The sequence below is a fragment of the Protofrankia sp. BMG5.30 genome, from assembly GCF_001983005.1.
In the GTDB taxonomy this organism is placed as follows: Bacteria; Actinomycetota; Actinomycetes; order Frankiales; family Frankiaceae; genus Protofrankia; species Protofrankia coriariae.
The window spans coordinates 115,343-173,013 of record NZ_MOME01000010.1 but is presented as its reverse complement, the minus strand read 5'-3'; the positions used below and the strand labels follow the sequence as shown (position 1 = coordinate 173,013).

Here is a 57,671-nt window from a genome sequence, read left to right as displayed (position 1 = left end):
CGGCGACGAGTAGTTCACCATCAGGGGTGAAGCGTGTGCCGCGGCCGTCCGGGGCGACCAGCGGCCGGCCGACCGCTTTCTCCAGGCGGCGCACATGCTGGCTCACCGCCGACTGCGAGATGCACAACGCCTCCGCGGCGCGGCGGAAGCCGCCGTAGTCGGCGATCGCCGTGAGGCTGCGCAGGGCCGTGAGGTCCAGTACGGGGGGCACAGTGCACGATAGCGCGACTGATTTCATTTCGTAATAGGTCTGATCGTGGATCCGCGTTGGACATCCACGGGAAATGGCACCATTCTGATGGCCATGGTCAGGAAACGGGGTGTGCGGCAGCACGGACCGCTTACATTCCGTGTTGTTTTCTATAGTCCACCGCGACGCCGGATCGCGCAGCACGTCCTGACCCGCAGGCGCGTCATCGACTTCGGGACCATCACCTCCGCCTGTTGTCCCGTGCCTTGTTCCGTCCGTTGACACCGGCGCGTCACCGCCCGGCCTGATCCGGCGACCGGCGGCCGAGCCATAACGGATCATCCAGGTCATCCAGGTCATCCAGGTCATCCAGGTCATCGGGGTCATCGGGGTCATCGGGGTCATCGGGTCGTTCGGATCGCTTCGATCGTCCGGTTCATCCGGTTCGTCCGGGTGGCACGTCAGCGCCGGCTCCTGGCGGTTCCCGGCCCGGTGCCGGCGCCCGCTGCCGGTCGCGCCGTCGGCTCGCGTCGGTCGGCACGGCATGCGCCCGTCATCCCGAGAGGCTCCCGGCCACCGGCCGAGGCGCTGTCACGGGCCGGCTCGGCTCCGGGGCCGCGGGGCCCGGCGTGGGCCACACCGTCACGCCCGCCACACCGTCACGCCCGCCACCTCGCCTATTCACCCATCTATCTCCACCTGTCGGGCATAGCAGATATCAGCTCCCAACCGGACATAAGGACGTAGGTCGATGACGTCAGCTCAGCTCGCCGCCGCCGCAGTCGCGCCCACGGTGGCGGCGTGGGACAACCCGCCCGCGGTCGCGCCGCGGGGAACGGTGATCCTGATCGCCGGCCGGGGCGAGCATCCGGGGCTCTACGAGCGGTTCGGCAACCGGATCGCCTTCGACGGCTACCGGGTCCGGGTGGTCGGCGACCCGACCGCGCACGAGCGGACGGTGACGTCCCAGATCAACCGTCTGCTGGCCGACCCGGACCTGCCCGCGCCGCGCGTGCTGGCGGGCTCCGACGCGGGCGCGGCATTCGCCGCGGCGCTGGTCGCCGCCGGGAAGGTGCGGGTCGACGGCCTCATCCTCGTCGGTCTTCCCGGCGGGGAGACGACCGTCACGGACATCGGGGAATGGGAGTGGGAGACCGAGCTGGGTGAGCGCACCGCCTGCCCCACCCACCAGGCGCGGCTGGACGCCGACGTGTCGGTGCGCCGTGGCGCGCTGACCGTCCCGATACCCCGGTCCTGGATCGCCGACGGTGATCTTCGTCGGGTCGCCGTACCGGTGCTCGGCCTGCACGGGACGGCCGACCTRCTCAGCCCGCTGCCGGCCGCGCGAGAGCGTTACGCGGGCGCGCCCGTCGCCGAGTTCGTCACCATCGACGGCGGCAAGCACGACGCCCTCAACGACGCCACCCACCGGACAGCCGCGGCCGTGGTCGTGCTGTTCCTCGAACGGTTGCGGGCCGGCGCCGACCTGCCCGAAATCGCGCGCTGGACCCCCTGGTCGTAGCCGCGTCAACGGCGCCGATCAGCCACCCGTCCGGCGCATCCGGAGGACCGTCATGACCGTCGAATTCATCAGCGGCATAAACATCAATCCGTCCAACGAGCTCAACCGGCTCCGTCTCCCGGCCATTGACGTGCCCTTCCTCAGGCGTTACGCGCGGGCCCTGGAGGACGGCGGCTTCGACTACACACTGGTGCCCTACCACTCCTCCTTCCAGGACCCGTTCACCCTCGCCACGGCCATCACACAGTTCACCGAGCGGCTCCGGCCGATCGTCGCGCTGCGGCCCAACACCATCTACCCGACGGTCGCGGCCAAACAGCTGGCCACCCTCGACCAGCTCAGCGGTGGACGCGCGGTGGTGCACTTCATCGCGGGCGGGGACGACCACGAGCAGGCCCGCGAGGGCGACCGGCTGGGCAAGACCGAACGCTACGCGCGACAGGCCGAGTACATCGACATCCTCCGCCGGGCGTGGGCCTCGACGACGCCGTTCGACCATGCCGGGACCTACTACTCCTTCGAGGACTTCGTCTCGGTCGTACGGCCGGTCAACGGCGGCATCCCGGTGTCGGTCGGCGGGTCGTCGCCGGAGGCCTACCAGGTGGGCGGCGCGCAGGCCGACATCTTTGGCCTGTGGGGCGAACCGCTCAGGGAGACCAGGGAACAGATCGACGCGGTGGCCGAGCAGGCCCGCCTCGCCGGTCGCGAGGACACCCCCCGCATCTGGGTCACCTTCCGTCCGATCATCGCCCCCACCGAGGAGCTGGCCTGGGAGAAGGCCCATCGGATCCTCGACGTCCTGCGGGGCAACAACGGGCTCGCGCACGCGGCGTTCCGCGCCACCGGCGCGAAGGAACCGCCCAACGTCGGCTCCCAGCGGCTGCTGCGGGTGGCCCGCGACGGTGACCTGCACGATCGTGCGCTGTGGACGCCCACGGCCTCCGCGACCAACGCCGCCGGCGCCTCCACCGCCCTGGTGGGGACGCCCGAGACCGTCGCCGCCGCCATCCTCGACTATGTCGACCTCGGTGCCGAGCTCATCTCGATCCGCGGGTACGACAATCTCGACGACGTCATCGACTACGGCCGTTACATCCTCCCACTGGTGCGCGAGGAACTGGCCCACCGCGCGGCGACGGGCCGTCGCGGCGAGATCGTGCGGGAGGACGCCGGGCGCGGCCGCCCGGCCGTGCCGGCGGCCGCCTCCGACGGTGGCCCGCACGGCGATCGGGGAGCACAGGTGCGGGAAGCGTCGGCCGCGCGGGCCGGCCGGCTGGGGCAGCAGGTGGCGTCGTGAGCGTGTCATCGCGGTCCCAGACCGGCCCGGCCGACCGTCCCGACCTTTCCGCTGCCGGTTCTGCCGCCGCCGATCGTCCCGATATCGATCCTGCCGCCGCCGGCCGTCCGGTGGCCGCGCTGCCGGTCGTGGACGTCTCCGACGACGCGCTCGCCCAAACGAGCGCGCGACTCGCGCTCACCGCCGAGGAGTACGACCGTTCCGCGGAGTTCCCCTGGAAAGGCGTCCAGGCCGTGCACGACGCGGGCCTGCTGCGGCTGGGGATCGCACCCCGCTACGGCGGCCAGGGCCTCAGCGCCACCGACAGCGTCCGGGTCCTGCAGTGGCTGGGCCGGGGCGACCCGTCGGTCGCCCTGATCACAGCKATGACGATCCTCCAGCACGTGCTGGAGGACATCGACCCGTGGTGGCCGGAGGATCTCTACCGCACCGTGGTCGACGACTCCCGCCGGCGGCCGGTGCTGCTGAACGCCATCCGCGCCGAGCCGGAGTGGGGAGCGCCCGCCCGCGGCGGGCTGCCGGCCACGAAGATCCGGCGGACCGCCGCCGGCTGGCTGCTCAACGGGCACAAGGGCTTCGCGACAAGCTCGGAAGGCCTTGCCTACCACCTGGTGTGGGCGGCCACCGAGGACCCCGACCCGCTGCTGGCGCACGCCGTCGTCCCCGCCGACACCCCCGGTATCGAGATCGTGCGCACCTGGGACCACCTCGGGCTGCGGGCGAGCAGCACGCACGACGTCATCTACACCGACGTGGAGATCCCTTTCGAGAACTTCCGCGGCGTGCCCCTCTCCGAGCAGCGCGCCGACCCGGGCCTGGGTGCTGTCGGGATCGGCGTGCCCGCGCTGTACATCGGGGTGGCCCGGGCCGCGCAGGAGTTCTTCCTGCGTTTCGCCAACGAGCGCATACCCACCTCGCTGGGACGTCCCATCGCCACGACCGAACGGATCCAGACCATCGCCGGCGAGATCGAGGYGCAGCTGGTCCAGGCCGAGGAGATCGTCTACGGGGTGGTCCGTCGTTTCGACGAGGGTGACCCCAGCGCGTCGCAGCGCTTCCTCGTCGCCAAGCCGTTGGTCGTGCGCGCCGTTGTCACAGCCGTGCAGACCGCGGTGGCGGCGATCGGCAACCCGGGCCTGACCAGGCACAACCCTCTCGAGCGGCACCTGCGCGACGTCTACTGTGCCCGCGTCCATCCGCCGCAGGAGGACTCCGCCCTGCTGCTCGCCGGGCGCCAGACGCTCACCGCCGCGCGCTGTTAGAGCCACATCCAGGGCCACGTCAGCTCGACCGAGGCCCCGTCCGCAGGTGCCCTCAGAGCACCCGGCAGCAGCCCGGACCGCACCCGGCCGCACCCACACATGCACTCACAACCCGTGGCGTGCGGCCGCCACCACGAAACCGTTCCCTGTTCGACCGGTTCCGGAATTCCGGAATCCACCTGACCTGTTCACGGAAGACAACTCTGGGAGTCATATCCTGATGGCCGTATCGTGGCGTCGCCGAAGTGGCGAGGACACCGACAGAAATATCAGCGGCAGCGCCGACGGAAACAGTGCCGACGGAAACAGCGCGGGCCGACGCCGCCCGCGCTGGCGGGCGGCGACCACCTCCCTCCTCACCGTCGCCTTCCTGGCCGCCTGCGGGGGCGGGGACGGCGGGAGCGGCACGAACGCCGACAACGCGCAGCCCGTGCCGGGCGGCCGGTTGAAGATCGCCTTCTGGGCGGACTTCCAGGGCTGCATCGACCCCAACCAGGTGTACTGGATCGAAAGCCGCAGCATCGACCGCAACTTCGCCGACTCGCTGACCGATCAGGACCCCAGGACCGGTGAGATCGTCCCGTGGCTCGCCACGAGCTGGACGGCCAGCCCCGACGCCCGCGAGTACACCTTCACCCTGCGCAAGGGCGTCACCTTCAGCGACGGCACGGCGCTCGACGCGTCCGCGGTGAAGACGGCCCTCGACGGGGTGCGCGACCTCGGCGCCAAATCGACCCTGGGCGTGACCTACCTCGCCGGCTACGAGTCGTCGACCGTCGTCGACCCGCAGACGGTGAAGGTGAACTTCAAGGTGYCCAACGCGGCGTTCCTGCAGGCGACGTCCACCACCACCCTGGCGATCCTCTCGCCGGCCACCTAAAAGGAGACCGCCGAGGCCCGCTGCGCGGGCAAGGTCATCGGCTCGGGGCAGTTCGTGCTCGACAGCTACACCGCAGCCAAGGCGGCCAGGCTCAGCCGGCGCGCGGGCTACGCGTGGCCGAGCGCGCTGGTGAAGAACAAGGGTGACGCGTACCTCGACGGCATCGACGTCAGCTACATCGCCGAGGACAGCGTCCGGGTGGGCAGCCTGACCACCGGCACCATCGACGTCGCCTGGCCGCGGCTGCCGATCACCTCCGCCGACCAGGAGGTCATCAAGGCCGCGAACGGCGTCATCGAGACACRCTCCCTGCCCGGCATCAGCGCGCAGATCGTGCCCAACGTCAACAGGGGCGGYCCGCTGGCCGACCTGAAGGTGCGCCAGGCGCTGTACAAGGCGATCGACCTGAAAAGCTACGCGTCCACCGTGTACTGGGACAGCTACCCGGTGGTGAAGGGGCCGTACGACTCGACGACGCCGTACGCGGCGGACCTGTCCGCCAAGCTCGCCCACGACCCGGCCGGGGCGGCCGCGCTGCTGGACAGCGCCGGCTGGGCCAAGGGCCCGGACGGCTACCGCTACAAGGACGGCCGGAAGCTGACGCTGACCTACCTCATCACCGCCTCGACCCCCGGCGAGCAGCTGCTCCAGGACCAGCTCAAGAAGAGCGGCATCGACCTGCAGCTCAAGGTCGTCACCAGCGCGCAGCTCACCCAGCTGACCACCGCCGGCGAGTTCGACCTCGCGGGCAGCTACCTGACCCGGGGTGACCCGAGCGTGCTCGGGTCGACCCTCGACCGGGCCGTCACGAAGAACTACGCCACCGTGTACTCCCAGGACGACGCCACAGCCGCCGAGGTCAGCAAGCTGTTCGCCCGCGGGCTGAACACGATCGACCCCGCCCAGCGGGCCGCGGCGTACAAGGATCTGCAGGACTACCTGATCGACCACGGGGTCGTCTTCCCGACCTACGACCGGGTGCAGGTGGTCGGGCTGTCGAACAAGGTCCACGGGTTCGCCTGGACCTCCGAGAGCTTCCTGCGCGCCAACGACATCTGGCTGTCGAAGTGACCTGGCGGTCATGATGCCGAGAACACCGAGAACACCGAGAACACCGAGAATGCTGAGAACGCCGAGACGGTCGTGATGCTCAGATATCTCGCCGGTAGGTTCGCCCAGGCACTGCTGGTGCTCTGGGYGGCCTACACGGTCACCTTCGTCATCCTGCACGTGCTGCCGAGCGACCCGATCACTCTGCAGCTCGCAGCCGGCGGGGTCGACGTCAGCCAGCTCACCCCGGACCAGCTGCACTCCATGGAGGCGCGGTATGGGCTCGACGAGCCCGTACTCACGCAGTACTTCGGCCGGCTGTGGGACGCCCTGCACCTCAACTTCGGCATGTCGCTCACCCAGAACGTCTCCGTCGGCAGCCTCGTCTCCGRCCGGCTGCCCTCGACCATCGTGCTGACCCTGGTCTCCGTCGGGCTCTTCCTGGTGTTCGGCGTCGGGCTGGCCTATCTGGCCTCCTACGTCCAGTGGCGGCCGGCCCGGGTGCTGCTCAGCCGGCTGCCCGCGGTGGGCATCTCACTACCGACGTTCTTCGTCGGGCTGCTGCTCATCCAGGTGTTCGCCTTCTCCCTCGGCTGGTTCCCGGCCAGGGGCACCGAGGGATGGCGCAGCGTGGTGCTGCCCGGGGTCACCCTGGCGCTTCCCGGGTCGGCGATGCTCGCCCAGGTGCTCATCCGCAGCCTCGGCGACACCTGGCAGGAGCCGTACATCGTCACCGCCAGGGCCAAGGGGCTGTCCCGCTGGGCCATTCAGTTGCGGCACGCGTTCCGCAACGCGGCCCTGCCCGCGCTCACCCTGCTGGGCGTGCTCGTCGGCTACACGGTGACCAACGCGGTCGTCGTCGAGACCGTCTTCTCCCGCAACGGGATCGGCCAACTGGCCCAGCAGGCCGTCCTCGGCCAGGACGTGCCCGTCGTCCAGGCCGTCATCGTCATCGCGGCGGCGATCTTCGTCGCTGTCAATCTGGTCGTCGACCTGCTCTATTCGTTCCTCGACCCTCGTGTCGCCCACACGGCCCGGGTCACTTAGGGTCACTGAGGCAGGAATCATGTCCGAGAACATCCTGGTCAAAGGCTCGGAGCAGGCCGCTCCGGGTGTCCCGCCGGCCCCGGTTCCGGCTCCCGCCGCGGGCCCGGCGTCGGCCGCGGGCGGTGCCGCGCCCGTCGCCGGGAGCGGGCCCATCCGAACGGATACCGGCGGCGGCCACACCGGTGAGCGACATCCGGCGGGCGGACACCTCCGGCGGTCCGCGGTGTTCGAGGTGGTGCGGCCGTTCCTGCGCCGGCCGGGGTTCGTCCTCGCCGCCGCGTTCATCGCGTTCGTCGTGGTCTCGGGCCTGTTCCCCGGGGTGTTCACCTCGTACGACCCGACAGCGACCACACCGGCGGAGAAGCTGCGCGGACCAGGCCTGGACCATCTCTTCGGCACCGACGAACTGGGCCGGGACCTGTTCTCCCGGGTCCTCCACGGCTCGACCCTCACGATCAGGACCACCGGGGGAGCCGTTCTGATCGCGATCGTGGCCGGGCTGGCGCTCGGGGTCGTCGCCGGGTTCCTGGGCGGGTGGATCGACAGCCTGCTCATGCGCACGGTCGACGTCGCGCTCGCCCTGCCGCTGCTCCTGCTGGCGCTGGCGATCGTCACCGCGCTGGGCTTCGGGATGCTGCCGATGGCGATCGCCGTCTCGGTGGGCATCATGCCGGGGTTCGCGCGGACGACCCGGGCGGAGGTGTTCCGGGTCAAGGGGCAGGCGTACGTCGAGGCCGCCCGTACCGGCGGCGCCTCATGGATCAGGGTGATGTGGCGGCACGTCCTGCCGAACTCGTGGGGCCCGGTGATGGTGCTGGCCATCCTCGACTTCGGCACCGCCGTGCTGAGCATCTCCTCGCTGAGCTTCCTGGGCTTCGGGGCCCCGCCGCCCGCCGCCGAGTGGGGGACGCTGATCTCCAGCGGCCGTAACTACCTGGTCACCAGCCCATGGCTGTCGCTGCTGCCGGGCCTGTTCGTCGGCCTGGTCGTGTTCAGCCTCAACCACGTCGCCCGAACCCTGGAGGAGGTGCGGTCGTGAACGAGGGAGCGACGCGGCGAACCGGGGACGGCGTGAGCGAAGGAGCCGAGGGAGCCGGCGCGAACATCGTGGAACTGTCCGGGCTGTCGGTCGGCTACCGCAGTCGGGGGCGGACGGCCCTCGCGGTCGACGGCCTGGACCTTACGATCGTGCCCGGCGAGACCGTGGCCGTGGTCGGCGAGTCCGGCTCGGGCAAGAGCACCACCGCCAACGCCATCCTGGGGCTGCTGCCCGCCAACGGGCAGATCGTCGCGGGTTCGATCCGGGTGGCCGGCACCGACATCACCACGGCCCGTGAACGCACCCTGCGGGCGAYCCGTGGCAACGTCGTCGGGCTCGTCCCGCAGGATCCGATGGTCGGCCTCAACCCGACGATGCGCGTCGGCGGCCAGGTGGCCGAGGCCGTCCGCCGGCGCGGTGTGGACAGGCGGCTGGTGTCCGCCGAGGTGATCGAGGCCCTGGAACGGGCCGGGCTGGACGAGCCGGTGCTGCGCGCCCGGCAGTATCCGCACGAGCTCTCCGGTGGCATGCGGCAGCGGGTGCTCATCGCCATCGCGCTGGCCGGGCATCCCCGCCTCATCGTCGCCGACGAGCCGACGAGCGCGCTGGACGTCACCGTGCAGCGCACGATCCTCGACCATCTCGGGCGTCTCGTCGCCGAGACGGGCACCTCCCTGCTGATCATCACCCACGATCTCGGGATTGCCGCCGACCGGGCCGACCGGGTGGTCGTCATGCAGCACGGGCGGGTGGTCGAGCGCGGCGACCCGGAGTCGGTCCTGCTCGCCCCCCGCGACCCGTACACCCGGCACCTCATCGAGGTGGCCCCTGCGCTGTCGCACTCCGGGCAGGTAGTCCCCCGCTTCACCGGGATCGCCCCGGCAGCGGAGATCCTGCGGCTGGAGGCCGTCACCAGAGATTTCCGCCTGCCTCGGACGTCTGGCGGCAACCGGGTCCTCCGGGCGCTGGAGGACGTCACGCTCTCGGTGCGGGCCGGGCAGACCCTGGGCCTGGTCGGCGAGTCCGGCTCGGGCAAGACCACCGCGCTGCGTATCRCCATGGGCCTGGACAAGCCCACCAGCGGACGGGTGCTGCTGGACGGGAAGGACATCACCTCCGCCGGCTGGTCGGAGCTGCGGCCGCTGCGACGGCGGTTCCAGCTCGTGCACCAGAACCCGTACTCCTCGCTGGACCCACGGTTCAGCGTCGAGGAGAGCATCGCCGAACCCCTGGTCTCCTTCCGGATCGGCGACCGGGCCAGCCGGGCCGCCCGGGTCCGTGAGCTGCTCGACCAGGTCGCTCTGCCGGCGGATTTTCGCGAGCGCAGGCCGAGGGAGCTCTCGGGCGGGCAGCGCCAGCGGGTGGCGATCGCCCGGGCGCTCGCACTCGGGCCCGAGCTGGTCTTCCTCGACGAGCCCGTCTCCGCGCTCGACGTCTCGGTGCAGGATCAGATCCTGGGGCTGCTCACCGGGCTGCAGCAGGAGCTCGGGGTCAGCTACTTCTTCATCTCCCATGATCTGGCGGTCGTCGCCCAGATCTCGCACGAGGTCGCGGTGCTGCGCCGTGGCCGGGTCGTCGAGAGCGGCTCGACCGCGGCCGTGTTCGCCGCGCCCGAGCAGGAGCACACCCGTGAGCTGCTCGGCGCCATCCCCGGGCAACGGTTCGCCGCCGCGCTGGCCGCGGCCGCCCGACCGGCCGGGACTCCGCCAGGAGAGGCCGGGACTCCGGCAGGATCGGAGTAGGCCCAGCCGGGATCAGCGAAGGCTGCGAATCAACTGTGACGGAAGGTGAAAGTCCTGTGATGGCCAACGAATCCGCTGTGACGACGAACAAGAGCTCCGGGGCGGCGGCCGGCCCGGGCCGATCCGGCCGGTCGGCGGTGCTCGTCGACGCCAAGAGGTTGCACGACGAACTGTCGTCGGTCACGCCACCGCTGCTGCTCGACGTCCGCTGGGCTCTCGGCGATCCGCATGGCCGCGAGCACTACCGGGACGGGCATCTGCCGGGCGCGGTCTACGTCGACCTCGACACCGAGCTCGCCGCCACGCCGGGCGGGACCGCCGGCCGGCACCCGCTGCCCGACATCGCCGCGCTGCAACACTCGGCCCGGGCCTGGGGGCTGACCGCCGGGCGGCCGGTGGTGGCCTACGACGACAACGGCGGGCAGTCGGCGGCTCGGGCGTGGTGGCTGCTGCGCTGGGCGGGCGTGGCCGACGTGCGCATCCTCGACGGCGCCCTGACCGCCTGGCGGGAGGCCGGCTTCCCGCTCGAGAGCGGCGAGACCGTCCCGGCGTCCGGGGATGTCGTGCTCACCGCCGGGCACCTGCCGGTGCTCGACGCCGACGGCGCCGCCCGCCTGGCCGGCACGGGTGTCCTGCTCGACGCCCGTGCGCCGGAGCGTTACCGCGGCGAGGTGGAGCCGGTCGACCCGCGCGCCGGGCACATCCCCGGCGCGGTCAGCGCGCCGACCGGGGAGAACCTGGACGGCGGCGGGCACTTCCTGTCCGGGGAGCTGCTGCGCGCCCGCTTCAGCGCACTCGGTGCCGGTGACACGCGGTCGGTTGGCGTCTACTGCGGATCCGGGGTGACGGCGGCCCACCAGATCGCCGCACTCGCCGCGGCCGGGATCGACGCCGCCCTCTTCCCCGGCTCCTGGTCAGCCTGGTCCTCCGACCCCACCCGCCCCGTCGCCACCGGCCCCGGCTGATCCCCACGCCCCTTCCCCAGAACGAGTACGCAAGTGGCTGCCGTAGCAGCCACTTGTTCCCTCGCTATCATGATCGCTTCGGTTTTGGGGGATGTCGAGGCCGGCGCAGACCCGCGTCTCTTTCCCCGCGCTTCCTTCTCCCGTTGCTCCTCGTTGTCATGATCTCTCCAGGCCCGGCGTTTGTTGTCGGGGTGTTCGTGGCGATGTGGGGGTAGTTGTTGGTGCTGGCAGCGCCTGACCGTCCCGACGCCCGGTGCTCCGCTGGTCTACTCTGAGGGCGTCTCGACCGCCCCTGTGGATGACGTTCATCCGCAGGGGCGATTTTTTCTAAAATGGAAGATTTGCGACTGGTGTCGTGCCATCTGGAACTGGTCTTGGTCGTCCAGTGTGTCCGGKTGGCTTCCGACAACGTCGCCGGAGCCGCTTGGGCGCGGCGGACGGGCGGGCGTTGGCTGACATGACACCAGTCGGTCAGTCGACCAGCCGGCTGGYGGGTTCAGGCGACCTGTGTGCTGTGGCCGGCCGGGAGAGCGGTGACGAGTCGCAGGGAGCCGTGGAACTCGGGCTGGTTGCGTAACGCGCCGTAGCGACGGTCCCAGGCGCCTGATTCGAGGTCGTGGCGCAGTCGGGCGACCGCGCGCTCGGCGATGTCGGTGTCGACGAAGCCCCACACGGACTGGGAGCGGCGCACGGCCGGGTCGAGGAACGCCTCCGGGCGGGCGTAGTACGCCTCGGTGAACCCGTCCACGCAGTCGATCGGCACCGGGACGGAGGTCACCGTACTCGTGCCGCCGAGGACGGCACGGATGCGCTCGATGGGCGGGTAGCGTGGCCGGTCGGCCACGATGAGCTGCGGAATGTAGTCGGCCAGCCAGAACTGGTCGAGGGCATCGCCGTCGAAGGTGAGTATGACGACCGGTCCGCGGCTGACCCGGCGCATTTCCCGCAGCCCGCGGTCGGGGTCGGACCACTGATGGACCGTCACGGTGGCCATGGCCGCGTCGACGCTGTCGTCGTCGAACGGCAGTTCCGCGGCGGTCGCGTCGATCGCGGGAGCAAGGTGGCGCGGCCGTTGGGAGCGCATCGTCGCGGACGGCTCGACCGCCACGACGTGGCGGTCGGCCGGTTCGTAGGAGCCTGCGCCAGCGCCCACGTTGAGCACGGTCCGGGCATCACCGAGCGCGGCGTGGATCAGGACCGCGATACGCGGATCGGTACGGCGCTGACGAACGTAACCGTCGCCGTGCGCCTCGTAGTCGAAATCCCCCACGGCCCCCGCGACGTGGACAGGCATCAGCGGGCTCTCCCGAAGCGTCGGTCAGATGGCCACACGTCCTGATTACATCAGGATATTGAGATTGAGGGATTAAATGGTCGTGATAGCAGCCGTTTTTCCCTCAGTCTCGTGGTTCGGTGATCCTAGCTCATACGGGTGACGGCGACTGTGACTCCGAGTGACGTCGATGCGCCGCCGGAGTAGACGCCGAGGAGGGGCGGGACGTCGTTGTAGTCCCGGCCGCGGGCCACGACCACGTGTTGTTGCCCGGCGGGGACACCGTTGGTCGGGTCGAAGCCCCACCAGTCGCCGAGCCAGCCCTCCACCCAGGCGTGGCTCTGGCCGACGACGGTCTCGCCGATCGTGGCGTCCGTGGACGGGTGCAGGTAGCCGGAGACGTACCGGGCCGGTAGGCCAACGGCCCGCAACAGCACCAGAGCCAGGTGGGCGAAGTCCTGGCAGACGCCTTCGCCCTGCTGCCAGGCGTCCACCGCGGACGTGTGCACGCCGGTCGTGCCGGGCCGGTAGGTCAGGCGTTGCCGAACCCATTCGCCGACGGCCGGGACGAACTCGGCCGGGGTGTGGCGCGCGGCGAGTTCACGGGCTGTCTCGGCAAGTTCCGGATGGTCCGTGGTGAAGCGRCTCGGACGGATGAACTCGACGAAGCGGTCCGTGATCGACCCGTCGGCGAGGGCCTGCCAGTTCGGTCCGTCGCTCGGTCCCGGCCGGGCGGGGGCGGTGCGCACCACCGAGCGGCCGGTGACGACGAGCTCGGTGTGCGGGGTGTGGAGGTCGAACGCGGTGACCTGCGTGCCCCAGTAGTCCCAGTAACGGTAGGTGGCCGCCGTCGGCTCGGTGCGCACGGTGGCCTCCAGGGTGAGCTGGCCGGCGGCGGTCTGCGGGATGATCCGGGTCTCGTTGTACGAGGAGATCACCGGGGCCGCGTACCGGTAGCCGGTGGAGTGCTCGATCCGGATCTGCCAGYTCACCGCCGCACCCCCGCCTGCCCGCCGGCCCCGCCCTGGCCCGCCGCCACGCCGTTGTCGCTTTCGCCCGCCGCCACGCTGGTGCGGCTTTCGCCCGCCGTCACGCCGGCACACCCGCCGTCATGTGTCGCCGCCCGCCTACCTGCCCTCGTGCCCGGCGTCATGCCGCACACCGTCGCGTCCGCCGTCATACCAGTACCTCGGTTGTCCAGGAGCGGGGGGCGTTGCGGGCGAAGTAGCGGTGCGTGACCGCCTCGCTGACCGTGGAGCAGGTGCGCTGCAGCGACACCAGCAGGTCGGGCATGTCGTCGACCAGCTCGTCCACGCTGCGGAACTCAAGTTCGGTGCGGGCCCGCCCGACGATGCGGCGGGCCATGTCGTCCACGGTGAACCGGGCCTCGCGGCGGGTGCCGTCGAGCTCGGCGAGGATCTGCTCGGCCATCGACAGCGACCAGTACACCGACCGTGGGAACAGCCTGTCCAGCAGCAGGAACTCGGCGACGCGCGCGGCGTCCACGGCCCGCCGGTAGGTCCGCAGGTACGCCTCGTGCGCCCCGCAGGAGCGCAGCAGGCTCACCCAGCTCTGGGACGCGGGATCCTCACTGATGCTCGACGACAGCAGCCGGGAGGTCATGTCGACCCGTTCCAGGCTGCGTCCCAGGACGAGGAAGCGCCARCCGTCGTCGCGGGCGAGGGTGGCGTCGACCAGGCCTGCGAGCATCGCCGTCCGTTCCCTGATGTAGCGGAAGAACACGTGCGGGCCGAGCCGGCGCGCGAGCTGTTCGGAGTGCGGCAGGTCGTTCCAGGTCGCGTTCAGGCACTCCCAGACCTCGCTGGAGATGACGTCGCGGGCGCCGCGGGCGTTCTCCCGGGCCGCGCCGACCGCGCCGGTGATGCTGGACGGGTTGCCCGGGTCGAACGCGAGCAGTTCGGTGACCTGCCGGGAGTCCGCGGCGGCGGCGTCGTCGGGCGCGGGCATGCCCATGACGGCCAGCAGTTCCCGGCCGGCCGAGGTCTCGTCCAGCCACGGGTCCTCCAGCACCCGTTGGACGTGGACGTCGAGGATGCGGGCGGTGTGCTCGGCGCGTTCGGAGTAGCGGCCGATCCAGAACAGCGACTCGGCGATGCGGCTCAGCATACGGCCGGCCCGTTCAGGCGGCGGGCCTGGTCACCGATGGTCTCCGGCCATGGCTGTCCGTGTTCCGACAGCCCTGAGCGCGGCTCTTGGCGCCGCCCCGGCACCTGCCCGGCATCCTCGGGTGGTTGCTGGTGCCGTCCCTCCCGTTGTTGTTGTTGCTGCTGTTGCTGCTGGTCGCAGGAGGGGAACGGGCCGACGTCGGGGCCGTCGGCGACCTGCGGCACGTTGCCCGGCGGCCGGCTGCGCGGCGAGATGCTCTCCCGGCTGGACTCCGGCGAGGCCAGCACCCAGGTGTCCTTGGAGCCGCCGCCCTGGCTGGAGTTGACCACGAGGCTGCCGCGCGGCAGCGCGACCCTGGTCAGCCCGCCCGGCAGCACCCACACCCGGCGGCCGTCGTTGACCGCGAACGGGCGCAGGTCCACATGCCGTGGCCCCAGCCGGTCACCGGCGAGCGTGGGCGATGTCGACAGCCGTACGACCCGCTGGGCGATCCAGCCACGCGGGTCGGCTTCGATCTTCAGCCGTAACGCGTCGAGCTCCGCCGCGGACGCCTGCTCGCCGATGACGATGCCCTTGCCGCCGGAGCCGTCCACCGGCTTGAGCACGAGCTCGCCGAGGTGGCCGAGCACGTGGTCGCGCTGGTCGGGGTCTTCCAGCCGGTAGGTGTCGACGTTGGCCAGGACCGGTTCCTCGCCGAGGTAGTACCGGATGAGGTCGGGGACGTAGGTGTACATCAGCTTGTCGTCGGCGATCCCGTTGCCGACCGCGTTGGCGATGGTGACCCGACCGGCCCGGGCGGCGTTGAGCAGCCCGGCGCAGCCGACCACCGACTCGGGGCGGAAGTGCAGCGGGTCCAGCCAGTCGTCGTCGATCCGGCGGTAGACGACGTGGACGGGCCGGTCACCCTCTGTCGTGCGCATGGTGACGTTGTTGTTGCGTACCGTCAGATCTCGTCCCTCGACGAGTTCGACGCCCATCTGCCGGGCGAGCAGGGCGTGCTCGAAGTACGCCGGGTTGTACACCCCGGGTGTCAGCACGACCACGGTCGGGTCGGCGACGTCGGGTGGGGCGGCGGCCCGCAGTGCGTGCAGCAGATGGGTGGCGTAGTCCGCGACCGGTCGCACCCGGTGGGTGGCGAACAGTTCGGGGAAGACCCGGGTCATCGCCCGCCGGTTCTCCACCACGTAGCTGACCCCCGACGGCACCCGCACGTTGTCCTCGAGGACGCGGAAGCCGCCCTGCTCGTCGCGGATCAGGTCGATGCCGCTGACGTGCGCGCGGACCCCGTTCGGYGGGTCGATGCCGTGCGCGGCGCGGTGGAAGTGCGCGCTGGAGAGCACCAGCCGGCGGGGGACRATCCCGTCGGCCAGGACCTCCGCCCGCCCGTAGATGTCGGTGAGGAATGCCTCCAGCGCCCGGACACGCTGGGTGACACCGCGTTCGATGACGTCCCATTCGGAGTTGTCCAGCAGGCGGGGGACGAGGTCCAGCGGGAAGGGCYGCTCCTCGCCGAAGAGGTTGAAGGTGATCCCGGCGTCCCGGAACGCCCGGTCGAGCGCGGCCTTGCGGGCGGCGAGGTCGCTGCTGCTCAGCGGCCGGAGAGCGTCGTAGAGCGAGGCGTACAGCGGCCGCGGGGTGTCCGGAGCCTCGAACACCTCGTCCCAGGCCTGTGTGGCCTGGGCCGCATACCCTTCGAAGAGGTCCGCCACATCCGGAGAGCCTAAGTTGCCCGTGTTACCGCCGCATGACAGCGTTCAGGCTTCGGTGGCACGATAATGATCATTGATGGTGGCTGTGGCCCTGGTTGTCGGTTGCAGGACGGATGCAGATGTGTACCAGGCGGCTAACCGTAGTCTGAGATCGGACGATCGTAGTCTGAGACGATGGGTCTGGCGGCGCAATGCCCGCCACGCTGTCACCGGCTGTCGATTATCAGTAATCGGTTGCCAGTATCGACTGCCGGTAGGCCGGTAGCCGATCGCCCCACGTTCGTCGACGTTCCCGGAAGGCTACGTACACCAATGATCACTGCGTCCGATCTCGAGCTGCGCGCGGGCGCCCGCACCCTCATCGAAGCGGTGTCGTTCCGTATCCAGCCCGGCGACCGGATCGGGCTCGTCGGACGCAACGGGGCGGGCAAGACGACGCTGTTGAAGACGCTGGCCCGCGAGACACTGCCGTTCGCCGGAAAGATCGATGTCCGCGGTGAGCTCGGCTACCTCCCGCAGGATCCCCGCAGCGGCGACCCGTCCGGTACCGTTCGTGATCGCGTCCTGTCCGCCCGCGGTCTCGACGCGCTGCTGCGCGAGATGGAGAAGCTGCACGTCGAAATGGCCGAGCTGGTCGACGAGACCGCCCGCGACACGGCCATCCGCCGCTACGGCCGGCTGGAGGAGCGCTTCGGCACCCTCGGCGGGTACGCGGCCGAGGCCGAGGCGGCCCGGATCTGCTCGGCGCTCGGGCTGCCGGACAGAGTGCTCGCCCAGCGGCTCGAGACGCTCTCCGGTGGCCAGCGCCGCCGGGTGGAGCTGGCCCGCATCCTGTTCGCCGGGGCCGGCGACAACCAGGCGACCCTGCTGCTCGACGAGCCCACCAACCACCTCGACGCCGACTCGATCGTCTGGCTGCGTGAGTTCCTGCGCTCCCACGACAGCGGGCTGGTCGTGGTCAGCCACGACGTCGACCTGCTCGACCGCTGCGTGAACAAGGTCTTCTACCTCGACGCCACCCGCGCCGCCCTGGACGTCTACAACGTCAACTGGAAGACGTACCTGTCTCAGCGGGAGCTCGACGAGCGTCGCCGCCGCCGCGAGCGGGCCAACGCCGAGAAGAAGATCGACGCCCTCAAGGCCCAGGCGGACAAGATGCGGGCCAAGGCGACCAAGGCCCGCGCGGCCCACCAGATGGACCGCCGGGCCGAGCGGCTGGCCGCCGGCCTGGCCGAGGTGCGCGTCGCCGACCGGGTCGCCAAACTGCGCTTCCCCGACCCGGCGCCGTGCGGGCGCACGCCGCTGACCGCCACCGGGCTGTCGAAGTCCTACGGGTCGCTGGAGGTCTTCGCCGGGGTCGACCTCGCCATCGACCGCGGCGCGCGCGTCGTCGTCCTCGGCCTCAACGGCGCCGGCAAGACCACGCTGCTGCGGATACTCGCCGGCACGGAGTCCCCGGACACCGGCGCGGTCCACCCCGGCCACGGGCTGCGGCTGGGCTACTACGCCCAGGAGCACGAGACCCTCGACACCGACCGCTCGGTGCTGGACAACATGCGCGCGGCCGCGCCCGGCACCTCGGACGTGGAGCTGCGCCGCATCCTCGGCGCCTTCCTGTTCAGCGGGGACAGCGTCGACCAGCCGGCCGGCACCCTCTCCGGTGGGGAGAAGACCCGGCTGGCGCTGGCCGGGCTGGTGTGCAGCGCCGCCAACGTGCTGCTGCTGGACGAGCCGACCAACAACCTCGACCCGGCGTCCCGCGACGAGGTGCTGGCGGCGCTGGCCACCTTCCGGGGCGCGGTGGTGCTGGTGACCCACGATCCCGGCGCGGTCGAGGCGCTCGCGCCCGAGAAGGTCCTGATGCTGCCGGACGGCGTCGAGGACTCCTGGTCGGCGGACCTCGCCGAGCTGATCACGCTGGCCTGAGGGCCGCTCCGGCCCGCCCGCGGACCAGGTCGGAAGCAGTGATCATCATGGTCCGCGGGCCGTGGCCACCATGGCCGGCGGGCCGATGACCGGGCCGGCTTGGCACACTGGCCGGGGACGCGTCAGACGTCGCCATCGTCCGGAAAGCGTCCAGAGCATCTTCAGGGGACGTCCGAGGGGACGTCCGAAGGGCGTCCAGGGAACGTTCAGAGATCGTCAGGGAACCGTCGGGAGTGATGGGTCAGGTGGTCGCGTGAGCGCGGAAGGTGGTACCAGGGCGGTCGTAGCCGCGCTGGCGGCCAATCTCGGGATCGCGCTGGCGAAGCTCGTCGCGTTCCTCATCACCCGGTCGTCGTCGATGCTGGCCGAGTCCATCCACTCGCTCGCGGACTCGGGCAACCAGGGCCTGCTCCTGCTCGGCCGGCGGCGCGCCACCCGGCCGGCCGACGAGGAGCACCCCTTCGGCTACGGCCGGTCCCGCTACATCGCCGGCTTCCTCGTCGGAATCGTGCTGTTCAGCGTGGGCGGGCTGTTCTCGGTCTACGAGGGCGTGGAGAAGCTGCGCCACCCGCACCATCTGGACAACGGCGTGGTGGCGGTGGTCGTCCTGCTGGTGGCGATCGGCCTGGAGGCGTTCTCCTTCCGGACCGCGATCCACGAGACCCGGCAGGTCAAGGGGGACGCGTCATGGTGGGGCTTCATCCGCACGGCCCGCGCCCCCGAGCTGCCGGTGGTGCTCCTGGAGGACCTTGYCGCGCTGCTGGGCCTCCTGCTCGCCCTGGGCGGTGTGGGCCTGACCCTGCTGACCGACGACCCGATCTGGGACGGCGCGGGCACCCTCGCCATCGGGATCCTGCTGCTTGTGGTGGCCGTCATCGTCGCGCTGGRGACCCAGGCGATGCTGGTGGGGGAGGCGGCGACCCCGGCGACGGTCGCGGTCATCCGGGACGTCCTCGGGCGCTCCCCGCACATCACCGACGTCATCCACATCCGCACCCTGCACCTGGGGCCGGACGAGCTGCTCGTCGCGGCGAAGATCGTGCTGGACGTGGAGCTGACCGTACCCGCCGTCGCGGCTGTGATCAACGACGCCGAGACCCGGCTGCGCGCCGCGGTCCCCATCGCACACCGGATCTACCTGGAACCGGACCTCCTCCACCTACCGGTGGACCCGTCCGCCGTGAACGAGTCCGCCACGGCGCGGATCAGCACCCCACCAGGCCACTGACCAGCCCCGCGCCTCCCGTCGCGATCATGAGGACGAGTACGTAGGTGGCTGCTGTGGCAACCACCTGTTCCCTCGTTCTCGTGATCTGACAGCTCATGGGAGGGGCGGGGCGGTGCTGAGGAGGGTTTGGGCGATGAGCGCGGTGAGGGCGCCGGCGATGGTCAGGGCCAGCGGGAGGGTGCCGGCACGGGCGGTGTCGCCCGGGTCGGACGGGCGTGGGTCCGGGGCCAGCGCGGGCACCACCAGCCAGCAGTAGAACGGCAGCCAGGACCACTCCAGCGCCGTGGCGGCAAGCCCCGTCAGCACGCCGAAGAGGACCGCGGGGACCGCGCCGACCAGGAACGGCCAGCCGGGCGTGAGCCGGATCCGCCGGACCGCCCGGATGATCAACGGCCCGCACGCGACCAGCACGACCGCGAGCCCCACCGGCAGCCGGGTGAGCGACTCCGGAAGCGTCGCCGCGCCGGCCAGGCCGGCCCGCGCGGCCGTGTGGGCGGCCCCCTCGCGGGCCGCGGCCAGCCCGTCCGACCAGGAGAACCCCCACAGCGACAGCAACGACAACGGCACCAGGAAACAGCCGCCGGTGATCACGTTGAGCAGCGGCCGGCGGCGGACGAAGTACGTGGCGACGACCGTCGCGCCAAGCCAGGGCATCGCGTAGTCGAACAGCGTGGCCACGCCGAAGAACAGGCCGCACGCCACCGCCCACCACAGCCGCCGTCCCGGTTCGGAGCCGACGACCCCGAGCGTGACAAACGCGGCACCGACAGCCGCGGTCACCGCGTCCACCGACGCGACCGTCCACAGCGCCCAGGGCGCCAGCACCAGGACCGGGACGAGACGGCGGGCCGCGGCCTCGTGGCACAGCGACCGGACCGCGATCGCAACCAGGGGGACCGTGACCGCGCCCAGCGCCGTCAGGACGGCACCGAGGGCGGTCGGCGCGGTGATCCCCAGTTGGGCGAGCGCCCACACCAGCAGCGTCGGCCCGGGGGGGCGGGCCCGCGCGCCGTAGCCGTCGGCGCCGGTGTGCTCGGTGAACGTCCGCAGCAGGGCCGCCAGGTCGGCGTCGGCCGCGCCCAGGTCCGGCAGGTGCCCGTCGCTGGCCGTGGACGCGCCGACCGCGAGCACGTCGGCCGGGCCCGAGCGAGCGTTGCCCGCCGTCAGCGCCCCCAGGTGGGCGTTGCCCGCCGCCAGCGCCACGGCCCAGCCCAACGCGGCCACGTAGCCGGCGACGAGAAGCGGGATCCAACGCAGCCGGGTGTGGACGCCGCGCCAGGCCGCGATGACGACCACGGCCGCCACCGCCGGGGCGAGCAGGGATGCCGGGGAGACGTCGGGGCGTCGGTCCGCGGTGAACGGCAGTCCGCCGAACGTGGCCGGCAGCGGGTCCCATCCCTGGCCGGCGGCGGCACGCGCCAGCGCGGCCAGGCCCAGACAGCCGGCGATCGCGGCGATCCACAGCGCGATTTCCGCGGGCTGGGCGGAATCGGTGCCGGGGGACGGCCGGTCCCGCATGCGTTCCCGGATACCCGGCCGTCCGCTTTCACCCGTCCCGCTGCCCGACGGCGCGGTGGTGATCGGAACGTCGGCCACCTTCAGCGTGACCCGGGGACGCGGGCCGGGTGCGGCGCGGGAAGGACATGATCATATCGTTGTCGGTTCGCCGGGCGGATCCGGATTGCCGCGGGACGGATGGGCGGCGCGGAAGCGGCGCGTCGCCTGGTGCCGGTGGCGGCCGGGCGCATTTCCGGCGACGGGCACGCCGACTGGCAGGCCCGGTCCGCCGGCGTGATGACCACGTATGCACCGTAACCAGGCTGGCGGCTTGCTGTTCGACCGGTGCGTGAGAGGCCCGTCGGCGCTCATTCGGCGGTGTCCGGTGGATGGTGTTCGCGGATGGTGTTCGGCGGGCGTCCGCCGGTGTCGGTGTCGGTTCGCCGCTGCTGCTTCGTTGCTGCTCCGCTGCTGGTTCGGTGTGCCGTTCGGCGTTACGCGCCGAAGTTCCCGTCAGGGACGGTAGTGGCCAGAGAGTGCGAACGTTGTCATGATGTTGGTATGAACACGGTTTCTCGCTGACTGGTGGGGGAAATGGGTCGGAGCCGGTGCGTGGCTGTTGTTGTTCCCGTGGTGCCTGGAAGGGAAAGTCTTGACAGATCCGCCTGGGGGCATCGAGCTTGTGAAGGAGATCGTGTGATGGATCACATGCGCTTCGAGTGGCGCGTTCACCGCAACTGAGTGAAGATCGGTTCGCAGATCATCTATCACGGAGGGGGCCACATTGGCCGAGCTTAGGAAAGGAACCCGGATCACCGGCGCGGAGCGCGACAAGCTTGCATCAGAGCTTCGGAAGAAGTACGAGGCAGGGCAGAGCATCCGTCTTCTCGCCGAGTCGTCGGGCCGTTCGTACGGGTTCGTTCACCGCATCCTCTCGGAGTCCGGCACGACCCTGCGGGGTCGCGGCGGTGCCACCCGGGGCAGCAAGAAGAAGAGCGCCTGATCATGTCGGTGCCGGCCGTCGCCGACCAGGCGGCGGTCGGTCTGGCGCTGGCGATCGACGGTCCGAGGGCGACCATCGCCGTCGATCGTCAGGATCACGCCACCGTGCATGTACCAACCGCACACATACCAGTCACGTACGCGCCAACCGTGCATGAACCAGGTGCGCATGAACCAACCGCGGATGAACCAGGTGCGCATGAACCAACCGCGGATGAACCAGGTGCGCACGAACCAGGTGCGCACGTATCCGGCCCGTCCGCCGCGCTGCCCGCTGTGCTGGCCGGTATCGGACGCTCCCTGCCCGGCAGCGTCCGACTGGTGATCCTTCGGATCACCGGTGTCTCGTCGCCGCCCACCGGTGGTCGCCGCGTAGCGGCCGGGGAGCGGTTGACGGGTGATCAACCGATTGGCGGCCGCTCGCTCGGCGGTCARCCGGCTGGCGATCAACCGGTTGGCGGCCGACCGCTCGCGGAGCGGCTGGCCGACGGCGGGCTCACGGGCCGGCAGTCCGACGGTGGGACGGCCGCGAGATGGCCGGCCGCGGGCGACGTGGCATTCCAGGCGCCCCATGAGGCGTCCCACGAGGTACTCCATGACCACGGGGCATTCCATGACATGGGGACGGCTGCTGGCTGGCAGTCCGCGCTCGGCTGGCTGTCGCGTCCCGACCTGTTCAGCGTCGCGGTCGTCAGCGGGTACGCCGTCGACGCCCTGCACCTCGCGCTCGCCTGCGACCTACGGGTTGCCCGTGACGACGCGTACCTGTCCTTCGGCGACGTCCGCCATGGCCGCATTCCGGCGCTCGGGGTTTCCCGGGTGCTGGTCGACCTGGTCGGCTACAGCCGTGCGCTGGACCTGTGTGTGACCGGGCGTGTTCTTTCCGGCGCTCAGGCCCAGGCGGTGGGGCTGGTGGACCGGCTGGCCGCCCCCGCCGAGCTCGACCGGGTGGTGGAGGAGCTGGYCGCCGCCCTGCTTGCGGCTCCTCGCGAGGCGGCCGTCGAGGTCAAGGCGTTGCTGCTGCACAGCCGCGAGCTTTCTGTAGCGGATCAGTTGCGTGCGGAGCGCGATGCTCAGGAGCGCTGCTCGTCGGCACCGGCCGGGGCAGCCGGCTGACGCGTCCGGCCGAGGTCGTGACGGGAACGATCCTCGTCTGCTTTCGCTTACAGTGTTGCAACGTAAGCATGAGCAGGATTCGGGGGTCCGCCGATGAGATTCGCCGAGGACGGGCCGCGCGTCAGCGCGCGGGCCTTCCAGCGTGACCGCTCGGTCGTCCACCAGAAACTGCGGCCGGGCACCCTGCGCCGGATCGCCGGGTTCGCGCGGCCCTACCGGAGGATGCTCGTCGGCTTCCTCGTCCTGATCGTCATCAGCGCCGCGCTCGGCGCGACGACTCCGCTGGTCTACAAGGCGATCATCGACGAGGGCATCATCCCCGGCCGGGTGGGCGTCGTGGAGGCGCTTGCCGCGCTGGTCGGGCTCATCGCCGTCGTCGACGCGCTGCTGGCCCTCGCGCAACGGTGGTTCTCCGCCCGCATCGGCGAAGGCCTGATCTTCGACATGCGGGCCGGGCTGTTCGACCACGTCCAGYGCCAGCCGCTGGCGTTCTTCACCCGGACCCAGACCGGCGCGCTGATCTCCCGGCTGAACAACGACGTCCTCGGCGCCCAGTCGGCCTTCACCGGGACGCTGTCCTCGGTCCTGTCCAACATCGTCTCCGTCGGTTTCGTCCTCGCCGCGATGATCGCGTTGTCGTGGCAGATCACGGTCGTCTCGCTGTTGCTGCTGCCGGTGTTCGTCGTCCCGGCGCGGCTGCTCGGGCCGAAGCTGGCCGCGCTCACCCGGGAGAGCTACGGGCTCAACGCCGAGATGAACACGGTGATGACCGAACGGTTCAACGTCTCCGGGGCGATGCTCGCCAAGCTCTACGGCCACCCGGCCCGGGAGAACGACGGCTTCACGGCCAAGGCCGCCCGGGTCCGCGACATCGGCGTCACCCAGGCCATGTACGGCCGGATCTTCTTCGTCTCGCTGACCCTGGTTGCATCCCTGGCGACCGCGATCGTCTACGGCGTGGGCGGGCGGTTCGCCGCCGAGGGCACGCTTCAGGTCGGCACCGTCGTCGCGCTGACCTCGTACCTGGCGCGGCTCTACGGCCCGCTGACCCAGCTGTCGAACGTCAACGTCGACGTGATGACCGCGCTGGTCTCCTTCGAGCGGGTCTTCGAGGTGCTCGACCTCACCCCGGCGATCTCCGACCGGCCGGGCGCGGTCGACCTGCCGCCCGGCGCGGCCACGATCGAGTTCGACGACGTCGGATTCCGCTACCCGGCCGCGGACGAGGTGTCGTTGGCCTCCCTGGAGTCGGTGGCGGTGCTCGACCACCGGCCGTCCGAGACCGTCCTGCACCAGGTGTCGTTCCGGGTGGCGCCCGGGGAGATGGTCGCGCTGGTCGGGCCGTCCGGAGCCGGCAAGACGACGATCAGCCAACTGGTGCCCCGCATGTACGACGCGGTCAGCGGCACCGTCCGGGTCGGCGGCCACGACGTGCGGGAGATCACCCTGCGGTCGCTGCGGGACGCCGTGGGTGTGGTCACCCAGGACGCGCACCTCTTCCACGACACCATCCGGGCGAACCTCGCCTACGCCCGGCCGGCAGCCACGCCCGAGCAGATGTGGGCGGCCATGGACGCGGCCCAGATCGGCGACGTCGTGCGGGCGCTGCCCGACGGCCTCGACACGGTCGTCGGTGACCGCGGCTACCGGCTCTCCGGCGGGGAGAAGCAGCGCCTCGCCATCGCCCGGCTGCTGCTCAAGGAGCCTTCGATCGTCGTCCTGGACGAGGCCACCGCCCATCTCGACAGCGAGTCCGAAGCCGCCGTCCAGCAGGCCCTGGCCACCGCGCTGGTCGGCCGGACGTCGCTGGTGATCGCTCACCGGCTGTCCACCGTCCGGGACGCCGACCGGATTCTCGTCGTCGAGAACGGCCGGCTGGTCGACAGCGGCCGGCACACCGAACTGCTGGCCCGCGGCGGCCTGTACGCCGAGCTGTACCGCACCCAGTTCGCAGCCCAGAACGCGGCCCACCACGGCGAGGCCGGCTCCGGGGATGCCGGCTCCGGGGAGGCCCGGGACGGGGAGGCCAGTTCTGGCGAAGCCGGCTCCGGGGAGGCCCGGGACGGGGAGGCCAGTTCTGGCGAAGCCGGCTCCGGGGAGGCCCGGGACGGGGAGGCCCGGGGCAGCGAGAGCCGGGACGGCGCGCGGCGGGAGGGCGCATCGGCCGCCACGGTCGGATGATCTCGCTGGTGGGGCGGAGCCGGCCGGTGAGCGGAGCCGGGGAACGCCGACGGTACGGGCCGGTGGGTAAAGCTGGATGGACCATCCCCACAGGTCTTCCGGCCCGCCGTCCAGGGACGCCTGGCACGCACGCCCGGGCGGCAGCCGCGTGACGGCCGCGGGGCGGTTCGTTCGGGCCGTGTTCGCCCGGCTGTGGGCCAGTACCCCTGCGACGATCTTGATGCTACTTTCCGTGCTTGTCTTGGCCGCTCCGGCCGGCGACGCGACGGCGGATGCCACCGGTGGGACGGCGGTGGGCCGCCGGGCTCCCCGCCGCCGCCCGGCCACCGTGAGCTGGGAACCCCCGGCCCGGCCCGGCTGGCCACACTGTCCGTGACGGCCGTGGGCGGGCCTGCCCGGCTGTCGTCACCCGCCTCCCCGCGGCGGCGCGGGCCGGTGTGACGGTACGCCCACCTGTACGCATGGCGCCCCAGGTAAACGGAATAGGGCCTTTTTCCCGCGGTTGGAAAACTTTCCGGGTGTCGGCCAGCGGATAGTGGGGGCGGTGTACGGACCACCGGAGTCATTTCCTAGGCTTGTCTCGTGTCTCGCCGCGCGAAAATTGTATGCACACTTGGTCCGGCCACCAGCTCGCCCGAGAGGATTCGGGAGCTGGTCGAGGCCGGTATGGACATCGCCCGTCTCAACCTCTCCCACGGCTCCCATGAACAGCATGCGCAGACCTACCAGCAGATCCGGGCCGCCTCCGACGCGGTCGGCCGTAGCGTCGGCATCCTCGTCGACCTGCAGGGGCCCAAGATCAGACTCGGGAAGTTCGGGTCCGGCCCGGTCACCCTGGCCTCCGGCGACCGGTTCACGATCACGACTGACGACGTGCTCGGTGACCAGCACCGGGTCGGGACGACCTTCTCCGGGCTGACCTCCGATGTCACCGCGGGCGACCGGATCCTCGTCGACGACGGCCGGCTGGTGCTCGAGGTCGTCGAGGTCGCGGGCTCCGACGTCCACACCACGGTCATCGTCGGTGGCCCGGTCAGCAACCACAAGGGGATGAACATCCCGGGCGCGGCCCTTGGCGTGCCCGCCCTGACCGACAAGGACGCCGAGGACCTGCGTTTCGGGCTCGGGCTGCCCGCCGACATGATCGCTCTGTCCTTCGTCCGCTCGGCCGCCGACGTCGAGAAGGTCCGGGCGGTGATGGACGAGGTCGGGGTGCGCCTGCCCGTCCTGGCCAAGATCGAAAAGCCGCAGGCCGTTGACCAGCTCGAAGAGATCGTCGAGGCGTTCGACGGTCTTATGATCGCCCGGGGTGACCTGGGGGTGGAACTGCCGTTGCAGGTGGTGCCACTGGTACAGAAGCGCGGCGTGTCCTGGGCGCGCGAGCGCGCGAAGCCGGTGATCGTGGCCACCCAGGTGCTGGAGTCGATGGTGCACGCGCCCCGGCCCACCCGGGCCGAGGCCAGCGACTGCGCCAACGCGGTTCTCGACGGCGCCGACGCGATCATGCTGTCGGCCGAGACCAGCGTCGGTGAGTACCCCGTCGAAGCCGTGGCCACGATGGCCCGGATCATCGAGACAGCCGAAACGGACCTGGGCCGGCTCCCACCGTTGCGTACCCGTCCGCGTACCGTCGGTGGCGCGCTGGCGGAGGCTGCCGCCAACGTCGGCAGCGCCATGGGCGCCCGCTACCTGGTGGCGTTCAGCCAGAGCGGGGACACCGCCCGCCGGCTCGCCCGATACCGCAGCCCCATCCCGCTGCTGGCCTTCACCCCGGTGCCCGCCGTCCGCAGCCAGCTCGCACTGCTGTGGGGCGTCGAGACCTTCCTGGTCCCGTTCGCGCACAGCACCGACGAGATGGTGCGGCAGGTCGACAGCGCGCTGCTCCAGCTGGAACGCTGTAAGCCCGGCGAACTGGTGGTCGTCGTGGCCGGTACCCCGCCCGGCGTGGCCGGGATGACCAACACCATCCGGGTACACCGTATCGGGGAAGAGGTCTGACCCCAAATTGTGACTTTGTCACAATTTGGGGGCCCCTGACGTGGTTGGTTGGCCGCCGTGGTGGGCTTACCGATCATCTGTCGATGATCGGTAAGGGGGCGGTTGGTTGGGGGCTTTGCCGCAATTTGGGGGCCTCTGGCGTGGTTGGTTGGTTGGTCGGCGTGGTGGGCTTGCCGATCATTGGGCGTGGGGAAGGATGTGGATCCGGTGCTGTTCTGGCAGCGGTGGATTCACATCCTTCGGAGCGGTCTGCCGGGCGGGCTGCCTCGCGGTGATCGGCGTTGGCGGGGCTCGGGGGTGTAGAGGGCTGCCTGCCGTGGTGGGCCTGTCGATCATCTGGTGGTGGTTGACGAGGGCGGTTGAGATCCTGTTCTGTCCGTGGCGCCCGAGCGTTGCTTCCGTGCGATGCGAGGTCCGTCGGCATGCCAAATCGGCCACCGTGGCGATGGGGGTTACGGGTGGGTGTCGAGTTCGTGAGGACCGGATGTCGGCGTGCTTTGCGGTATTTGCAGGCTGGTTTTCGTGTCGCCTGTCGTAATGGGCGCGTAGACCGGGTGCCGTGGCCGTTTTGAGATAACTGTGATCGACCGTGGCTTTCCGGATCGGTCGTGTCACGACTGTCGCGGACCGGCTGGAACGGTACGCGACGGCGGTGGGTCGTAGGGTCGTCCTCGATGAGGATTTCGGTGAAGTTGAGGGCCGGGTCCACGCACGGGTATCCGCAGGCCCCGCGTGCGTATGTGACCAGTCAGGCGAACGTACGGTAATGCCGTTTACGATACGTTGCAGAACGGCTACTGGAGCGACGCATGCTCCGGATTACGCTGGGCCTGACTCGGCCCACGTGACCCGGGAGCGTGCGCAATGACCGATCAACCGCCGCAGCGGTCTGGCCGAACCGACCAGGGCGCTGGTAGCGCCAGATCCGGTCCGGTCATGAGCCCGTCGGGCCCGTCGAGGCCGTCCAGCGGGGAGGGCGCGAACGCCGACAGCGGGAACGCCGACAGCGGGAAGAAGGACGTCGGACGTCCATCGGATCCGCCCGAGCGGCCGCAGACGTCTGCTCCTTCCGCGGCGGGTGCCGCCGCGGCCACTTCCGCCGGGAGCAGCACTTCCGCCGGGAGCAGCACAGCCGGGCCGGACGCGCGACAGGCATCCGGACATCGCCCGGCGCAACCGCCACGCTTCGCTGTCGGTGCTGCCGGTGCTGCCGGTGCTGCCGGTGCTGCCGGTGCTGCCGGTGCTGCCGGTGCTGCCGGTGGGGCTGGTGGGGCTGGTGGGGCACGACCGTCCGAGGGGCGGCCGCCGGTCGCCCGGTCGGCGGGGGATCGCGGCTCGGGCGTGGCACCGGGCGAGCGTCCAGCGGCGTCATCGTCGTCCGGGACGGCGGCCGGTCCCACAGGGACGGCAGGCCGGGGGGCTGATCCGGGCGGTCGACGTCCCGGGGCGCAGTCCTGGCAGGGGCCGGCCGCACGACCGGCCGCACGGCCCGCTGACAGCCGCGTCATCGGTGGGACCGCCGCTGGCGGGCAGCCCGTCGCCGGTCCTCGCGGAACGGACGCGCCGAAACCTCCGGTGGCGCAACCGTCACCGTCGCGTGAGTCGGAGTCGGGGCGGGCACAGCCAGCGCAGGGCGACTCTCGTCCGGTCGAGCCGCCGCGTGCCTCGCCAGCTCCAGCGGCCGGAGCGCCGTCGGGTTCTCGATCAGGTGATCCTCGTCCGGTCGAGCCGCCGCGCGTCCCGCCCTCGCGGGCCGAGCCTTCGCGGGTGGAACGCCGCCTACCACCGTCCGCGGAGCCCCGCCGGGTGGAGCTTCGCCGGGCACAGCCGAGGCCCGTCCAACCCCGGCCCACGCAGCCGCCGAGCGCTCCGCCGCCGGGCGCTCAGCCGCCGGGCGCTCAGCCGCCGGGCGCTCAGCCGCCGGGCGCTCAGCCGCCGGGCGCTCAGCCGCCGGGCGCTCAGCCGCCGAGCGCTCAGCCGCCGCGTCCCCGACCGACTGCGGCGGACCGTGCCCGGCCGGCCGGAGATCTGCCCGGCGGGAGCAGGCCGGGTGACGCTGTGCCACCCGTGACACCGCCGGTTCCCCCACCGGCCGGTTCCCCCACCGGCCGGCCCGATCAGCGGGCCGCCGGCGGCGCCCCCGATCGGGCCGTTCCCGGCCGGCCGGCTCCGCAGCGTTCGGGGTCTGAGCGGCCAGGCCCTGAGCGGCCAGGCCCTGAGCGGCCAGGCCCGCAGTCGTCGGAGAGTTCGCCCGAGGCACGGCCGGCTGCCCGCTCCACGCCCGCCCGGTCACAGCCACTGGCCGCACGGCCGCAGTCGCCAGCCGTGCCCCCGCAGTCGCCAGCCGCGTCCGCACAGCCGTCGGCCGTGTCGCCGCAGCCTTCTGGCAGGCCCTCGCAACCGCCAGTCGGGCCGGCACAGTCGTCGGCCGCTTCTGCCCCGCCGTCGGCCGGGTTGTCGCAGTCATCGGCCAGGCCCCCGCAGCCGCCGACAGCGTCGTCGCAGCCGTCTGCCGGGTCGTCGCAGCCGTTCGCCGGGTCGTCGCAACCGCCGGTTGTGGGTGCGGCGCCTCCCACCCCGGCACCGTCGCGGGCGCCGGCGGGTCCGGGGCAGGCGCAGCCACAGCCACGCGGGCCCCTGCCCGAAGACCGGGGTGCCGCCCGGCCGGCGGTGACGGATGACCGTCCGTGGCAGCCGCGGCCCGCGCAGCCGGACACGCCGGAGCAGCCACCCGGGCGTGACAACACCGACAGTCAGCGCAGCCAGCATGGAAACCACGGTGGTCTGGCTCCGGCGTCTCCCACGCCGGACGTTCCGGTGCCGTTGCCGGGGGACGACCCGGCGCCATGGGAGCAGACGTCGCGGATCCGTCGGCGGTCACTGACCGGCCAGGCGGCCGCGGCGGGGAGCGAAGCCAGCGGGTCGACCGGGACGACGGCACGGCCCGGCGACGAACCGCGGTCGAGCTACCCGACCGCCGCCACCGCGGGCACGACCGGGTATTTCAGCCGCCAGGCACCACCAGGGCGGCGCGAATCTCGGCCGGAGACCGGCGGCACCGGCTCCCGTTCCGATTCCGACTCCACGGTCGTGCTTTCCCCGCTGCGCGTCACACCGCGTGACACTTCCTCGGGGCGGCCTCCGGCGCCCGGGTCCGCCGAGCCTGCCGCCGGCCGCCCCGGCGGCGACCCGCCCGAGGAAGGGCCGCCCGCCGGCCGCCCGCCTGGCAGCGGCGTACTGCGTGGGGGCACGCTGGACGATCAGCCGTCCGAAGAGGCGCAGCCTTCCCAGCCTTCGCAGGCCGCGCGGCCCGTGAAAGCCGCGCGATCCGCGCACGGCGCGGGTCCGCGCGGCTCGCGTCCGCGTTCGCCCGTGGAGCCGGAACCCGGCATCGATGCGGAACCCGGCGTCGGTGGCCGGTTCGCCGGTGTGCTCCTGACCGTCGCCGGCGGCCTCGGCGGGATTGCCGCCACCCTGCCCTGGAGCACGGTCAGTGATGGCGAGGAGACCCGTACGTTCACCGGTCTGACGGTTGGTGATGGAAGAATCACCCTGATGGTGGCGGTTGTCCTGCTGGTGATCGGTGCGGCGCATGTGTCCGGCCGCCGCCCGGGCGGCACGGACGCCGCGGTGGCGACGCTGCTGGGAGCGGGAGTCGCCGTGTTCGCCGTCATGGATCTGGTCGCCGGGCCGGCCTCGCTGTCGTCCTTCCGGACCCTCGCCGCCAACCAGATCAGCGTCGCTCCCGCGTCGGGGCTGGTCCTGACCCTGGTGGCCGGGTTGCTCGCGCTTGTCGGCGGTTGGCTGCTGCGGCGTGGCCGTCATGGCGGATGACCGCGCCGGGTCCGGCCTGGYCGACCGGCCGAACCGAAGCGTCAGCATGATCGTCTGTGCCCGCGGGAACCCCCGCGGAAACCGTGCCCGGTGGAACTGGGTTCCACCGGGCGTGATTGTGTCCCAGGAGGCGGAAGTGACCGCGCGCGCCGTCCGACCGCGTGATACGACCAGGAGTGACGGAGGACAAGACGTCACGAGCCGGGCAGGTGCCGGCCGGCGCCACGCGCGCCGAATCCCGGGTGCCGGATCCGGTCGGCCTGCAGGGCCAGACCCCCGGCCAGTTGGAGCCGGGTGACCGTCGGTCGGACAGAAACAGGAGGAAGACGTGTCCGAGCAGGAACCGAGCCCGCGGGCGCGCTCGGCGGTCGAGCCTGTGGCGGACGCGGGCTCCCCTGGCCGAAGGCAGCGCGATGATGCTTTTCTCGCGTTGCCGGAGGCCCGGATCTCCGGGCCGGCACGGAGCCGAGGGCAGCGCGCCGATCCTCTTTCCGTGCCTGGGGCCCTCGCGGGGGCTGGGCCACCGGCTGGATCCCGGCTCCGGGAGCCGATGGKGGCGGCCCAGGAGCCGGAGGAGCAGATCTGGCGGTCGGAGGAGCAACTCTGGGGACCGGGCGGGCAGGCCGGGGAGGATCGGGCCCATGTGGAGGCCGGCACGGATCCGTCCAAGGGTCGGGTGAGCGGCCCAGCCGACGGTGCTGGCCCGCGGCCCCAGCCGATCGGTGGAGACGGCCGGGGCAACGCGGACAACACAGGTAACACGATCAGGACGGATAAAACAGGTATAACGGACAACACGGACAGTGTGGACGGCGAGTTGGAGCGGCTGCGCCGGTGGCGTGCCGAACGACGTGCGGCGCACGCGCTGACGGCTGATCCACGATGGGCCCGGCCGCCCGGTTACCGCGGACCGGACGCCGGTGGCCGGGACACCAGTGGCGCACCACCGGCGCCCGGGTCCCTGTCGTGGGCGCGCCCCGCCGCGGGTAACGCCGCGAACGGCCCGGGTAAAGCCGGGCCACCGGACGGCGGCGCCGAGCCGGGCTTCCTGTGGGGCGCTCCGGTCGGCGCCCGTCCGGGGGAGACGGGTGGGGGGCCGGCGGGCTACACGGGCGGTACGGGCGCCACGGCAGGTGACCCCGCACATGCCGGGGAGCGGCTGGTGGGGCTGCTCGGGGGCCTGCTCGTGCTCGTCGCCGGTGCCACGGCCATCGTCGGTTCGGTCATGACCTGGGCGACCATCACCGCCTTCGACATCATGGAGCTCCCGCTGCGGGGGACCGAGGCCGGCCGGTACTACGGCGGGACGACAGCGCTGCTCGGTGTCCTGGCGGTCGTTCTCGGCGGGATGCTCACCGGCCGTGACCGAAATGGCTGGCGGTGGATACTCACCGCCGCGATCGGCCTGACGATCATTCTGATCGCTGTGATCGACATGATTCGGCTGCTGCGCGTCGACCAGTTGGGCGGCATCGAGCTGGACCTCTCGGTCGAGCTGGGGCCGGGTCTGTGGATCACGCTGCTGAGCGGGCTGTTCACCGTCACCGRCGCGCTGCTGGCCCGGTTTCTGCCCGTCAGGCCGAGGGAAGCCCGTGGTGGGCCCGGCGGCCTCGGCGGGAGAGACAGCTGATCGTGGGTGAGGTGCCCCGGCGCGGGCGGCGCCGGTGCGCTCACGCGGCCGGTTCGGCCACGATCCTGTCCACTATGTGCTCGGCGATGGCCAGGGAAGCGGTGGCCGCCGGTGACGGCGCGTTCCGCACGTGCACGATCTTCCCGCGTATCGACAGCACGAAGTCGTCCACCAGGGCGCCGTCGCGCGCGACCGCCTGCGCCCGGACACCGGAGGGCCCCCGGACCACGTCGGCGGCCTGCAGCTGTGGGACGTACCGGCGGGCCTCGGCGATGAACGCGTGCCGGCTCGCCGTGCGCAGGATCTCCCGGGCCCCGGTCCGCCAGTGCCGGCGCGCCATCGTCCGGAAGCCCGGCCAGGCGAGCGTCTGACGCAGTTCGGAGCCTCGCACGRTCAGCCCGGTGTAGCCCTCGCGGGCGGTCGCGAGGACCGCGTTCGGGCCGACCARCACGTTCCCGTCCACCCTTCTGGTCAGATGGATGCCGAGGAACGGGTATCGCGGATCCGGCACCGGGTAGATCAGCCCGCGCACGAGGCCGCGGCGCTCCGGTCGCAGCAGCCAGTAGTCGCCGCGGAACGGGACGATCTGTGGTGAGGGATCCTCGCCGGTGAGCGCGGCGACCTGGTCGGACTGCAGGCCGGCGCAGGCGACGAGCAGGTCGAACGGCCCGGCCATCGTGGACACGGCCGCGACCGTGCCACCGGCCCGGGACGCGGTCGCGTGCGTGCCGTTGGGCGGCACCCGGATGTTCCCCCGAACCCGCAGGCCCAGGTGGACGCCGTCGGGACGCTCCTCGACGGCGACGACCTCGCTGCCGGTACGCACCGTGCCGCCGGCGTCCTGGACGCTGTCACGCAGCCGGCGGGCCACCGCCCGGTAGTCGACGATCGCGGTCGTGGGGGAGTGCAGTGCGGCCACCCCGCGGGCGTGCGGTTCGTAGCGGCGCAGGTCGTGCCCGTCCAGCATGGTGGTGTCCGGGACGCCGTTGGCCTGTGCCCGGCGCGCGATGTCGGTGAGCCTGCCCAGCTCGCTGTCGTCGACCGCGACCACGACCTTGCCGCACTCGTCGTAGCGGATGCCGTGCGTGGCGCAGTACTCCCTGAGCAGCACCACGCCTCGTCGGCACAGGGTCGCCTTCAGGGATCCCGGTTGGTAGTACAGCCCGGCGTGGACGACTCCGCTGTTGTGCCCGCTCTGGTGGCGGGCGACGTCATGCTCCTTCTCGAAGAGCGTCACCGTGGCAGCGGGATCGACCTGCTGGATCCGCCGGGCCACCGCGAGCCCGAGAATGCCGCCGCCGATCACCGCAACCCGACCCGCCACGCGCCCGCTCCTGGTTCCTTGGAYGCCATGGGTTTCCGTGCGCGCAGGGAGCGCAGGAAGAACTATGGTCGCGTACCCGTCCGCCGGCGATGTTACGGGGCTGCCGGGCGCGCGGCGCAAAAGATGATCCTTTGCYTTTCTCTCTTCCCTCGTCGTTCCCCGCCGCTTCGGCTGTCCCGGCACGGATGACGGGCGGACGAAGCGGACGAAGCGGGCGGACAGCGGGGACGGCCGGCGGACGATCGGGGAGTCGGCCGGGGAATCAGCCGAAGAAGTGGCCTGGCGGGTAGGCCCGGTCGGTGCGCGAGCGCGGCCTGCCGCGCAGGGCGTCGGTCAGCGTCCGGGCGGTGTTGACCAGCGGGACGTGGCTGAACGCCTGCGGGAAGTTGCCGACCAGCCGGCCGAGGGCGGGGTCGTACTCCTCCGCCAGCAACCCCACGTCGTTACGCAGCGCAAGCAGCCGCTCGAACAGTTCCTGGGCCTCGCGCACCCGTCCCGACAGGGCGTAGTTGTCGGCGAGCCAGAAGGTGCAGGCGAGGAAGGCGCCCTCACCGGCGGGCAGGCCGTCGACCGCGCCGTCCTCCGCGGTCGGGTAGCGCAGCACGAACCCGTCCTGGACGAGTTCGCGTTCGATGGCGGCGACCGTGCCGACCGCGCGCGGATCCGTCGCCGGCAGGAAGCCGACGAGCGGGATGTTCAGCAGGGCCGCGTCCAGTTCGGTGGAGCCGTAGAACTGGGTGAAGGTGTTGCGGGCGGGGTCGAAACCGCGGGCACAGACCTCGTTGTGGATCTCGGTCCGCAGCGCCGTCCAGCGGTCCAGCGGGCCGGGCAGCCCCCACTCGGTGATGCCCTTGACGGCCCGGTCGACCGCCACCCAGGCCATCACCTTGGAGTGGACGAAGTCCCGGCGCGGCCCGCGGACCTCCCAGATGCCCTCGTCGGGCTTGCGCCACCCGGTCTCCAGGAACTCCATCAGCTTGCTCTGCAACGCCCACGAGTCGTCATGGCCGTCGACGTCGGTGGCCATCCGGGCGACGTGCAGCGCGTCGAGCACCTCGCCGTAGACGTCCAGTTGGAACTGGTCGACGGCGCCGTTGCCGACCCGGACGGGAGCGGAGCCCTCGTAGCCGGGCAGCCACGGTACCTCGTACTCGGGCAGCCGGCGCTCGCCGCCGACGCCGTACATGATCTGGACCTGTGAGGGGTCGCCCGCCACCGCCCGCAGCAGCCACTCCCGCCAGGCCGTGGCCTCGCTGGTGAACCCGGCGTCGAGCAGGGCGAGCAGGGTGATGGTGGCGTCCCGCAGCCAGCAGTAGCGGTAGTCCCAGTTGCGGACCCCGCCGATCATCTCCGGCAGGGAGGTTGTGACCGCCGCGACGATGCCGCCGGTCGGCGCGTACGTCAGCGCCTTGAGGGTGATCAGGGACCGGCGGACGGCGTCCTGCCACTGGCCGTCGTAGGTGCAGCCGGCCATCCAGTCCGCCCACCACGACTCGGTCAGGTCGATCGCCCGGCGGACGTCGATGCGGGCATGGGTCGGACGGTGCGAGGGGCACCAGGTCAGCGAGAACGGCACGGACTGCCCGGCGGAGACCGTGAACTGYGAGTAGGTGGCCATGTCGTGGCCCTCCATCGGCGCGGTCGTGCGCAGGGTGACCGCGTCGGGGCCGGCGACCGYGACCACCGTGTGGTCGTCGAAACGGCGCACCCACGGGACGATCGAGCCGTAGTCGAAGCGGATGCGGGTCTCGCTGCGCATCCGGACCGTGCCCTCGATGCCCTCGACGAGCCGCAGCACGAGGTGCTCGCCGGAGCGCGGGTACATCGCGTCGACGATCCGTACGGTCCCGCTCGTCGTGGTCATGTYGGTTTCGAGGACGAGGGTGTCGCCGCGGTATCGTCTGCTCACCGCGAGTACCGGATCGACCGGCGCGATCCTCCAGCGGCCGGAGTTCTCGTCACCGAGCAGGGCGGCAAAACACGCGGGCGAGTCGAAGCGGGGCAGGCACAACCRGTCGATCGAACCGTCCCTGGAGACCAGCGCGGCCGAATGTGTGTCGCCGATCAGCGCGTAGTCCTCAATGCGGGAGGGCACGGTCTCTCCGGAGTTTCTCGGGGCCCTCCGCCACCACGAACACAGACGATCACCAGGGACGCCGTCACGCGATGCCCCTGGCCCCCCGTGATCGAAACGCATTGGGCCGGCTTGGATTCAGGTCTGGACGTGGTTCTGAACGTGGTTCTGGGTGTGACATGGATCGCACGTGTCGGTCGGCACGAGCGGGAAGACCGCTTACCCTACGACCTCGCTCACGGCGCTAGGTTGGGGGTAGGTCCGGTCGCGATGGTCGGATTGCGGACACCGATCGCCGTGCGCCGGCCGGCGCCGTGCCGATCGGTGTCAGGCTGGCCGCAACCGTTGTGGCAGGCCGCTACCGCGCCCGAAGGAAGGCCCGTGACCTCGCAGGACGTACCGGACGAAGTGTTGGGCGAGCCAGCGCCGACCAGGCCGACCGCGGCGACACGAGTAGGTGATCGCCGCCCGCCGCGGCCGGCCGCGGCGCGGGCCCTGGCCACGGCGCGCCGGACCCTGACAGATCGGCATAACCGGCGTTGGGTGGTGTTGGGTGCGCTTGCGCTGGCCGGCCTGATTGCCTTCGGCATCTACGTCACGGTAGCCGGGCCCTCACCACGCGTCGAGGCGGTGGTCTACTTCACTCCGACCGCGACCGATGCCCAGAAGGACGCCGTCCGGGCCGCATGCCCCACCAGCGGTGGGGCGGTACAGGAGCCGCCCGACCACAACAGCGTGCGCAGCAGCCGGGTCTATCCGTTGCGCTACAACATCACGTTTGCCTCGCCGGCCGACAAGGCCGCTGTCTACCGGTGCGTACACGCCCAGTCGAACGTCATCGGCATAAGCGAGTTCACCCAGGGCCAGTAGGCCACCTCACCTGGCCCGCCGTCGGCCGAAGGCGTAGGTGGTTCCAGTTGTCCTGACAGCGTTTTCCACCTACGCGTCCGCGCGCTGTAGGTGGTTTCCGGTGTGGGGATGACGTTTTCCACCTACGAGTGCCGGGTCAGGGCCGCGGGCGACGGCTGTCGCCGGCGGGTTTCTCGGTGCGAGAAGGGCAGGGCGTGGGCGCTGGTCCGTCGGGGCGCCGCAACGGGCTGAACACAGCAGGTCGAGCGCAACCAGTTGAGAACAGACGGGCCGAAGACGGACGGGCCGAAGACAGACGGGCCGAAGAGGACGCCCGGTTCGGGGATTTGCCGGTCCGGTGGCGGCTATTCCTCGGTGGAGGAGGTCGGGGGCGCGCCAGGAGGAGCGGAGGTGGATGAGGAGGCGGCGGAGACGCGCCTGTGGTGTTCCTCCTCCTTGAGATCGAGCAGTTCGGCCGGGGTCGGCTCGCCGGCGTCACGGGCCTGTTTGGCCTGYCACAGGCTGAACAGAATGGTGGAAAGGATCACCAGACCGCCGAAGACCACACTGCCGCCCGTCCACGGTGAGGAGAAGGGCAGCGTCTCCACGACGATCCAGAGGATGCCTGCCGCGATCATCCCGAGCCCGAACAGGATCGTGAACGCCGATGACCACACGCTCGCGGCCGCCTGGTCGGCAAGGTCGGCGGCCCTGCGCCGGGCCTGCTCGAACTGCCGGCGGGCCCACTCGTACTCCAGGCTCAGGACGAAGAACCCCAGCGCGATGACGAGGAAGCCCGGCCCGGGCAGGGCGAGCAGGGCCACGCCCAACCCCAGCACGGCCACGCCGACCGCGCTCACCACGATCCGGCGGATGATGCGAGCACTCCTGTTCAGCACCGCGGCCCCGCCTCCCGGTAAATCCTCGTGAACCCTCGTGGGCCGCTGCCCGGCCCACACGCCCGGCCGTGGATGCGCTGGACGCTCTCGTCACGGTATCCGGGGAATGCTTCTGCCGGCCGCCAACTGGTTGACCGTCCGTCCGGCGAGCCCTCCGGGCCGGCCGGACGGCTCGGGGCTTGTCAGCCCGGGCTACCGGGCCGTTGGGTATGTTTAGATAACGAGAGGGTCGATGCGTCAGAAGCGGACCCGCAGTTCTGGTCACGGCAGTTCTGGTTGCGCAGTTCTGGTCAGCGATCTGATCGCTGAGCGGCTCCGGGCATCAAGTGGTTCCGGGCATCGGGCAGTTCGGATCACCGAGTTCTGATCATTGGGATTTCGATCTTTTGTGGGTTCGGCGTCCACGTCGGGTTCACCGGAGGGGTCGCAGTGGACGTGGAGGAGACCACGCTCCCGGGCATCGGGTTGCGCCACGATTTCCGCACCCGCAGTGGACGGCGGGTCGGTGTGGTGTCACATCATGGCGGTCGGCGTGAGCTGGTGATCTACGACACCGACGACATGGACACCTGTAGTGAGTCAATCCCGCTGACCGCGGAGGAGAGCGACGCCTTGGCAGAACTGCTGGGTGCCCCGCACATCGTCGAGCGGCTGAACAACCTCGGCAAGGCCTTCGCGGGCATCGTCGGGGAGCAGATCAAAATTACTCCCGGTTCCCCCTACGACGGGCAGCCGCTGGGGGAGACCCATGCGCGGACGAGGACCGGAGCGTCAATTGTCGCTGTCGTTCGAGACCAGCAGGTGATCGCTTCCCCGCGCCCGGACTTCGGTTTCGTTGCCGGTGACGTCGTCGTGGTGGTTGGTACGCCGGAGAACACGGCTGCCGTTGCCGAACTGTTCCGMGTCGGTTGATAGCGATCTTGGCCGCTGGCGCGGCGCTACCAAGGAGCACTGACACGGCACTGGCGGAGAGCCGCCCGTGGACATAGCCGCGACCTTCCTCGAACTGGGCGCGGTCCTGTTCACCCTCGGGCTGCTCGGCCACTGTGCCACCATCGTGGGTATCTCCCCGATCCCGTTCTACCTGCTGGGGGGGCTCGCCTTCGGGCACGGAGGGCTGTTCCCGCTGGGTGCCAGCGAGGAGTTCATCGAGGTCGGCGCCGAGATCGGGGTCGTCCTGCTGCTGCTGACGCTCGGCCTGGAGTACACGGCGCAGGAGCTGATCGACGGCCTGCGCCGGCAGGCGCCCACGGGCGCGCTCGACCTGACGCTCAACGCCCTGCCCGGCGTGGCCGCCGCGTTCCTGCTCGGCTGGGGCCCGCTGGCCGCGGTCGTCCTGGGCGGGGTCACCRCCATCTCGTCCTCCGGGATCATCGCCAAGGTCCTCACCGATCTGGGGCGGGTCGGTAACCGTGAGACACCCGTGGTGCTGTCCGTGCTGGTCCTCGAGGACCTCGCCATGGCGGTGTACCTGCCCATCCTCACCGCGCTGCTGGCCCACCAGACACTCGCCCAGGGGTCGGTCACGCTGCTGGTCGCGCTGGCCGCGCTGGTCTGCGTCCTGGTCCTGGCGTTGCGGTACGGCCGGCAGGTCAGCCGGCTGGTCCACAACCCGAACGCGGATCCCAACAGCGAGATCCTGCTGTTGCGGCTGATGGGGCTGGCTCTGCTCGTGGCCGGCGCCGCCCAGCAGGTCCGGGTGTCCGCCGCGGTCGGGGCGTTCCTGGTCGGCATCGCCGTGTCGGGGCCGGTGGCCGAGGGCGCGCGGGAGGTGCTCACGCCGCTGCGGGATCTCTTCGCCGCGGTGTTCTTCGTCTTCTTCGGCCTGCAGACGGAGCCCAGCGAGATCCCCCCGGTGTTCCTTCCCGCTCTGCTGCTGGCGCTCGCCGGGGTGGCGACGAAGGTGTTCACCGGCTGGTGGGCGGCGCGCAAGGCCGGGATCGGCACGATGGGCCGCTACCGGGCCGGGGCCGCACTGGTCGCGCGGGGCGAGTTCTCGATCGTCATCGCGGGTCTGGCGGTCGTGGCCGACGTGGAGCCGAAGCTTGGCGCGTTCGCCGCCTGCTATGTGCTGATCATGGCGATTGTCGGCCCGCTGGCCGCTCGGGTCGTCGAACCGATCGTCCGCAAGATCACCAGGCGCTCGCGCAGGAAAACCGTGACGAGCCTGTCAGCATGACGATCCTGCCGGGCGGCTGAACCAGCCAGGACGGCGCCGCCCGGCCGGCGCGCCGCACCCGCCGGTGTCGAGCGTTGGCCGTACCGCCCCGACGGCCGCCGGGGTCGGGGAAGCTCCTCCGGCAGATCCACCATCGGGCAGAAACGTCATGACCAGGAAATCCGTGGCCCGCTGTGCCAGGATGGCGGCACTGGCCAACAGCGCCCAACGCGTCAACGCATCAACACGTCACCGCTTGAACCGCTCAACAGGTGTGCCGGGAAGTCTGGTCGGCGTCCAACGTCGGCTTCCCCTGGAAGGACCTCCCGCTGGTGCGCACCCGATCGGTGGTTGACGGGCAGTCCGCGGTCACGGGACGTGTCAGCCAGGCGCTGGCCGCCCGTGGCGCGTTCGCGGAGTTCCTGCGCCGGGAGACCACCGGCGGGTTCCTGCTGCTGGCCGCCACCGCGCTCGCCCTGCTGTGGGCCAACCTCGCCGACGGCAGCTACCACGACGTGTGGCGGGCAGATCTGGGCTTCGGCCCGTCCTGGCTGCATCTGACGCACCTGACCGCTGGGGCCTGGGTGGCGGACGGGCTGCTCGCGGTGTTCTTCTTCGTCGCCGGTCTCGAGCTCAAACGCGAACTGGTCATCGGGGAGCTGGCGGGTCGCCGGGCCGCCGTGCTGCCGGTCGCCGCCGCCGTCGGTGGCATGATCGTTCCCGCGCTGGTGTTCCTCGCGGTCAGCCGGGGCGCGCCCGCGGCGGCCGTCGGCTGGGCGATTCCCGTCGCCACCGACATCGCCTTCGCGCTCGGCGTGCTGTCCCTGGCGGGGGCGAAGGTGCCCACCTCGCTGCGGGTGCTGCTGCTCAGCCTCGCCGTCGTCGACGACCTCGGCGGCATCGTCCTGATCGCCGTCCTGTTCACCCGGGGGCTTGAGCCGCTCTGGCTGGTGGCGGCCGTCGCGCTGGCGGCCGGGTACGCCTTCGCGCAGTGGCGGCGCTGGCGCTCCCCGCTGCTGTACGTGCCGCTGGCGCTGGCGCTGTGGGTGTGCCTGCACGCCTCCGGGGTGCACGCGACCGTCGCCGGCATCGTGCTCGCCCTGCTCACCCGGGTGCGTCCCGATCCGGGTGAGCAGGCCACACCCGCGCTGCGCCTGGAGCATCGGCTGCACCCGCTCTCGGCCGGTCTCGTGGTCCCGCTGTTCGCGCTCGCCGAGACCGGGGTGCCGGTGACGGGGGCGGCGCTGCTCGCCGTTGCCAGGGATCCGGTTGCTCAGGGGGTGGTTGCCGGGCTCGTCGTCGGCAAGGCCGCCGGCATCATCGGCGGGGCGTGGCTGGCGGTGCGGGCCGGGGTGGCGCGGCTGCCGGCTGGCCTTGGCTGGCGCGCGGTGACGCCGGTCGGGGTGCTCGGCGGCATCGGCTTCACGGTGAGCCTGCTGATGTCCCGGCTCGCCCTCGACGACGCCGCTGCCCAGCAGCGCGCGGCCACCGCCGTGCTCGTCGCGTCGACGCTCGCCGGCGTGCTCGCGATGATCGTCCTGCGGTTGTCCGGGGCCGGCCGGGCGCGGGCGACATGACTGTGGCCTGGTCGCTGTGCCCCGGCTGCTGTGGCCTGGTCGCTGTGGCCTGGCTGTCGTGGCCTGGACGATGGGCCGGGCCGGCATGCTCGGGCCGGCATGCTCGGGCCGGCATGTTCGGGCTGGTGCGCCGGTGGACGCTTTTCCAGGTGTGCCAGAAGTGTGCCAGGTGTGCTGGCCGGCGCGCTYTTGTCGGTGCGCCGGCACCCTGAGGGGGGTTGCTTTGTCGGTGTGCCGCCTCGCCAGCCCCGGCCGATGTTTGGCAGGATGCGGGCCTGTGAGCGGACTCCTCGCAGGTAAGCGCATCCTTGTCACCGGCGTTCTGACGGACGCGTCCATTGCTTTCGGCGTTGCCCGTATCGCGCAGGAACAGGGCGCGACCGTGGTGCTCAGCGGTTTCGGCCGGGGCCTGTCACTGACCAGGCGGATCGCCCGGCGGCTGCCCACCGAGGCCGCCGTGATCGAACTGGACGTGACCGACGAAACGCATCTGGGCACGCTGTCCGACCGGGTTCTCGAGCACACCGACGGTCTGGACGGCGTCCTGCACGCGATTGGTTTCGCGCCCGAGTCGGTGCTCGGCGGAAAGCCCTTCGTGGACGCCCCCTGGCCGGAGGTGGCGACCGCGGTGCAGATCTCGACCTGGTCGCTGGCCTCGCTGTGTCGGGCGACACTGCCGCTGTTCGGCGAACGCGCCTCGATCGTGGGGCTCGACTTCGACGCGAGCGTGGCCTGGCCCTCCTACGACTGGATGGGGGTGGCCAAGGCCGGCCTGGAGTCGGCCACCCGGTATCTCGCCCGTGATCTCGGGCCGCGCGGGGTGCGGGTCAACCTTGTCGCCGCGGGGCCGCTGCGTACCATGGCGGCCAAGAGCATCCCTGGTTTCGAGCGGTTCGAGGGCGTCTGGGACGAGCGCGCGCCGCTCGGCTGGAACATCCAGGACACCGAGCCGACGGCCCGGGCCTGCGTGGCGCTGCTGTCGGACTGGTTCCCCGCCACCACCGGAGAGATCATTCACGTGGACGGCGGCGTGCACGCGATCGGGACCTGACACGCCGCCGTCAGGACCTCACGGGCCTTTCGACGCGGACGAGCGGGCGCCTGGCGCCCGCTCCTTTCATCACCTTGAGTAGCCCTGCGGAGCAGCCTTACGCCGGGTAGCTTTCGATCTCGTCCAGCAGGTCGAGGGCCGCGCCGACGATCGTCGCCACGTCGACCGGCACCACCATGCCCGCGCCGAGGGCGGAGACGGGATCGCCGTGGACACCGGCGAGGAATCCCAGGGTGCGTGGGTCTCCGTCGGTCACGGTGACCAGCGGGCCGCGCCGGTCGGCGGGGAAGAGCTCGTCGAGGATCGATGTGTCGCCCGGCAGCAGGCCACGGCGTGCCTGCAGAGCGCGCCAGACCAGGTCGGGGGAGGTCAGGCAGACGACGGCGACACCGCGGCCCAGCCCCGCGCCGAGCTCGTCGGCGGCGGCGAGAACGTCGGCCACGACGCAGCCGGCCCCGACCAGGGTCACCGCCGGCCCGAGCCCACCGCCGGATCCGCTGCCGGGCCCGGCGCCGGCTCCACCGGTGGCGTTGGCGCTGGTCACGCCGTCACGCAGCCGGTAGCCGCCCGCAAGCACCCCGGCGCGTCGCCGGGCCCGCCCCTCGGCGTCGGCGGGTATCCCGGCCAGCGACTGCTCGATCGGGCGTGTCGAGACCCGCAGCAGCGCCGATCGGCCGCCCGGCCGGCCGAGCCGGTCGATCGCGTCCAGCGCACACCAGGCGAGGTCCTGGGCGAAGGCAGGTTCCCAGCAGACCGTGCCGGGCGCCGCCCTGGCGGGGCCGGCCGGCAGGGCCGAGCCGCCGACGGCGATGGTGCCCGTGGAGCCGGCGATGGCGCTGGTGGATTCGGAAAGGCGGATGGTCCTGGCGGGCCCGGCGGTACCGCCGCCGACCGGGCTCGGGCGGTCGGCGGCTCCGATGGCTCCGATGGCTCCGATGGCTCCGATGGGGCTGGCACCGCCGGTTGCTCCGGCGTGGCTGGCACCGCCGGCGGGGTTCATGGTGGTGGCGGGGTTGACGGTGGCGGTGGGCCTTCCCGGGTCGGTGACGACGACGAGAACGGACTGCGCGTCGCCGTCCGGGCCGGCGCACCAGTGCGGCAGGACCCGGCCGGCGCTGGTGCCGCTGGTCACGCCGATCGGGCGCAGGGGGTGGCCGAGTCGCTGCCAGGTCCGGCCCAGCCCGTCGAGCAGCCCTGCCAGCACGCCCGGCGGCACCGGTTCGGCCAGCTGCCCGCCGGCCTGCCCGTGCGCCGGCCCGGACGGCTGCCCAGGCGTGGGAGCCTGGGAGACCGACCATGTGCCGACGGCGTCCCGCCACCCGGCCAACGCCGTGGTGGCTTCCGTGGTGGTGGCGGTGACGATGCCGGCGGCGGCCCGCGGACGGCCGTCGGCGAGGTCACGCATGACGCTGCCGAAGGTGGCCAGCGTGCTGACCCGGCCGAGATAGGAGCGGCCCAGGTCGGGCGGGATTCGCGCAGGCTCCGTCCGCGCGGCCGGCTTCGGCGCCAGACGGCGTCGGACGGTGCGCGCGAGGCGCGCGCCGGCGCTGCCCGCGGGCAGCCCGGCCCATTCGTCGACACGGCCGGCGCCGCCCGTCCCCGCCGCCTCCGCCGCTGTCCCATCGGGGTCCGTGGTTCTTTCGCGTGTCCCGTCGGTCCCGTCCGCCTCTTCTGGCCGGGCTGATCCGTCCGACCTGCCGGGTTCTCCCACCCGGTCCGCGGCGGCCTCGTCGACGTGCACGAACAGGACGGTGGGCCGGTGCGGGTCGACCTCGTCGAAGGCGTCCACGAGCAGGGGCAGGTCGTTGCCGCCGACATCACGCAGAGCAGCAGCGATCTCGTCGTCGGACAGTTCGTCGAGTAGCCGGGTGATGCCGGCCCCGGACGCCCCGGGCCCGGCGAGGCGCCGGCGCAGCTCCGCTCCGGGCGAGCGCAACAGCTCCTGGAACTCGGCACAGCCCATCCCGTCGAGCCGCCGGCGCAGCGCCTGCCCGCCCGGCCTGCCGAACAGGGCGGACAGCGTCCGCCCGTGGCCGACGGTGAGCACCTGCCAGTCGGCGGCGGCGAAGAGGCGTGCCTGGTCGGTGACACCCGCCTCGGCGGCGATCGTCGCATCCGGATGAGCGCGGACCGTGACGACCCACAGCAGCTCGCCCAGGCGGCGGACCCGCGGATCGGTGACGGGTTCCCACACGGTGCCGTCGAACAGTTCGGTGTGGTCAAGCAGGCAGATCTGCCGTCCGGGCGTCCCCGCGGCGGCCGGCGCGGCGACGTCGGGATGCTCACCGGTATCAGTCGAGGTGGCGGCGCCAGCATGCCCGATGATCTCGGCCGGTGCGGGATGGCCGGTGGCATACCGCGTGGCAAGGGCGTCCCAGGCCGTCACCGCCGGTCCGGAGCGTGGGGCCACGATCACGCCAACCAGGCCTGGCGGCAACGGCAGGTGCCCTGCCTCTACCGAGGCTTCGGGAGCGGGCCGCGACTGCGGTCCGAACGGGCTGTCCGAACCGGGGTCGTGGCGAGCGAGCAGCCGATGGACGGCCTCCAGCAGCGGGAACGCGGCCGGGGGCACCCGGAGCTGGTCACCCGCACGCAGCGCGTCGAACCACAGAACGGTGATCAGACTTGCCAGGGCACGCGTGGTTGCACGCAGAGTGCCAACGGTATCGCCGCCGCCGCCGGCGACGGCCGGCCCGCCGTGCGGCGCCGCGTCCTCGATGTCGTCGATCAGCGCGGTGGCCAGGCCGCGCAGCCGTCGCTCGATCTCGATGAGGGCCGGCAGGTCGAGGGGCTCGACAGCGGCGGAGACGGAAGCGGAGGCGGTGGGCGAGGCGTTGTCGGCGGGCGCGGGCGTGACCGGTGAGCCCGCCGCAGGACCGGTCGCGGAGCCGGTCACGGGGCCGGTCACGGACGCCTGCGGTGTCCGGAGCCGTCCGTGCACGGTGTCATGGGTTTCACCCGGCGCAAGCAACCTGGCCTCCGTCGACACGAACTGTCCAATATCCGGACGATGAGCCCTTGTCAAAGGTTGTGCTCCAGCGATTCCGCCTCGTCCCCCACCTGGCCAAAGGCCGCGCGATCATGTTTGTGCGCGGCCGGCGGCCTGGGGGCCGGGTGTGGGGCCAAAGGCCGCGCGATCATGTTTGTGCGCGGCTTTCTGCCGGGCCGAGTTCGGGGAACCCGGTCCAGCGGGGGCGGACGAGCCGGATCCCTGGGCGGCGGTGGGCCCGGATCCGCCGGCTGCCGGGCGAGTTTCCGCCATGTACTCGATTTCTTCGACTTTTCCTTGATTTTTCTTCATTTCCCTGGTGCGGCGGTGAGTTCGGCCAGGCGGCTGCGCAGCGCGGATTCGGGTAGCCCGCTGATTTCAACGATCTTCGTCCGGCTGGTGGCGCCCCTGACCAGCACGACTTCGCGACGGCGCACGCCGAAGGCCGTTGCCAGCGCGCGCAACGCCGATTCGGTCGCCTGCCCGTCCACCGCCGGCGCGGTCACCCGGACGACGAGGGGCGTGGCGGCATCCGGCGGGCTGCCGCTGGTGGGGTCGTCCGCCGCGGTGGGGTCCTCTGCCGGGGACTCGCCTGAGGCGCCAGCTCCGGAGGCGGGGGAGCTGCCGCCGACCGAGGTCCGGGCCGAGCGGGGGGAGACTCTGATCGTCAGGCGCACCGTTGCATCGTCCCGCGAAGCGTCCGGACGGGTGATCGGACCCGGGTGGTCCGACCCCGTCCAGCCCAGGTGATCTTCGGTGGCCCACTGGGGGGCGACCGGTGGAACGGGCGGCCCGGAGCTGTCCGGCCAGGTGGTCCAGAGGTGATCGCGGGCTGGGCGCCGCGGGCGCTTTGGACGCGCTGGGAATTCGGCGTGTCACTTTCGGTGAAAAGCATGGAGCGTGCGATAGGGCAGCTAGCATCGACCCCATGGTGGACGGTGAAGGACGGGTAGCGCTTGTTACCGGTGGTAATCGAGGGATTGGCGCCGCGGTCGCGGCCGCGCTGGCCGCGGGTGGTGACCGGGTAGCGGTCGCCAGCCGCGGCGGCGACGCGCCGGACGGGATGTACGGCGTCCGTCTGGACGTCACCAGCGCGGAAGGCGTCGACAAGGCGTTCACCGAGGTGGAGGCGGAGCTCGGGCCGGTCGAGGTGCTGGTGTCCAACGCCGGGATCGCCCGGGACACGCTTCTTCTCACCATGGCTGAGGACGCGTTCCAGGAGGTCCTCGACACCAACCTGCTGGGCGCGTACCGGGTGGCCAAGCGCGCGGCGCGGCCCATGCTGCGCCTGCGGCGCGGGCGGCTGATCTTCATTTCGTCGGTCTCGGCGTTGATCGGTTCCCCGGGGCAGTCGAACTATGCCGCGTCCAAGGCCGGTCTGATCKGCTTCTCCCGTTCCCTCGCCCGGGAGCTCGCCCCCCGGGGCATCACCGCCAACGTGGTGGCTCCCGGCCCGATCCGCACGGACATGATCGACGCGCTCACCGACGCCCAGCAGAACAACCTGCTCAACCAGGTGCCGATCGGGCGGATAGGCGAGCCAGCGGACGTAGCCGCCCTGGTGACCTTCCTGGCCTCCCCCCAGGCCTCCTACATCACCGGCGCCGTGATTCCCGTCGACGGCGGCCTGAGCATGGGGCTCTAGACCGCCGCGAACCATCGCGAACGACCGCCGGACCGCCGCACGGGCGCGCGAACGGAGCGCCGACGTGACCTCCGAGCTCGTTCACCGTGTTCCCGACGTCACGCCTTCCGCTCGCGGCCTCGGCTCGCCCGCCAGGCCAGGCCGGCGAGCCGAGGCGTATGAGGCTTCGGGTGTGTTGCGTTCTGGGTTCGTGTCGGGGGCAGGGTGCGTCGTGTCCCGGTCGCGGGGGACGATGACGGACGTGTCGAGTGACAGCCGGACCACGATCATTCCCGCGATCATGCCCAGGAGTATGCCCAGGACCATGACCGCGGCCGGCCGGACCGAACCGGTGGACGTCGACGCGTTGCTGCTGGTCTCCTTCGGCGGCCCGGAGGCGCCGTCCGACGTCATGCCGTTCCTGCGCAACGTCACCCACGGGCGGGGCGTGCCGGACGAGCGGCTGGCCCAGGTCGCCGAACAGTACCGCCGTCTCGGCGGCCGCAGCCCGATCAACGACCAGAACCGGGCGCTGCTGGCCGCGCTGCGGGCCGAACTCGCGCCGCTGCCGGTCTACTGGGGCAACCGCAACTGGTCACCGTTCCTCGTCGACGCGCTCAGAGCGATGCGGCGGGACGGCGCCCGCCGGGCTGCCTGCTTCGTGACGTCCGCCTTCGCCTCCTACTCCGGCTGCCGCCAGTATCGCGAGGACCTTGCGCGGGCGCGGGCCCAGCTCGGCCCGGACGCGCCGGAACTGATCAAACTGAGGCAGTACTTCGACCATCCCGGTTTCATCCTGCCCATGGTCGACCATGTCGTCGACGAACTGGCCACGATCCCCGCCGCGTCGCTGGCGCGGACCAGGCTGGTCTTCGTCGCCCACTCGATCCCGCTCACACAGTCGGCGGACAGCGGCCCGGACGGGGACGCCTACCCCCGGCAGTTGGCCGCCGCCGCCGCGGTGATCGTTGAGCGGGTGGCGCTGTGCACCGGCCGCCGTCACTCGCACGACCTGGTCTACGCCAGCCGCAGCGGCCCGCCGAGCGTGCCGTGGCTGGTGCCGGACGTCGGCGACCATCTGGCGGCGCTCGGCTCCGCCGGGCGGACCCAGGCGGTCGTGGTGGTGCCGATCGGTTTCGTCAGCGACCACATGGAGGTCATCCACGATCTCGACGTGATGGCGGCGGAGCGGGCCCGGGCGGTCGGGCTGAGCTTCCGTCGGGCGTCCACGGTGGGTGCCGACCCCCGGTTCGTCACCATGGTCCGGGAGCTTCTCGACGAGCGCAGGTACGGGCACCGCCCCCGGGCGGCGCTGAGCCCGCTGGGCCCAGGCCACGACGTGTGCCCGCTGTGGTGCTGCGCCCCGGGAGGGCCGGGCCGCCGGCTGCCGGCCGCCGCCGGCGTCCCCGCGGACGAGCGGCCCGGCCAGGACACCGCCGGCCATCGGCCCGATACCCCTGACAGCGATGCCCCTGACGGGACTGCCCCTGGCGGGGATGCTCCTGGCGGGGATGCTCCTGGCAGCGGGCCCGCGCCGCCGGAGACATCCGATGGTGCCCACCGCGACATCTGTGACGTCCACGACGTGGGCGGTGGCGCTACGGTTCACAATGATGTCCATAAGGTTGGACGTCCATGATGTCGTCGGGGACGAATCTCCGGGGATAAAACGTTCACGACGTAGCAGGTTCACGACGTAGCAAGGTTCATACAGCAGCTTCATGACGGGGAAGACGGCCAGGCCCCGTGGGTGACGCCGGCATGCCGGGCGTCGACCGGGGGAACCGGTGGGTGGCCGCAGCCGCGGCCCGGCCACCCACCGGTACAACGGACCGCCAGGAGGGACGAGGTGTATCAGCGGCAACGGCACGTGTTCGACTCACCAGACCGTTTCGTGGTCGGAACCGTCGGCCAGYCCGGTGAACGTGACTTCTACCTACAGGCCAGCTCGCGTGGGCAGGTTGTGACTGTCGGCCTGGAGAAAGCCGAGGTCAGCGCTCTAGCCGAAGGACTCACGACGCTGCTCGGCCAGGTCCGCCGGACGGCCGGAGGTGAGCTGCCGGAGTCCCACGACGTCGACGTCGATCTCGCGCCGTTGGAGGCGCCGTTCGAGGAGGACTTCCATCTTGGCAGGCTCACGGTGTCCTGGGACGGCAAACGGGTGCTTGTCGAGGCCGCCGGGCTCGCGGGGGGCGGGGTGCGCAGGCCCGACGCGGACGCCGAGCTCGACACACTCGAGGTCTCTCTGTCGCTGGACCAGACGAAGGCGTTCGTCCAGCGCGCCCGCAGCATCGTCGCGGCCGGCCGTCCCTCGTGTGTGCTCTGCGGCCGCCCGGACGGGCCGTCCGGGCACTTCTGCCCGCGCCTGAACTGATCCCCGGCCCCGGCTCTGCCCGTAGGCAGGGGCTCCGCGCGCTGGGCCCCCGCCGGGCGGTAGCGCGCGGGCGGACGGGTGAACGCTCCCGGGCGGGGAGTGCTCACCGGGCCACGCTCCCTGATCGACACCCTGATCGACATCCTGATCGACGCCCCGATCGGCATCCGTGCCGGGACGGCGTGCCGCCGGGCGGGGGAGAAGCGTTCGTCCGGTCCGCCTCCGCTCCCTGCCCGAACGGCTCCCTGCCCGAACGGCGTCCTACGGGGTGGGGGAGAAACGCTACCGGGCGAGGGACTGGGAGGGGTCGAAGGCGTTGTAGGCCGATTCGCAGGCCCGGCGGACCGCCGCGGACAGCCCGCGCAGCGTGGTCGAACGGCGTTCGATCTCCTCGGCGGTGACCGCCGCCCCGTCGTCACGGGCGGCCAGGTTGATCAGACCGGCGATCCGGCCCGCCCGGGCCAGCAGCGCGTGCGCGGGCGGTGGATAGCCCGGGGGGAGCAGGAGCGTCGGCTCGTCCTCGTGGCGTTCGCGCAGCGCGGCGAGGGTGTCCGGGTCGACCTTGGCCCGGTCGAGATGCAGCAGCGCGGCCGTTGCCGTCCGGATGGCGTCGTTGAGCTCGTGCTCGGCTGCGCGCAGCGGGGACGGCGGGGGCGGGAGACGATGGCCCGTCGCCGAACGCCAGTGCACCGACTCCAGGCCGCCCTCGACGACCGGCCCGTGCGCGGTCACGGACGGTATCAGCACCAGCGGTGRCACCGGGCCCAGTACGACCACCGCCTCACCGGCGGCCAGGGCCTCCTGGTTGACCTCCGCCGGTCCGGGCAGACCGCTGACGTCACCGGGCACGGGCAGGACGAGCCGCAGCCGGCGCGCGCCGCTGGTCCGCAGCTGGCCGAGACCGAGCGCGAGCCCTTCGCCGTTGATGGTGTGGGGGGYGCCGGGCCCACCAGAACCCACGAGGATTCGGGTGATCGCCTCATCGGTGCTGACGAGCCCGGCAAGCCACGCGTTACCCCATCCGGTGAGTGCCCCTGAGCGAGGTGAGGCAGCTTGGCCGCAAATCACGATGCCTACGGTAAGGAATGATTGCCATGTCCTGCGACGGTCCTCATCGGAGATTGCTGGGGGTCACACCCAGTCGACGGTTGGCAACCGGTCGACCGTCGCGGGCGGGCTCGTCGCCGCGCCGGCGGGTGCCGTGGCCGGGCCGATGGGCACCGGCGAGGCGGCCGCGCGCGTCCGGGCCGGCTTCGGCCATCGGGCATGGCGCCGCGTCAGGCGACGCGCCCGTGATGACCATCGGTGACTCTGATAATGCTTATAGTGCCGGTGCTGCCGGTGCTGCCGGTGCTGCCGGTGCTGCCGGTGCTGCCGGTGCTGCCGGTGCTGCCGGTGCTGCCGGTGCTGCCGGTGCTGGTGCGTCTGGCTCGGTGGTCCGTCGCGGTGCGCCGGGCCAGACGGCGCAACGGCGCGGCCGGGCGGGCGAGCAGCCACGGCACGCCCACCGACGCCATCCAGCGGGCGTGAGCGAGCCGGCCGGGTGTGGTGGGCGGCCCCACCACCGGCAGGACCGGCAGCGGCACGCCGGCGTCCCGCAACGCCTCGGCGAAGGCACGGGCCATCAGCTGATGGCCCCGCGGCCCCGGATGCACCCGGTCGACGTCGAAGGTCGACAGCCGGTAGGCCTCGGGATGGCGGGCCAGATCGACGACCAGGACCCCCGGGTCGCCCGCGGCGGCGGCGTCCACCGCCGCGTTGAGCTGCCCGATCCGGATGGTGAGCAGACGGCGCGCGGGCGCGGGCAGGCGGAGCAGGCGCCCGGGGTCGTGCAGCCGGGCCATCAGCACCAGGACGCCGGCCGCGCGCAGGTCCCGGACGCTCCACACCAGGTTGCGCCGCAGGCGTAACGGGTCGAACCCCGGGGAGAGCAGGTCGTTCATGCCGGCGATGAGGCTTGCGATCTGTGGGCGCAGCGCGAGGGCCACCGGCAGCTGGGTTTCGCGGACGTCCCGACTGGTCGCCCCGGTGGTCGCGAGGTTGGCGAACCGGACCTGCCCGGCCGGGGCCAGGCAGGCGGCGAGCGTGGCGGCCCAGCCGCGTCCGGCCAGCTCCCGCGCCGCGTGGGCCCGCCGGTAGCGGCCCATGCTCACACCGTCGCCCAGCCCGGCCGTGATGCTGTCGCCGAGCGCGACGAAGCAGGTCGCCGTGCCGGAACAGGCGGTCGTGGCCGGACATGCGGTCGTGGTGTCGCGGTGGGCTGCCGTGACGCGCGTCGCGATGCCCGTGACACGCCCGGGTGGACGGCCGTGGTGATCGTGTTCTGTGACGGCGCGCGTCGCGATGCCCGTGGCGCCGACCGCCGTGTCGTTCGCCGTGCCGGCGATCGCGCCGGTGCCTACGTCGGTGATCGCGCCGGCCGTCGTGTCGTTCATCGTGGTGTCCGCGGCGCGGTCAGGCGGCGCGGCCGGCGCCGCGGTCACGTCCGTCCGCGGGCCGCGGCCGCGCGGGGTGCTGGCCGTGACGGCCGTCGGCCGGGCCCAGCCCGTGGGCGGCGAGGAAGCCATCGACGGTGACACGCCACGGGAACTGCTCCGCGCGGGCCCGGGCCGCCTGCCGGCGGGTGAACGGGTCGCGGGCGAGCAGATCCTCCACGCCGTCGGCGAAGGTCCAGCCGCTGCCCGCGGCCACGACCCCGGCGCCGGGCACGACAAGCTCCGCCAGGGCGCTGCCGTGGTGGACCACGACCGGGGTCGCGCTGGCCATCGACTCCAGCGCGGCCAGCCCGAACGTCTCCACCGGGCCGGGGGCGAGGAGCACGTCCGCGGTCGCCAGCAGGGCCGCGAGCCGGTCACGGTCCGCGACGAAGCCAAGAAAGATCACCGGGAGGCCGGCGGCACGCCGGGTCAGGCGCCCCCGGATCGGGCCGTCCCCGGCGATCACCAGCCGGGCGGGGACGCCGCGGCGGACCAGCTCCGCCAGAGCGTCCACGGCGGTGTCGCCCCGCTTCTCCGGCGACAGCCGACTGGCGTGCACCAGCAGCACCTCGCTGTCACGGGCGAAGGCCCGCCGCAGCGAGGTGTCGTAACGGTCGGGACGGAAGCGGTCGAGGTCGACGCCCAGGGGGATCCGGCACAGGTTGGTGGCGCCGACGCGACGGAACTCCTCGCCCGCCCACGCGGTGGTGGTGACCACCGTGTCGAACGACCGCGCGAGCGCGGCGTTGGAGCGGTCGGCGGCGGCCCGCACCGGCAGCACCCCGCGCAGCGGGCGGGGCGTCCACAGGTTCAGCAGCCGGTCGAGGCGTTCGTGGCTGACCACGACAGATCCCACCCCGGCCCGGCGGGCCCACCGGCCGAGCGGGCGCAGGGTCGCCCGGTCGTGGACCTCGACACGGTCGGGCGCCTCGGCCGCCAGCAGCCGGATGACCCGCCACGGCTCGGTCAGCACCCGGTAGTCGGTGCCGGGCACCAGCGGCGCCCGCATGGTGATCACGGTTGCGTCCGGGGTGTGGCGGACGCCGTCGCGTTCCCCGGGAACGATCTGGACGACGTCGTGCCCGGCCGCGGTGTACCCGGCGGCGAGGTGCCGCAGCGTCGTGCGGATGCCACCGGAGCGCGGCGCGACGAAGTTGGCCGCCTGGACGATCTTCACCGGGTGCTCCCGTCCTCGTCATGACATGTCCCGGCCCGGTCGGCACTGCGGTGGCAGTGCGCCGTCCGGCGGGCGAGGACAGCCCGTGACCGCAGGGCGACACCGCTGGTGTGCCCCGTCCTCAGGCCGCGAACGTCCTGGTAGTGACCGATCAGTTCGTCCCCGATGGCGCTCCACCCGCAGCCGCTGACGGACTGGCGGGCGGCGAGACCCATGGCCGTCCGCCGGCCGGTGTCGGCGACGAGGGCGGCGACGCGGTCGGCCAGCGCGGCCGGGGAGTCCGGGGTGAAGTGCAGCCCGGTGTGCCCGTCGTCGACGACGTCGAGCAGGCCGCCCGCGGCCGGCGCCACCACCGGGACACCGCTGGCCTTGGCCTCCTGGGCGGCCTGGCAGAACGTCTCGTGGGAGCCGGTGTGGACGAACACGTCCAGACTCGCGAAGATTGCCGCCAGCTCCGTCCCGGAGCGGAACCCCATAAAGGCCGCCCGGGGCAGCTTCCGTTGCAGCGCCGGCCGCAGCGGGCCGTCACCGACGACAACCAGCCGCGTCCCGGGGATGTCCTGCACGGCGTCGAGCAGGTGCACCCGTTTCTCCCGGGCGAGCCGGCCGACATAGCCGACCAGCACCTCCCCGCCGGGGGCGAGACCGCGGCGCAGCGCCGGGTCGCGGTGGCGTGGATGGAACCGCTCCAGGTCGACCCCGCGCGTCCAGCGGGCGACCCGGTGGACGCCCTGGCGCAGCAGCATGTCGACCGCGGGCCACGACGGCGCGAGCGTCCGCCCGGCAAGGCGGTGGACGGCGGCCACCCACCGCCAGATGGACCGTTCGGCCTGGGCGAGCCCGTAGCGGGCGGCGAAGCCGGCGAAGTCGGTCTGGTACACCGCCACGCTCGGCAGCCCGAGCCGCCAGGCCGCGAACGCGGACTGCGCGCCCAGCCCCGCCGGGGCCGCCAGATGCACGACGTCCGGCCGGAAGCCCGCGAGCACACCGACCAGCCGGGGCCATGGCGTCGCCACCCGGAACGCCGCATATCCTGGCAGCGGAACCGACGGCACCCGCAGCACCGGGGCACCGGCGTAGACGTCGGGGTAGGCCGCTGGCGTACGCGTCCCGGCCGCGGGCGCGATGACGAGCGCCTCGTGGCCGCGGTGCCGCAGATGCTCCAGCACCCGGCAGACCGAGTTGGTCACGCCATCGACGTGCGGCAGAAAAGATTCGGTGATCACTGCGACGCGCACGACAACACGGTCCCAAGCCCCGGGGAGGCAGCGCGGACGGCCGCTCGTCCACGACATGAACTTTGTGACACAGCTTGGTGGTATGACGCCGTACCGTGACGGCGCCACGACCGGTGCCGGCCGCGGCATCCCCAGCCGGTGCCGCGGAGGTCGTGGTGGCCGCGGATGTCGTGGTGACCGTGGTGACCGCGATGGCCCGGACGGGCTGCGGCTCGATGGCACTGGTCGCTGACAGCCACCAGCATCACCGGGCCCTTCGCGGCAGGCCCCGAGCCCTGGACCCGATGACACGGCCCAGCATGATGGATGGGTGCTGATCACAGATCTCGTCGGTGCGCTCGGCGCTGCCCACGTCCTCACCGACCCGGACGTGACCGTGAGCTACGAAACCGACTGGACGGGCGCCTTCCGGGGGCGGGCCGTGGCCGTGGCCCGCCCCGCGACGACCGATCAGGTCGCCGCCGTGCTGCGGATCTGCGCCCGGCACGGCGTGCCCGTGGTGCCCCAGGGCGGCAACACCGGCCTGGTCGGCGGTTCGGTGCCGGCGGGCGCGGCGGCCGGGGCGGTGGTGCTCAGCCTGCGCCGGCTCACCGCGATCGAGCCGGTGGACGCCGCCGCCGGGCTGGTGACGGCCGGGGCCGGGGCGACCCTCGCCGACGTCCAGGCGCACGCACGCGCGGCCGGCTACGGCGTCGGCGTCGACTTCGCCGCCCGCGACTCGGCCACTGTCGGTGGGATCGCCGCGGCCAACGCCGGTGGCGAGCGGGTGCTGCGTCACGGGATGACCCGCGGCCAGGTGGCCGGGCTGGAGGTGGTGCTGGCCGACGGCAGCGTGCTGCGGCGGCTGTCCGGCCTGCCCAAGGACAACGTCGGCTACGACCTGCCGTCGCTGTTCGTCGGCAGCGAGGGCACCCTGGGCGTCATCACAAAGGTCCAGCTGCGGCTGGTCGGGCTGCCCGCCGCCCGCACGGCCGCCCTGCTCGCCGTGGCCGACCTGCCCGCCGCGGTCGGTCTTGTGGCTACCCTGCGGGCCACGGTGGCCTCCCTGGACGCCGTCGAACTGGTCTTCGGCGACGGTGTCGACCTGGTGTGCGCCCACCAGGGCCGGCCGGCCCCGTTCCCCGGCCGGCCGTTCCCAGCGGACAGCCCGTACCTGCTGGTGGAGTGCGTCGGGCCCACCGACCCGACCGGTGACCTTGCCGCGGCGGTCGAGACCGCCACCGGCGTGCTGGACGCGGTCGTCGCCACCACCGCCACGGACCGGGAGCGCCTGTGGGCCTACCGTGAGGGGCACACCGCGGCCGTGAACGCGCTCGACGTCCCGCTCAAGCTGGACGTCGCGGTCCCGCTCGCCCGCATGTCCGCCTTTGTCGACGACCTGCGCGCCCTGGTGCCGGCGGTGGCACCGTCCGCCCGGCTGCACCTGTGGGGGCATCTCGCCGAGGCGAACCTGCACGTCAACGTCACCGGCCTGGACCGCGCCGACGCCAGCGGCAGGGAGGAGCTCACCACGGCGATCCTCACCCGGGCCGCGGCCGACGGCGGCAGCATCGGCGCCGAACACGGCGTCGGACGGGCCAAGATGGCGTGGGTGGGCCTGTCGCGGTCACCGGCGGAGCTGGCCGTGCTCGCGGCCGTCAAGCACGCCCTCGACCCCACTGGCCTGCTCAACCCCGGCGTCCTCGTCCCACCGGGTCTCACCGGGTCTCACCGGGTCTCACCGGGTCTCACCGACAGCTTCTCGCGACCAGCCCCCAGGCCCCACCATCAGCCCCGTAGGCGACAACCGCCGCCGCGATGACGGAAACCGCTGACAACCGCGGCCGGCGCGCGTCGGCCGGCACCCGTCGGCCGGTGGCTGGCGCCCGTCAGTTGTAGGTGGAAACCGCTGCCAGCACAGCGTTTTTCACCTACGGGCGCGGAAGCCGTAGGTGAGAAACGCTGCCAGGATGACGGTTTCCACCTACTGCTTCCACCTACTGCTTCCACCTACTGCTTCCGCTGTGGGGCCGGCTCGGGACGCGTACCGCGGGCCTTGGCGACGGCACCGCGGGCGTCAGCAGTCGTACCGGGGGTCTCAGAGGCGTCCGGGACGGCGGTGGGGGCGCTGGTGGGAGCGTGCTCGCGCAGGACGTCGTCGAGGACGCTGCCGTCCACGGTCTCCCGCTCCAGCAGGATGCCGGTGAGCGCGTCGAGCGCCCCGCGATGCGCGCGCAGCAGGCTCACGGCCTGCTCCTCGGCCTCCCGCACCAGCCGGGCCACCTCCGCGTCGATGACCCGTTGGGTCTCCTCCGAGTACGGCCGGGAGACGATCTCCTCGGTCCCGAGGTACTGCGGGTTGCCCGAGGCGTAGCCCACCGGCCCGAGAGCGGGGGACAGGCCGAACTCGCGCACCATCCTGGTGGCCAGCGCGGTGGCGCCGGCCAGGTCGTTGGCGGCCCCGGTCGAGCCCTGGCCGAACACGACCAGCTCCGCGGCCCGCCCGCCGAGCCGCACCGCGAGGGAGTCGTACAGGTAGCCCTCGGTGTAGAGGTGCCGTTCGTCCTCGGGCAGCTGCTGGGTGGCGCCGAGCGCCATCCCGGCCGGCAGAATTGTGATCTTCGAGACCGGGTCGGCGTGCGGGGACAGCGCGGCGACCAGCGCGTGCCCGGACTCGTGCACGGCCACCGACTGCTTCTCCTCGGGCAGCAGCACGTTGGTCGCGTCCCGGCGGCCCAGGATGATCCGCTCCCGGGCGGCATCAAGATCGTCGGATGTGATGATGTTGCGTCTGCCCCGGACGGCATTGATCGCCGCCTCGTTGACGAGGTTGGCCAGGTCCGCGCCGGAGAATCCCGGGGTGCCACGGGCGACGACGGACAGGTCGACGTCGGGGGCGAGGTGCTTGCCCCGGCCGTGCACCGCGAGGATGGCGGTCCGCTCGCCCTGGGTCGGCAGCGGGACGGTGACCTGCCGGTCGAAACGTCCGGGGCGCAGCAGCGCCGGGTCGAGGGTCTCCGGCCGGTTGGTGGCGGCGAGCACGACCACGCCCTCGGCGGGGTCGAACCCGTCCATCTCGGCGAGCAGCTGGTTGAGGGTCTGTTCCCGCTCGTCGTGACTGCCGCCGAGCAGGCCCGAGCCGCGCCTGCCGCCGATCGCGTCGATCTCGTCGATGAAGATGATGGACGGGGCGCGCTTGCGCGCCTCGCCGAACAGGTCGCGGACGCGGGAGGCGCCGACCCCCACGAACATCTCTACGAACCCGGAGCCGCTCACCGACAGGAACGGCACCTCGGCCTCGCCGGCGACCGCGCGGGCCAGCAGCGTCTTGCCGGTGCCGGGCGGGCCGACCATGAGCACCCCGCC

Annotated in this window: 42 protein-coding genes and 2 pseudogenes (2 of these 44 running past the window's edge); 26 read left to right on the top strand and 18 right to left on the bottom strand. The window is 72.1% G+C overall.

Going from position 1 to position 57,671, the window contains the following annotated elements:
- Nucleotides 1–211, bottom strand: partial view of a LysR substrate-binding domain-containing protein gene (locus BL254_RS06075; protein WP_083730891.1) — the 5' end (the start) only. Its footprint begins 686 nt before the window's first position; only the first 211 of its 897 coding nucleotides appear in the window; the start codon lies at nucleotides 209–211; its stop codon lies beyond the left edge, outside the window.
- A 730-nt stretch (nucleotides 212–941) separates the two neighbouring features.
- Here BL254_RS06075 and BL254_RS06070 point away from each other — a divergent pair.
- The 8 genes and pseudogenes from BL254_RS06070 to BL254_RS06035 all read left to right on the top strand — a co-directional run.
- Nucleotides 942–1,712, top strand: coding sequence for an alpha/beta hydrolase (locus tag BL254_RS06070; RefSeq protein ID WP_047222399.1), 771 nt, complete (start codon nucleotides 942–944; stop codon nucleotides 1,710–1,712).
- Nucleotides 1,713–1,764: 52 nt separating this feature from the next.
- Complete coding sequence (locus BL254_RS06065) at nucleotides 1,765–3,009, top strand: LLM class flavin-dependent oxidoreductase (RefSeq protein ID WP_083730873.1); 1,245 nt, start codon at nucleotides 1,765–1,767, stop codon at nucleotides 3,007–3,009.
- Nucleotides 3,006–4,271: an acyl-CoA dehydrogenase family protein gene (locus BL254_RS06060; protein ID WP_083730872.1), complete on the top strand. Its 1,266-nt coding sequence runs from the start codon at nucleotides 3,006–3,008 to the stop codon at nucleotides 4,269–4,271. The genes BL254_RS06065 and BL254_RS06060 overlap by 4 nt, the downstream gene beginning before the upstream one ends.
- Nucleotides 4,272–4,491: 220 nt before the next feature.
- A pseudogene (locus tag BL254_RS06055) lies at nucleotides 4,492–6,222 on the top strand (ABC transporter substrate-binding protein).
- 75 nt (nucleotides 6,223–6,297) lie between these two features.
- On the top strand, nucleotides 6,298–7,248 hold the full coding sequence (locus BL254_RS06050; RefSeq protein ID WP_076842751.1) for an ABC transporter permease: 951 nt from the start codon (nucleotides 6,298–6,300) through the stop codon (nucleotides 7,246–7,248).
- A gap of 19 nt (nucleotides 7,249–7,267) precedes the next feature.
- Nucleotides 7,268–8,287, top strand: a complete 1,020-nt coding sequence (locus BL254_RS06045; protein WP_076842750.1) for an ABC transporter permease — start codon at nucleotides 7,268–7,270, stop codon at nucleotides 8,285–8,287.
- Nucleotides 8,284–10,029: an ABC transporter ATP-binding protein gene (locus BL254_RS06040; protein ID WP_076842749.1), complete on the top strand. Its 1,746-nt coding sequence runs from the start codon at nucleotides 8,284–8,286 to the stop codon at nucleotides 10,027–10,029. Before BL254_RS06045 ends, BL254_RS06040 begins: the two co-directional genes overlap by 4 nt.
- Nucleotides 10,030–10,154: 125 nt before the next feature.
- Nucleotides 10,155–10,994, top strand: a pseudogene (locus BL254_RS06035) (sulfurtransferase); the annotation flags it as partial.
- A gap of 496 nt (nucleotides 10,995–11,490) precedes the next feature.
- On the opposite strand, the gene BL254_RS06030 reads toward BL254_RS06035, so the two are convergent.
- The 5 genes from BL254_RS06030 to BL254_RS06010 form a co-directional block, all read right to left on the bottom strand.
- Nucleotides 11,491–12,288, bottom strand: coding sequence for a class I SAM-dependent methyltransferase (locus BL254_RS06030; protein WP_047222396.1), 798 nt, complete (start codon nucleotides 12,286–12,288; stop codon nucleotides 11,491–11,493).
- 125 nt (nucleotides 12,289–12,413) lie between these two features.
- Complete coding sequence (locus tag BL254_RS06025; protein ID WP_076842747.1) at nucleotides 12,414–13,259, bottom strand: transglutaminase family protein; 846 nt, start codon at nucleotides 13,257–13,259, stop codon at nucleotides 12,414–12,416.
- Entirely contained in the window at nucleotides 13,256–13,447 is a 192-nt protein-coding gene (locus BL254_RS06020) for a hypothetical protein (RefSeq protein ID WP_047222394.1), read from the bottom strand. The genes BL254_RS06025 and BL254_RS06020 overlap by 4 nt, the downstream gene beginning before the upstream one ends.
- Complete coding sequence (locus tag BL254_RS06015; RefSeq protein WP_076842746.1) at nucleotides 13,444–14,394, bottom strand: alpha-E domain-containing protein; 951 nt, start codon at nucleotides 14,392–14,394, stop codon at nucleotides 13,444–13,446. Before BL254_RS06015 ends, BL254_RS06020 begins: the two co-directional genes overlap by 4 nt.
- Entirely contained in the window at nucleotides 14,388–16,103 is a 1,716-nt protein-coding gene (locus BL254_RS06010) for a circularly permuted type 2 ATP-grasp protein (protein ID WP_076842745.1), read from the bottom strand. The genes BL254_RS06015 and BL254_RS06010 overlap by 7 nt, the downstream gene beginning before the upstream one ends.
- Before the next feature lie 312 nt (nucleotides 16,104–16,415).
- Here BL254_RS06010 and BL254_RS06005 point away from each other — a divergent pair, with 312 nt between their 5' ends.
- Nucleotides 16,416–18,029, top strand: coding sequence for an ABC-F family ATP-binding cassette domain-containing protein (locus BL254_RS06005; protein WP_076842744.1), 1,614 nt, complete (start codon nucleotides 16,416–16,418; stop codon nucleotides 18,027–18,029).
- 253 nt (nucleotides 18,030–18,282) lie between these two features.
- A complete protein-coding gene (locus BL254_RS06000) occupies nucleotides 18,283–19,257 on the top strand; it encodes a cation diffusion facilitator family transporter (RefSeq protein ID WP_076842743.1) in 975 nt (324 codons plus the stop codon).
- Between the two features lie 93 nt (nucleotides 19,258–19,350).
- Here the strand turns inward: BL254_RS06000 and BL254_RS05995 are convergent, their stop codons facing one another.
- Entirely contained in the window at nucleotides 19,351–20,853 is a 1,503-nt protein-coding gene (locus tag BL254_RS05995; RefSeq protein WP_052914455.1) for a hypothetical protein, read from the bottom strand.
- Nucleotides 20,854–21,538: 685 nt separating this feature from the next.
- On the opposite strand from BL254_RS05995, the gene BL254_RS27605 reads away from it, so the two are divergent.
- Nucleotides 21,539–21,757, top strand: coding sequence for a helix-turn-helix domain-containing protein (locus BL254_RS27605; RefSeq protein WP_013873150.1), 219 nt, complete (start codon nucleotides 21,539–21,541; stop codon nucleotides 21,755–21,757).
- Here the strand turns inward: BL254_RS27605 and BL254_RS26870 are convergent.
- Nucleotides 21,676–22,206: a hypothetical protein gene (locus BL254_RS26870; RefSeq protein WP_175648301.1), complete on the bottom strand. Its 531-nt coding sequence runs from the start codon at nucleotides 22,204–22,206 to the stop codon at nucleotides 21,676–21,678. The two genes, BL254_RS27605 and BL254_RS26870, sit on opposite strands and share 82 nt — an antisense overlap.
- Before the next feature lie 168 nt (nucleotides 22,207–22,374).
- On the opposite strand from BL254_RS26870, the gene BL254_RS25770 reads away from it, so the two are divergent.
- The 6 genes from BL254_RS25770 to BL254_RS05955 all read left to right on the top strand — a co-directional run bounded on the left by BL254_RS25770 (nucleotide 22,375) and on the right by BL254_RS05955 (nucleotide 32,515).
- On the top strand, nucleotides 22,375–22,872 hold the full coding sequence (locus BL254_RS25770; RefSeq protein WP_139342202.1) for an enoyl-CoA hydratase/isomerase family protein: 498 nt from the start codon (nucleotides 22,375–22,377) through the stop codon (nucleotides 22,870–22,872).
- Between the two features lie 93 nt (nucleotides 22,873–22,965).
- Nucleotides 22,966–25,053 (top strand): ABC transporter ATP-binding protein, encoded by a 2,088-nt coding sequence (locus BL254_RS05980; protein ID WP_076842742.1) that lies wholly within the window; start codon nucleotides 22,966–22,968, stop codon nucleotides 25,051–25,053.
- 582 nt (nucleotides 25,054–25,635) lie between these two features.
- On the top strand, nucleotides 25,636–27,051 hold the full coding sequence (pyk, locus tag BL254_RS05975) for a pyruvate kinase (RefSeq protein WP_076842741.1): 1,416 nt from the start codon (nucleotides 25,636–25,638) through the stop codon (nucleotides 27,049–27,051).
- Between the two features lie 1,204 nt (nucleotides 27,052–28,255).
- Nucleotides 28,256–29,122, top strand: a complete 867-nt coding sequence (locus BL254_RS26865) for a hypothetical protein (RefSeq protein WP_175648300.1) — start codon at nucleotides 28,256–28,258, stop codon at nucleotides 29,120–29,122.
- A gap of 746 nt (nucleotides 29,123–29,868) precedes the next feature.
- The gene (locus BL254_RS05960) at nucleotides 29,869–30,885 is read left to right on the top strand and encodes a hypothetical protein (protein ID WP_139342201.1); all 1,017 of its coding nucleotides are present in this window, start codon (nucleotides 29,869–29,871) and stop codon (nucleotides 30,883–30,885) included.
- Between the two features lie 805 nt (nucleotides 30,886–31,690).
- On the top strand, nucleotides 31,691–32,515 hold the full coding sequence (locus tag BL254_RS05955) for a hypothetical protein (protein ID WP_175648299.1): 825 nt from the start codon (nucleotides 31,691–31,693) through the stop codon (nucleotides 32,513–32,515).
- A gap of 40 nt (nucleotides 32,516–32,555) precedes the next feature.
- Here the strand turns inward: BL254_RS05955 and BL254_RS05950 are convergent, their stop codons facing one another.
- A complete protein-coding gene (locus BL254_RS05950; protein WP_076842738.1) occupies nucleotides 32,556–33,839 on the bottom strand; it encodes an L-2-hydroxyglutarate oxidase in 1,284 nt (427 codons plus the stop codon).
- 262 nt (nucleotides 33,840–34,101) lie between these two features.
- Nucleotides 34,102–35,934 carry a glycoside hydrolase family 15 protein gene (locus BL254_RS05945; protein ID WP_076842737.1) on the bottom strand — a complete coding sequence of 611 codons (1,833 nt, stop codon included), beginning with the start codon at nucleotides 35,932–35,934 and terminating at the stop codon, nucleotides 34,102–34,104.
- Nucleotides 35,935–36,459: 525 nt separating this feature from the next.
- On the opposite strand from BL254_RS05945, the gene BL254_RS05940 reads away from it, so the two are divergent.
- Nucleotides 36,460–36,783, top strand: a complete 324-nt coding sequence (locus BL254_RS05940; RefSeq protein WP_338052715.1) for a hypothetical protein — start codon at nucleotides 36,460–36,462, stop codon at nucleotides 36,781–36,783.
- Between the two features lie 344 nt (nucleotides 36,784–37,127).
- Here the strand turns inward: BL254_RS05940 and BL254_RS05935 are convergent, their stop codons facing one another.
- Nucleotides 37,128–37,661 (bottom strand): PGPGW domain-containing protein, encoded by a 534-nt coding sequence (locus tag BL254_RS05935; protein WP_076842736.1) that lies wholly within the window; start codon nucleotides 37,659–37,661, stop codon nucleotides 37,128–37,130.
- A gap of 429 nt (nucleotides 37,662–38,090) precedes the next feature.
- Between BL254_RS05935 and BL254_RS05930 the strand changes: the two genes are divergently transcribed.
- From BL254_RS05930 to fabI, 4 genes are all read left to right on the top strand, one after another.
- Nucleotides 38,091–38,573 (top strand): cation:proton antiporter regulatory subunit, encoded by a 483-nt coding sequence (locus BL254_RS05930; protein ID WP_047222644.1) that lies wholly within the window; start codon nucleotides 38,091–38,093, stop codon nucleotides 38,571–38,573.
- A 67-nt stretch (nucleotides 38,574–38,640) separates the two neighbouring features.
- On the top strand, nucleotides 38,641–39,840 hold the full coding sequence (locus BL254_RS05925; RefSeq protein ID WP_076842735.1) for a cation:proton antiporter: 1,200 nt from the start codon (nucleotides 38,641–38,643) through the stop codon (nucleotides 39,838–39,840).
- A gap of 311 nt (nucleotides 39,841–40,151) precedes the next feature.
- Nucleotides 40,152–41,396, top strand: coding sequence for a Na+/H+ antiporter NhaA (gene nhaA, locus BL254_RS05920; protein WP_254857838.1), 1,245 nt, complete (start codon nucleotides 40,152–40,154; stop codon nucleotides 41,394–41,396).
- 277 nt (nucleotides 41,397–41,673) lie between these two features.
- Complete coding sequence (gene fabI, locus BL254_RS05915) at nucleotides 41,674–42,447, top strand: enoyl-ACP reductase FabI (protein ID WP_047222642.1); 774 nt, start codon at nucleotides 41,674–41,676, stop codon at nucleotides 42,445–42,447.
- 97 nt (nucleotides 42,448–42,544) lie between these two features.
- Here fabI and BL254_RS05910 read toward each other — a convergent pair whose 3' ends face one another.
- A complete protein-coding gene (locus BL254_RS05910) occupies nucleotides 42,545–45,355 on the bottom strand; it encodes a hypothetical protein (RefSeq protein WP_139342200.1) in 2,811 nt (936 codons plus the stop codon).
- 389 nt (nucleotides 45,356–45,744) lie between these two features.
- Nucleotides 45,745–46,113, bottom strand: a complete 369-nt coding sequence (locus tag BL254_RS05905; protein WP_076842733.1) for a DUF167 domain-containing protein — start codon at nucleotides 46,111–46,113, stop codon at nucleotides 45,745–45,747.
- A 251-nt stretch (nucleotides 46,114–46,364) separates the two neighbouring features.
- Here BL254_RS05905 and fabG point away from each other — a divergent pair, with 251 nt between their 5' ends.
- The 3 genes from fabG (at nucleotide 46,365) to BL254_RS05890 (ending at nucleotide 49,434) form a co-directional block, all read left to right on the top strand.
- Nucleotides 46,365–47,081 carry a 3-oxoacyl-ACP reductase FabG gene (fabG, locus tag BL254_RS05900; RefSeq protein ID WP_076842732.1) on the top strand — a complete coding sequence of 239 codons (717 nt, stop codon included), beginning with the start codon at nucleotides 46,365–46,367 and terminating at the stop codon, nucleotides 47,079–47,081.
- A gap of 304 nt (nucleotides 47,082–47,385) precedes the next feature.
- Nucleotides 47,386–48,699: a ferrochelatase gene (locus BL254_RS05895; protein ID WP_254857867.1), complete on the top strand. Its 1,314-nt coding sequence runs from the start codon at nucleotides 47,386–47,388 to the stop codon at nucleotides 48,697–48,699.
- A gap of 210 nt (nucleotides 48,700–48,909) precedes the next feature.
- On the top strand, nucleotides 48,910–49,434 hold the full coding sequence (locus BL254_RS05890) for a DUF3090 family protein (RefSeq protein ID WP_139342199.1): 525 nt from the start codon (nucleotides 48,910–48,912) through the stop codon (nucleotides 49,432–49,434).
- A gap of 282 nt (nucleotides 49,435–49,716) precedes the next feature.
- On the opposite strand, the gene BL254_RS05885 is transcribed toward BL254_RS05890, so the two are convergent.
- The 4 genes from BL254_RS05885 to BL254_RS05870 all read right to left on the bottom strand — a co-directional run bounded on the left by BL254_RS05885 (nucleotide 49,717) and on the right by BL254_RS05870 (nucleotide 54,326).
- Nucleotides 49,717–50,502, bottom strand: a complete 786-nt coding sequence (locus tag BL254_RS05885) for a hypothetical protein (RefSeq protein WP_076842730.1) — start codon at nucleotides 50,500–50,502, stop codon at nucleotides 49,717–49,719.
- Between the two features lie 209 nt (nucleotides 50,503–50,711).
- Nucleotides 50,712–51,869 (bottom strand): SGNH/GDSL hydrolase family protein, encoded by a 1,158-nt coding sequence (locus BL254_RS05880; protein ID WP_083730890.1) that lies wholly within the window; start codon nucleotides 51,867–51,869, stop codon nucleotides 50,712–50,714.
- Between the two features lie 19 nt (nucleotides 51,870–51,888).
- On the bottom strand, nucleotides 51,889–53,088 hold the full coding sequence (locus BL254_RS05875; protein WP_076842728.1) for a glycosyltransferase: 1,200 nt from the start codon (nucleotides 53,086–53,088) through the stop codon (nucleotides 51,889–51,891).
- Nucleotides 53,085–54,326, bottom strand: a complete 1,242-nt coding sequence (locus BL254_RS05870) for a glycosyltransferase family 1 protein (RefSeq protein WP_052914501.1) — start codon at nucleotides 54,324–54,326, stop codon at nucleotides 53,085–53,087. The genes BL254_RS05875 and BL254_RS05870 overlap by 4 nt, the downstream gene beginning before the upstream one ends.
- A gap of 310 nt (nucleotides 54,327–54,636) precedes the next feature.
- Between BL254_RS05870 and BL254_RS05860 the strand changes: the two genes are divergently transcribed.
- Complete coding sequence (locus BL254_RS05860) at nucleotides 54,637–56,127, top strand: FAD-binding oxidoreductase (RefSeq protein WP_254857837.1); 1,491 nt, start codon at nucleotides 54,637–54,639, stop codon at nucleotides 56,125–56,127.
- A gap of 188 nt (nucleotides 56,128–56,315) precedes the next feature.
- On the opposite strand, the gene ftsH is transcribed toward BL254_RS05860, so the two are convergent.
- Nucleotides 56,316–57,671 carry the 3' portion of an ATP-dependent zinc metalloprotease FtsH gene (gene ftsH / locus BL254_RS05855; RefSeq protein ID WP_076842727.1) on the bottom strand. The gene runs 666 nt beyond the window's last position, so 1,356 of the gene's 2,022 nt are visible here — the last part of the coding sequence; its start codon lies beyond the right edge, outside the window; its stop codon occupies nucleotides 56,316–56,318.

What these genes read in the sequence shown, in the direction of transcription:
- BL254_RS06065 (WP_083730873.1), top strand. Translation starts at nt 1,765, where the DNA reads ATGACCGTCGAATTCATCAGCGGCATAAACATCAATCCGTCCAACGAG.
- BL254_RS06045 (WP_076842750.1), top strand. Translation starts at nt 7,268, where the DNA reads ATGTCCGAGAACATCCTGGTCAAAGGCTCGGAGCAGGCCGCTCCGGGT.
- BL254_RS06030 (WP_047222396.1), bottom strand. Translation starts at nt 12,288, where the DNA reads ATGCCTGTCCACGTCGCGGGGGCCGTGGGGGATTTCGACTACGAGGCG.
- BL254_RS06020 (WP_047222394.1), bottom strand. Translation starts at nt 13,447, where the DNA reads ATGACGGCGGACGCGACGGTGTGCGGCATGACGCCGGGCACGAGGGCA.
- BL254_RS06005 (WP_076842744.1), top strand. Translation starts at nt 16,416, where the DNA reads ATGATCACTGCGTCCGATCTCGAGCTGCGCGCGGGCGCCCGCACCCTC.
- BL254_RS05895 (WP_254857867.1), top strand. Translation starts at nt 47,386, where the DNA reads ATGACCGCGGCCGGCCGGACCGAACCGGTGGACGTCGACGCGTTGCTG.
- BL254_RS05880 (WP_083730890.1), bottom strand. Translation starts at nt 51,869, where the DNA reads ATGAACGACACGACGGCCGGCGCGATCACCGACGTAGGCACCGGCGCG.